Origin of the sequence: Streptomyces griseorubiginosus (assembly GCF_017614965.1) — a bacterium.
GTDB classification, from domain to species: Bacteria; Actinomycetota; Actinomycetes; order Streptomycetales; family Streptomycetaceae; genus Streptomyces; species Streptomyces griseorubiginosus_B.
In genome coordinates this window covers 1-47,882 of sequence record NZ_WVUG01000029.1, presented here as the reverse complement: position 1 = coordinate 47,882, position 47,882 = coordinate 1, and the positions used below count along the sequence as shown (strand labels likewise).

Sequence of the window (47,882 nt, the reverse complement as noted above, 5' to 3'; positions counted from 1 at the left end):
GGGTGGAGGCGCCTGGTAGCCCTGCTGGGGTGCCTGGGGCTCCTGGTAGGCGGCCTGTTGCTGGGCCTGCGCCGCCCAGCGGCCCTGCTGGCGGCGTGACACCCGATTGGAGACCGCGGTCGCCGTGCCCGCGACCACGGCGGTACGCGCAACTCCGCGAAGTAGACCTGGCATGGCAATCGCCTCTTACCCGAAGTCGATGGAAGACACCATGTCCATTGCACCATCACCCGCATCGGGCGGCATCTCGGCATGGCGTATGACGTGCGCGTTCCACGATCCCGCCCGCTTCTCACCTCAGGACGCGGCCTCGGCGGCTTCGAGGGCGGCGAGGACGGCCTGCACGTTCAGGCGTCCGGAGGCGACGAGCTGCGCGCCGCCGCGCCGCAGGGCACTCGCGAAGGGAGCCGCCCACAGGTTCTCGTAGACGAGCAGACCGGCCGAGTTGCCCGGCTCCACGGCCGCGGCCGCCTCTTCCAGGTCGTCCTGGCCCAGCAGGTCGGAGCTGGCGCCCTCGAACACGGCGAGGTCGAGATGACCGTCACCGGTGAGGTCGGCGATCTCCAGGGCGGTCACCGAGCCGTCCTCGTCCTTCCTGATGAACCTCAGGTCCAGGATGCGGATGATGCCCCGGTCCACGAGATCGACGAGCAGCGGGAAGGCCTCGCCCGTCATGCGGTTTCCCGGGAACTCCACGACCAGGTAGTCGATGGGTCCCATGTCGTCGAACTGCTCGCTCATGGTGGTCACCTCTGGCAGGCCCGGACTCCCCCTGGTTGCCATTGCATCACCGGACATGGACCGGCGCACCTCGTGCCCGCGTCACTCCTCCGGGCCCTCCCGGCTCGCCCGGTGACCTCTCCCGGGATCTCCTCGGAGGCATGACGAGCAGCGACACGCCCCCGTCGGACCGCCCGAACGACGGTGAGCTGGAGGAACTGCGGCGCCGGGTCAGTGAACTGGAGAGCACCCGGCGCGAGCCGAAGCACCGGCTGCGGGCGCTCGGTTCGACCCTGCTGATCATTCTGGCGTCCCTGCTGGCCCTGCTCGCGGTGATCGCGGTCTGGGCGAACAGCATCATCCGGGACACCGACCGCTACGTCGCCACCGTGGCGCCCCTCGCGTCGAACCCCGATGTGCAGCAGGCGGTGACCAACCGGGTCACGGACGCCGTACTGCAACGGGTCGACGTGGACGGTCTCGTCAAGCAACTGAGCGACGCGGCCTCGCAGAAGGGCGTACCGCCGAGGGTCGCGACCCTGGTCGGCAACCTCGACGGACCGATCACCAACGGCCTGAAGACACTGGTGAGCACCACCGTGCAGCGTGTGGTCTCCAGTCCCGCCTTCGAAACGGTCTGGAAGAACGCCAACCGTCGGGCCCACAGCGCCGTGAACAAGGCGCTCACCGGCAACAGCGACAGCGTCGTGCAGTTGAAGGACAACGCGGTCGCCATCGACGTGGGGCCGATCGTGGACCAGGTGAAGGAGCGCCTCGTCGCTTCGGGTCTGGGGGTCGCGGCGAACATCCCCTCGGTCCACACGGACTTCGTCGTGGTGCAGGGCAAGGACATCGGCAAGGTCAAGACGTATCTGCGCATCCTGCAGATCGTCGGCGACTGGCTGCCGATCATCGCGGTCCTCGTCGCCGCCGCGGGCGTGTTCCTGGCGTTCCACCGCCGACGGGCGCTGATCGGGGCCGCGATCGGGTTCTTCCTCGCGATGGTGCTGCTGGGTGTGACGCTCACCGTCTTCCGCGCGGTGTATCTGGACCATCTGCCGCCGGGCACCAACTCCGCTGCCGCGGGCGCCGTGTACGACGCGCTGGTGCGCTTCCTGCGCTCCAGCGTGCGGGCGGTCGGGGCGCTGGCCCTGGTCACGGCCATCGGCGCGTTCTTCATCGGCCCGTCCCGCCCCGCCGTCTTCACCCGGCACTTCTTCAGCAGGAGCATCGGCGCGGGGCGGGAGGCGTCCGTCTCGGCGGGGCTGCGACTGGGCCCGGTGGGCCGGTTCGTGCACCGCTTCAAGAAGTGGATCGGAGCGGCGATCCTGGCGGTGGCCGCGATCGTCCTGTTCACCTGGAGCTATCCGACCACCGCGGTGGTGATCTGGACCGCCGTGATCGTGCTGGCCGCCTTCGCCGTCCGCGAGTTCCTGGACGTCAGGACGTCAGCTGACTGATGCTCCTGCTCACCAGGAACAGCCCGGCCACCAGTGCCACGGCCACAAGCGCCTGTTCCTGGTGGGTCTCGATCCAGGTGCGCAGCTTCCCGAGGCGCACCCTGGCCGAGTCCGGGGCGAACGTCGTGTAGACCTCCATCGCCAGCAGACTGCTCGTGGCGAGCAGGCAGTACCCGAACAGGGCCACGTACGAGGAGGTCTGGGACAGATCGGCGCCGACCACCGTGGCGGCGCCGGCCGCCACGAGCCCCCAGGGCTGGAGCAGCGGACCCATCCCCGCCGCGCCCCACAGGGACAGCCGGTCGAGCCGCGCCATCAACCCGCCGCCGGACGACTTGTGCCGGTGCCGGGTCCGCTCGTGGTTGCCGTGCCGCGACCGGTGCCGGTACCAGCCGTACCCGACGAGCCCCACACCGATGGCGAGCTTGACGGCGGAGGAGGCGGTGGAGGGCGGGGACTTGGGAGCCGGCGGTTTGCCGCCGGTGGTCAGCAGGACGGCGGCCAGGACGGCCACGAAACAGGCGAGCCAGGCCAGGATGAAGACCAGGCCCTTCAGGATCCCGCGATCAGCCGACAGCACCAGGACGAACGCGGTCACCGACAGAGGGAACACGGCGATCGCGAGGCCGATGAAGACCAGGTCAAGCACCATCGCGGCCCCCGCGCGATCCTGTCCGCCCGGACACGGAACGGCTTTCGCCCATGACCTCAGTCTCGCCGCTGGGCGCACGGCACACCATTCGTCCACGGCGGGGCGGCTCACACGATCGCGTGGCCTCGCTTCTCGTTCGCCGCTGCTCACGCCGTTTTGTTGACCCGTTCGGCCCTTCGGGGTGCGCCTGCCTGGGCCAAGCGGTCCCAGTGAGGGCACCCTGGCAGCATGCAGTCAGGGACAGGGACCGGAGGAAACAGCCCGGACCGCCCGTCGCGCCGGGCATCGCGCCGGAAACGCCTCGCCTCGACACGGGCCCGGCTGATGGGACTGCGGACCCGGGCCGAGACCCGCTTCCCGGTGATCACGCATCTGCTCTCGCATCTGATCTCGGTGAACGTGCTCGACTCGGCGACCCGGCTGGCGGCCCAGACGTTCCTCACGGCCGTCCCGCTGCTGTTCGTGGTGGCGTCCATCGCCCCGCCGGCCCTGCGCGACCAGCTCGTCAACTCCCTGCACGACGCCTTCGGACTGTCCGGAAGCGCGAACGCCGAACTCAGCAAGGCCGTCCAGGGCACCGGTGCCCCGTCCGACGAGCTTCGGCAGACCACCGGTGTGGTCGGCGGGCTGATGGTCCTCATCTCGGCCACCGCGTGCAGCCGTGCCATGCAAAGGATGTGCCAGCGCGCCTGGAGCCTGCCCAAGGCGGGTGCCCGGGTGGCCGCCTGGCGCTGGGTCGTCTGGCTCGCGGCCTGGCTGCTGATGTTCGCGCTGCAGGGGAGCCTGCGCAACGGCTTCGGCCTCGGTCTGTGGCTCGGTGTGCCCCTGTTGCTGATCGCGGAGGTCGCCATCTGGTGGTGGACGCAGCATCTGCTGCTGGTGGCGCGTGTGCCCTGGCGGCCGCTGCTGCCGGGCGCGCTGCTGACCGGAGCGGCCCTGGCCGTCCTCACCTCCGCCGCGCCCCTGTACGTGCCCAGGGCCCTCAACCACAGCCTGGACAAGTACGGCTCGCTGGGCGCCGTGTTCACCCTGCTGTCCTGGCTCATCACGCTCTGCGTGGTCGCGACCCTGTGCGTCACCGCCGGCGCCGTCATCGCCCGCGAACCCTGGGCGGCCCGCCGTCTGGGCACGCCCGGGCTGCCGGACGCGCCGCCCGACGACACGTAGCCGACCGTTCCGGGAAGACGGCGCGTCAGTGAGCCGGCTGCTCGGCCGGCTGCTCGCCGACCGCCGGGAGGCTCGGGCCCTGCGGCAGCATCTGGACGACCACGAACGACACCACGGCGGCCAGCACGACGAGGGCCACCGTCTCCACGTTGCCGAGCAGCAGCACGACCAGGACGACGCCGCTCACCGGCAGCCGCAGGGCCGCGGTCACCGTGGCCGCCATCCCGACCGCCATCGCCGGGACCAGCCCCAGTCCGGGCAGCGGTGCCAGCAGCACCCCGGCCGCCCCGCCCAGGAACAGGGCGGGGAACACGGGGCCACCGCGCAGGCTGCCCAGGCACAGCGCGTACGCCAGGCCCTTGAAGGCCAGTACGGCGATGAGCGCGCCCACCGGCCAGGCATGCGGATCCTGTGCCAGCCGGGCCAGCGTGTCCTCACCGGAGAGGGCCGCCTCGGCCGGTGAGCGTCCCGTGGCGAGCGCGTACAGGGTGATGCACACCGCGGCGCCGAGCGCGCAGAGGGTCGTGTTCCGTACCGTCCGGGTCGCCACGAAACGGGCCGCGAACCGTCCGCCCACGAAGATCCAGTGGATGAGGAACGCGAGGGCGGGGGCCAGCACCAGCACCCACAGCACGTCACCCCAGTCGAGGGGCGGCGGCTTGGGCAGGCCGATGTTCAGGCTTCCCGTCTGCAGGCCGGTCCAGTGGACGAATCCGGTGAAGATCAGGTCTCCCACGCCGCTGGCCAGCAGGGCCGGCAACATCACCGCGAACAGTTGCGGCCCGCCCACCCCGGCGACCTCCATCAGCAGCACCGCGCCCACGATCGGGTTCCCGAACAGCGCGGAGATGGCGGCCGCCGCCCCCGCCGCGCCCAGCAGTGCCGTACTCGCCTGGGTCTGCGGAGCTCGGACCAGGCCCGCGAAGAGCAGTGCGAGTCCGCCGCCCATCGCGATCAGCGGGGCCTCGGGGCCCAGCACGACGCCGAGCGGAAGCCCGACCAGAGCGGCGATCAGGACACCCGGCAGTGCCTTGCTGGAGACACCGCCGGCGTGCAGGCCCCCGGCCGGAAGGTGTCCGCCGCGGCCGGGAAACCGGGCGACCACCAGGCCGACGACGAGACCGGCCACCGTCAGCAGCGGAAGCGCCCACCACCAGGGCGCCTGTTTCCAGCCCAGGTCCTTGGGCCAGGTCGTCCAGAGCAGCTCTTCCAGCTGGCGCAGGGCCACCAGGAACCAGAACGCGATGAGGGCCACCGGAACGCCGATCAGCCCGCAGAACACCAGGGCCTTGCGGTACTCCGGCCGGCCCAGCATGGTCCTCAGCAGATCGGCTTCCGGAGGCTGGCTGCGCTCCGCCGCCTCCGAGCGGCCCTCCGACGTCGTTCCGGCGATGGGTCCTCCCGAGTTCGGCGCCACGCGCGGTGGCCGCTCCAACTATCCGAACATACCGGGACGAACATACCCGCAGGGGACAGTCCGGGCCACAGGTCCTAGCCCGTCCTAGCCTTCCCCGGGCTCACCGGCTCCGGTATAGGCGGCGATGGTGCGGTCCGCCGCCGCGCGCGCCGTCTTCTCGTCCTCGCCGCCCGCGAGGTTGGCCGCGTACCAGGCCTCGCTGCTGTCCGTCATGAACCGACGGCCCTCGTCCGAGCCCATCCAGCCCATGAACTTCTTCGGGTCGACGGGAGCGCCGCCGCTGCCCAGGTGCAGCGACAGGCCCCGGACCATCAGGTCCCAGCCGACGCCCACGGCACCGGGGCCGAACTCCGCCCACTTGGTGTCGTCGACGTCGGCGATGTGGTCGAGTTCGAAGCGAGTGCCGCCGCCGTCCTCCGGTGTCAGACGGAGTTCGATCCAGCTGACCTCTCCGCCGTACTCCCAGGTCGCCGTGAAGCCGCGTGGCGGGTCGCAGCGCTCGATCACGCCGCCGGCGTTGCCCTCGAGCTGGTAGCGGCCGCCGAGGCGCAGCTCCCCCGAGACCGGCAGCAGCCAGCGCGGGATCCGCTCGGCGTTCGTACAGGCGTCCCAGACGTCGTCCAGCGGGGCGTCGTAGGACCGGGCCACGGTCACCACGCGGGCCTCGCCCTCCCGGAAGGCGCGCCGGCCGACCTGCCGGTGTACGTCGTTGATGTCATGGGTCACGTCGGTCATGAGGTGCTCCTCGGGGTCTCGTCGGCGCCCCCGAGCCGGCGCGCGCGCCTGCCGCGGGCCAGTTCGGTGGCGAGGGCGTCCAGGTGCGGGGTCCAGAAGCGGCGGAAGCGGTCGAGCCAGGCGTCTATGTCCTGCAGCGGCTCGGTGTTGACCGCGTAGAGCCGTCGGGCTCCTTCGGGGCGCACGGTCGCGAACCCGTTGTCCCGCAGCACCTTCAGGTGCTGCGACACGCCGGGCTGCGAGATCCCGAACTCCTCCCCTATGACCTCGCACACCGCTCCGGAGGTCATCTCGCCGTCGGCCAGCAGTTCCAGGATCCGTCGGCGCACCGGGTCGCCGAGCACATCGAAGGCGTGCATGCGGCCAATGTATCAGCGATTGCTTATATAAGCAGCAGCCGATATGACGTTTCAGCTCAACGGCTTGCTCAGCACCGCCTTGCGGTGGCTGAAGGTCTCGATGGAGTAGCGGCCGTGGTAGCTGCCCATGCCGCTCTCCCCCACCCCGCCGAAGGGCAGGTCCGAGACGGTGAGATGGGCGAGCGGCAGGCCGTGGCCGAGGCCGCCGGAGGAGGTCTCGGCGGCGATCCGGGCGCGGGTCTCCTCGGACCCGGAGAACACGTAGAGGGCGAGGGGCTTGTCGCGGTCGTTGATGAAGTCGATCGCCTTGTCGAGGTCGGGCACGGTGATCACGGGCAGGACCGGGCCGAAGATCTCCTCCCGCATCACCGGTGACGCGGGGTCGACGTCGGCCAGCACGGTCGGCGCGATGTACTTGACCGTACGGTCGTGGTCGCCGCCCACGACGAGGCGGCCCGAGTCCAGCAGGCCCACCAGCCGGTCGAAGTGGCGTTCGTTGACGATGCGGCCGTACGCGCCGGAGGCCTTCGGGTCGGTGCCGTACAGGGCCTCGACCGCGCCGCGGAGCGCGGGCTCCAGGGCGGCGGCCGTCTCCGGATCGGTGAGCACGTAGTCGGGCGCGACGCAGGTCTGCCCCGCGTTCAGGAACTTGCCGCGGGCCAGGCGGTCAGCGACGACCTCGAGGTCGGTGTCGCGGTCGACGAACGCCGGGGACTTTCCGCCGAGTTCGAGGGTGACCGGGGTGAGGTGCTCGGCGGCGGCGCGCATGACGACGCGGCCGACGGTGCCGTTGCCGGTGTAGAAGATGTGGTCGAAGCGCTCGGCGAGCAGGGCCGTGGTCTCGGGGACGCCGCCCTCGACGACGGCGACCGCGTCGGTGTCGAGGTAGGCGGGCAGGAGACGGGCGATCGCGGCGGAGGTGGCCGGGGCCAGTTCGCTGGGCTTGGCGACCACCGCGTTGCCGGCGGCCAGTGCGCCGACCAGCGGGGCGAGCAGCAGCTGGGCCGGATAGTTCCAGGGGGCGATCACCAGGACGACACCGAGCGGGTCGTACTGCGTCCAGGCGCTCGCGTCGGCGCCGAGGTGGGCCGGGACCGGGGCGGACTCGGGGCGCAGCCAGTCGGCAAGGTGGTCCAGGGTGTGGTCGATCTCGCGGATCGTGAAGTCGATCTCGGTGCGGTGTGCCTCGGCGGCGCTCTTGCCGAGGTCGGCATGGAGAGCCGCGGCCAGGTCGGGCCCCTTCTCCGTGAGCAGTCGGCGCAGCAGGCCGAGCTGGGCGGTGCGCCACTCGACGGGCTTGGTGCGGCCGGTGCGGAAGGTGGCGCGCAGCCGCGCGACGATCTCGGCGGGCTGCTCGGGGGTGGGGTGGTTCACGGTGCCTCGCTGCTGGTGCACGGCCTTGCGGCCCGGTCAGGTGTATATACCAACCTTTCATACACCAAAATAAATTCCGCCGACGGGACGCCCCCTCCCGTCACGTCCGCAGGAGTTCCCGGCGGCGCCGTTCCAGGTAGACACGCTCGGCCGGGTTCTCGGCCCGCTCGAGGGCCGCCTCGTACTCCCGCACCGCCTCGGTGTCGCGGCCCAGCCGGCGCAGCAGGTCGGCGCGGACCGCGTGGAAGACGTGGTACGTGTCGAGGTCGAGGGCGTCGACCAGTTCCAGCGCCCGGCGCGGGCCCTGGGTCTCGGCCACCGCGACCGCCCGGTTCAGCGCCACGACCGGACTGGGGGTGAAGGCCGTCAGCTGGTCGTAGAGCCTGAGGATCTGCCCCCAGTCGGTGGCCTCCGCGGTGGCCGCGTCACTGTGCACGGCCTGGATGGCGGCCTGGATCTGGTACGGGCCGGGCCGGTCGCGGCGCAGACAGCGGCGGACGAGGGACTGTCCCTCGGCGATCAGTTCCCGGTTCCAGCGGGCGCGGTCCTGTTCGGGCAGCGGCACCAGCTCGCCGTGCTCGTCCTGGCGGGCGTCCCGGCGGGAGTCGGCGAGGAGCATCAGCGCGAGCAGGCCGAGGGCCTCCGGCTCGTCCGGCATCAGGTCGACGAGCAGCCGGCCGAGGCGCAGCGCCTCCGACGTCAGTTCGGGTGTGCCCTCGTACCCCTGGTTGAAGATCAGGTAGACGACGGCCAGGACGCCCTGCAGCCGGTCCGGGAGATCGGCGTCCCGGGGCACGCGGTAGGGGATCCGCGCGTCGCGGATCTTGGCCTTGGCGCGGACGATCCGCTGGGCCATGGTCGGTTCGGGCACCAGGAAGGCACGGGCGATCTGGGGTGTGGTCAGGCCGCCGAGCAGGCGCAGGGTGAGGGCGACACGGGCCTGGGGGGCGAGCGCGGGGTGGCAGCAGGTGAAGATCAGACGGAGCCGGTCGTCGCGCACGGGGCCCTCCTCGGCCGGTGCGTCGGGGGTGTGCAGCAGGGCGGCCTCGGCGTGTCGTGCGTCGCGTTTCGCCTCCCGGCGCAGCCGGTCGAGTGCGCGGTTTCTGGCGGTGGTGATGATCCAGCCGGCCGGGCTCGGCGGCACGCCGGTCCGCGGCCAGGTGCCGAGCGCCGTGGCGAACGCGTCCTGCACCGCTTCCTCGGCGAGGTCGATGTCGCCGAGGAAGCGGACGAGGACGGAGACCGCGCGCCCGTACTCGGCGCGGAAAACGGCCTCGACGTCGACGGGCTGTGGCATCAGTCGTCGGCCTGGTGCAGGAACGGCCGCACCTCGATGGGCAGGGTGGTGGCCCGGGTCGCCTTCCTGCCCCACTCCAGGGCCGCGTCCAGGTCGGGCGCCTTGATCAGGCAGATGCCGCCCAGGTACTCCTTGCCCTCGGCGTACGGCCCGTCGGTGATCAGCACCTCGCCGTCCTTGGGGCGCAGCACGGTCGCCGTCTCGGGGCCGTGCAGCCCGCCCGCGAACACCCAGGCGCCCGCCTCGCGCAGCTCGGTGTGGAAGGTGTCGAGGTTGCGGCGGATCTCCGCCATGGCCTCGGGCCCGGGCGGCGTACCGTCGGCCGGGGTGATCACGCTGAGCAGGTAGTACTGCATGACGTCCTCCTCGGGTGGTGTCGCTTTCTCACCTCCTACACGAACGCCACTCCCCCGGATCGACACCGCGCACGACGAGATCGGGAGAATCTTTTCCATGACCACGGCACCGCACCCGGCCACCGCACCCCACCCGCTCGTCACCACCGCCCGGACCCTCGCCGGCTCCCTCCTCGCTCCGCAGGCGGCGCGGGTCGACCAGGAGGGCGTGCCGGCGGGGCACATCGAGGCGATCAAGCGCTCGGGCCTGCTGGGCGTGAGCGCGCCGCGGGAGTACGGCGGCGCGGGCGCCCCCGACGCGGTGGCGCGGGAGATCATGGAGATCCTCGCCGGGGCCTGCTGCTCGACCTGGTTCGTCCAGACCCAGCACCACACACCGGTGAAACTGCTGGCACAGTCCGAACTGCCCGTCAGAGACCGGCTGTTGCGGCCACTGGCCACCGGGGAGCTGCTGGCGGGCATCGCCTTCGCGCACGTGCGTGCCTTTCCTCGCGTCCCGGTCCGCGCGAGCGCCGAGCGCGGCGGCTGGCGCTTCGAGGGGACGGTCCCCTGGTACACGGGCTGGGGCCTGAACGACGTGATGCTCCTCGCCGGGGTGACCGGCACGGACGAGGTGGTGTTCGCCTTCACCGAGGCGCGCGAACAGCCCGGGCTGCGCCCGTCACCGCCCCTGCGGCTGGCGGCGCTCACCGCCGCCCGTACCGTCTCCCTGGAGCTGGACGGGCTGTGGCTGCCCGAGGAGTCGGTGGTGCTGCGCACCCCGCAGGAGAAGTTCGCCCTGGTGGACCGGCCGCGCAACACCAACGCCTCCCCCGCTGTCTTCGGCGTGGCGTACGCCGCGCTGCGGGTACTGGAGGAGGCCGGGGAAGCGGAGACGGCACGACCTCTGCGCGGGCGCCTCGATGAGGTGCGACGACAGGTGTACGCCCTGGCCGAACACCCGGTCCCGCACGAGCGCGTCGAGGAACGCCTGGCACTCAAGACACGGTCGTACGACCTGATGCGCGCGGCGACGACCGCGGCGATCGTCGCGGGCGGCGGGCGCGCCATGGATCTGGCCGGGACCGCCCAACGCCTCGCCCGCGAGGGGATGTTCCTCCTCGTGCAGGGTCAGACGGCCGAGGTGCGCCGGGCCCATCTCGACGCCCTGGCCGCACCGTGGGCCGACTGAGCTGTTCACTGGACATTCAGTCGGCGGCCACTTTCTCCGGCGCCGGATGAGCAGACTCGTTTCATGGCGATCGCACAGTCAATCGACAAGAACCCCGCCGAGCTCAAAGACGTCCCCGGCTGGTTCCCTCCGCTGGACCAGCTCCTGTTCACCTGGTTCCTGGAGCGGCAGGAAAAGGGCGGCTTCCGGGGCGATCTGGTGGAACTCGGCGTGTACATGGGCAAGAGCGCGATCCTGCTCGGCCAACATCGGCAGGACGGCGAGGAGTTCACGGTCTGCGACCTGTTCGGGGGTGAGGCGCCGGACGGCGCCAATCAGGCGGAGACGGCGAAGTCGTACTCCTCCCTCACCCGGCAGGCCTTCGAGCGCAACTACCTCTCCTTCCACGACACCCTGCCCCGGGTGCTGGAGGCCCCGTCCTCCGTGATCTCGGCGGAGGTGAAACCGGGCACCTGCCGCTTCGTCCACATCGACGCCTCCCACCTGTACGAGCACGTACGCGACGACATCTCGGCCGCCCGCGACCTGCTGCTGCCCGAGGGCATCGTCGTCCTCGACGACTTCCGCTCCGAGCACACCCCCGGCGTCTCGGTCGCCACCTGGGAGGCCGTGCTCAACCGCGGGCTGCGCCCGATCTGCCTCAGCACCCAGAAGCTGTACGGCACCTGGGGCGATCCCGAGCCGGTGCAGGAGGAACTGCTGGCGATGCTGGAGGAGCGGACGGACATCGGTCTGAGCGTGCAGGACGCCGCCGGGCACCGACTGGTGCGCACCCGCGCCAACAAGGGCATGCAGGCACCGCCCTTCCCGCACTCCCGGCACTACACGCCGCCCGAGCCGCAGCAGCCGGCCCCTCCCGCCCCGTCCTCGGTGCCCGCTCCCCGGCGCCCGCGCTCCCGTGCCCGGCGCATAGGCGTGGACCTGATGCCCCCGATCCTCACGAGGACGGTGCGTCGGGCCCTGGCCAACCGCTCCCGGTAGGGCGCCTCAACTCGCGAACGGCACCTGGGCCGACGCGGCCGCCGGGCTGCCGAACGGGTGCCGCCACAGTCCCTGGGCGGCGAGGCGGGGCAGGACCCCCTCGCCGAACCAGTACGCCTCCTCCAGGTGCGGGTAACCGGAGAGGACGAACTCGTCGATGCCCAGGGCGTGGTACTCCTTGATCCGCTCGGCGACCTCGTCATGGCTGCCGACCAGGGCGGTGCCCGCGCCGCCGCGCACCAGGCCGATGCCGGCCCAGAGGTTGGGGTGGATCTCCAGGCCGTCCCTGCTGCCGCCGCCGTGCAGGGCGAGCATCCGCTGCTGCCCCTCGGACTCGCTGCGGGCGAGTCCGGCCTGGACGCTCCTCACCGTCTCGGGGTCGAAACCGGCCAGCAGGCGGTTCGCCTCCGCCCACGCCTGCTCGGCGGTGTCGCGGGTGATGACATGCAGCCGGATCCCGAAACGCAGGGTGCGCCCCTCCCGCGCCGCGAGCCCCCGGATCCAGGCGATCTTCTCGGCCACCTGCGCGGGCGGCTCGCCCCAGGTGAGGTAGGTGTCGGCGTACCGCGCGGCGACCTGTCCGGCGATCGGCGAGGAACCGCCGAAGTACACCTCGGGGACGGGATCGGGCAGCCGGGCCAGCCTGGCGTCCTCGACCCGAAGGTGCTCACCGTGCAGGTCGACGGTCTTGCCCTCCCACAACTCCCGTACGATCTGGAGGAATTCGCCGGTACGACGGTAGCGGTCGTCCTTGTCGAGGAAGTCGCCGTAGGCCCGCTGCTCGTGACTCTCGCCGCCGGTGACGACGTTCAGCAGCAGCCGTCCGCCGGAGAGCCGCTGGAAGGTGGACGCCATCTGCGCGGCCAGCGTCGGCGAGACGAAGCCGGGCCGGAAGGCGACCAGGAACTTCAGACGGTCACTCGCCTGGGCGACCATCGCGGTGGTCAGCCACGCGTCCTCGCACCAGGCACCGGTCGGGGTGAGCGCGCCGACGAAGCCCAAGTCCTCGGCGGCACGGGCGATCTGACTCAGATAGGCGACCGTCGGCGGCCGGTCCCGACCGGAGGCGGTCGCCGGCGTGCCGTGGCCGCCACCGACCACATGGCGGCTGTCGCCGTTGGTGGGCAGGAACCAGTGGAAGGTGAGGGACACGGGATCTCCGATCAGGGTGCGTGGCGGCACGGCGGCCGATGGCGGGGGTCAGCTCGCCGCGGCCAGCACGCGGGGGCTGCCCAGGGCCGTCGAGAACTGGTCGACCACCTGGGTGAGCGCCTCGGTCGCGGGGGGCGCGACCGTCAGTGAGCCGTCCTCGTGCACGGTGATGTCCTTGTCGAGGGTGAACCAGCCCTGCACGATGTGGGCGGCGCCCATGGAGGACAGGACCGGCCGGAGCGCGTAGTCGATGGCCAGGACATGGGCGGTGGAGCCGCCGGTGGCCAGCGGCAGCACGGTCTTGCCGGCCAGCGCGTACTGCGGGAGCAGGTCGAGGAGCGCCTTGAGCACGCCGGAGTACGACGCCTTGTAGACGGGGGTGCCGACGACGACCCCGTCGGCCCGCGCGAACAACTCGGTCGCCTCGACGATGGCGGGGTGCCGGAAGTCCGCGCCCAGCAGGGCCTCGGCCGGCACGGTGCGCACGTCGAACGGGATCACCTCGTGGCCTTGGGCGGTCAGCCGCTGGTCCAGGTGGCGCAGCAGTCGGTTCGTGCGGGAGGAGGCGGAGGGGCTGCCGGAGACGGACAGGACGGTGGCCATGGGTCCTCTTTCGGGGATGCGCGGGGGCGCCGGGATGTGCACTCTCGGGAGCGGAGGCCGAATATTTCCGGGCACGCCGAATTCGAGAAGGGCGCCTTTTCAGCGCAGGCGCGAGTGCGGTGAATTCAGAGGGGGGAAGAGAGAAAACGCGGCGGATCCAGAAATTGATCAGGCCGCGAGGCAACAGGAGGCGCTGGAGACGCGTGCGAGGTCGACGTGGCGTCGCCGCGTGAGGTCCAGTCGCATCTTCATGTCCACGATCGTGGCAGCCGGTGACGAGAAGCGTCAAGGAAAGCCGTAGTGATCTCGCATCGCGGACCCGGGGCCTTTCCGGTTTCCCGGTACACCGACGTCGTAGGCCCCCTGGGCCTTTCGTTGGGCCGTTCGGCCCTGCGATGAGGTCATTGGGCAGGGTGTGCCAGGCGCATCTGCGAGGAAAATGGGATGCTGAGCGATGGGGAGCGCTGCCCATGACCTGACTCACAGTGGTGGTGAGCGCCGTGGCTGCTGCCGAGGACCAACCGGTTTCGACCGGACAGTGTGTCGATCCGCTCGGGGACCCATTCCTGCGTACACGTTTCGCCCTGCCCGCGAGACCTGGCACCTTCCTGCCCCGACACCGGCTCAACCAGCACCTGGACCGGGCACTGCACACGCCGCTGACCATGGTCAACGGTCCGGCCGGCGCCGGCAAGACGCTCCTGGTCGCGGACTGGGCGGCCGGTCTGCAGCAGCCGGTCGCCTGGCTCACGGTCGAGGCGGAGGGCAAACGGCCGGGCATGTTCTGGGCGTACTTCCTCCAGGCCGTGCGCGCCAGCGGCAGGATGCTGCCCGACGGGCTCGGCGGTCCCACCGACGCGGACCACGTGGACCAACGGGTGCTGTCGGCGATCGCCGAGGACCTGGACGCCACCGGTCCGGCCCTGACCGTCGTCCTGGACGAGTACGAGCGCGTGACCGCACCGGAGATCGCGGACCAGCTGGAGTTCGTCCTGCGGCATGCCGGGCAGGGGCTGCATCTGATCCTCGTCACCCGCACCGAGCCCATGCTCTCGCTGCACCGCTACCGGGCGGCGGGCGAGCTGACGGAGATCCGCGACGCCGAGCTGGCCTTCACCCCCGAGGAGACGGTCGCGCTGCTGGAGCGGCACGGTCTGACACTGTCGGTCGCCGCGGCCCGGGCCCTGGTGGAGCGCACGCGCGGCTGGGCCGCCGGGCTGCGCCTGTGCGCCCTGGCCGCGCGCGAGAGTCCGGACCCGGCGGCCTACCTGAAGGAGTTCGAGGCGGACCGCAGCACCATCGCCGACTACCTGCTCGGCGAGGTGCTCAAACGGCAGCCGGAGCAGACGCAGGACCTGCTGCTGCGCGTCAGCGTGCTGGACCGCTTCTGTCCCGATCTGGTGAACTCGCTGACCGGCCGGAACGACGCCGAACGCATCCTGACCGACCTGCACCGGGACAACGCCTTCGTGGAGCAGCTCGGGCACTCCTGGTTCCGTCTGCACCCGCTGTTCGGGGAGATCCTGCGGACCTATCTGCGCGTGCACCGTCCCGGGCTGGAATCGGAGCTGCACCGGCGCGCAGCGCGGTGGCTGCGCCGGGCGGGCTCGCTTCCGGAGACCCTCGCGCACGGGGCCGCCGCCGGTGACTGGGACTTCACCGCCGGTGCCCTCGTCGACGACCTGGCCATCGGGCAGTTCTTCACGGGCCTGGGCTCCGAGGACCTGACGGGGCTCTTCTCCGACATGGGGCCCGAGGCGACGAGCCCCGCCACCGACCTCGTACGGGCCGCCCGCGACCTGTCCCGCAGCGACTTCCAGCACGGCCTGGCCCATCTGCGCGACGCGGAGGAAAAGCCGCCCACCGGCACCGGCGATCCTGCGGCCGTCCAGCTGAGCCGCGCACTGCTGGAGGCGTTCGCGGCCCGGCTGACCGGCTCACCGGAGCTGGCGGAGCGGGCCGCCGAGACGGCCGAGGAAGCTCGGCCGGAACTTCCCCCGCACCTGCTGGACAAGCACCCCGAACTCTCCGCCCTGCTGCTGACCCACCTCGGTTCGGCACGTCTGTGGGCGGGGAGGTTCGAGGACGCCCGAGCCGCGCTGTCCCAGGTGGTGGGCTCTCCCGGCAAGGCCTCCACCGTGCTGGCACGGGAGGAGTCGATGGGGCACCTGGCGCTGATCGACTATCTCAACGGCTGGCCGGCCCGGGCCGAGCACAAGGCCCTGGAGGCGGTGAGCGAGACGGAGCGCTACGGCCTCTCCCCGCCGTCCGGCTCCGGGATCGGGCAGGTGGTTCTGGCCGCCGTGGCCATCGACCGCAACGAACTCGGCCGGGCCAGGGCTCTCCTCGATGAGGCCGCAGAGCTCTCCGTCGCGCCGCACGACCCGGTGACGGCCGCCGGACGGGCCATCGTGACGGCCCGGCTCCAGCTCGCCCAGGGCAATGCCCCGGCCGCCGTCGAGGCGGCGGACCCGGATGTCGCCGCCGCCGTGGCCTCGCCATGGGCGGACAGCCACGAGACGCTGGTGACCTCGGCCGCCTACCTGGCCGAAGGCCGGCCCGAGCAGGCCGCCGACGTCCTGCGGCAGCTCGCCGACGACCAGCCGTCGTGCGCCGTGGAAGCCGCTCGTATCCAGCTGGCCGTGGGCAACGAGGAGGCGGCCGTCGACCTTCTCGACTGTGTCCCCGCGGCCGGCCGGCCCGGCCCGGCGGTGACCGTCCGGGCCACTCTGGTCAGAGCCCAGGCCGCGGATGCCGCGGGGGACGTCGACGCCGCCCACCGACTCTTCGCCCAGGCCCTCCTCGACGCCCGGCGCGAGCAGTTGCGGCGCCCCTTCCTGGACGCCGGGCGGTGGATCCGCCCGCTCCTGGTCACGGCACCGCTGAACGAGCTGGCCGCGGGGTGGCTCACCCCCGGTGCCTCGACGCACACGGGGCCGGCCGGGACTCGGCCGCTCCCTCTGCCGATCGTCGTGGAGGAGCTCACCACACGGGAACTCGAAGTCCTTCAGCGACTGGCCCAGATGATGTCGACCCAGGAGATCGCCGCGGACCTGTTCGTGTCGGTGAACACGGTCAAGACCCACCTCAAGAGCCTGTACCGGAAGCTGGCGGTCAACCGCCGCAGCGTCGCGGTACGCCGTGGCCGGGAGATGGGACTGCTGTGACCGTGCCTTCCTCGGACGGCCGGAGATCGGGACGCCGGTTCACCTGTGCCGGGTGAGGCCGGGTGGGCCGAACGGCCGGACGATCTCAGTACGGGGCGCAGACCGCCGCACCAGGTCGCTCGCGGGAGCAAAGCCCATGCGCTACGAGATCCGGGTCGAGGGAAACATGTCGGAGACGCTGGCCAAGGCTTTTCCGGAGCTGGACCACGTCCTCATGTCGGGCCAGACGGTCCTGTTCGGTTCCGTCGTCGACGAGGCCCAGCTGTACGGGCTGCTGGCCCGCTGCCAGTCGCTGGGCCTGCGCGTCCTGGAGATGCGGCAGACGCCCGAGTGAGCGAGCCCGGCTCACAGCTCCGCCGCGGTGATCCGGCCGGAGCGAGCCGCGGCCCGCAGCGCCTCGAAGTCCCGCTCGTTCCGGTCGGCGTAGGACTGCCCGAACTCGGCGATCGCCCGGTCGAAGCGGTCGCTGCCGCCGAGGTACGCGGCGATGGCGACGGGGTCGCCGGACCGGGCGTGGGCCCGTGCCAGACTGGCGCCGCACAGCCGTCCGAAGAGGTTCAGCAGATCCGGGCCCATGGTCTCCGGCCTGGCGACGCCCTTCCATTCGTGCAGCTGTCGTACATGGAAGTCCCGGCCCTTGCCGTCCAGACCCACCGCGTGCGTCCAGCCCAGGAAGATGTCGCTCGTCGCCTGGATCAGCCGCTGCCCGTTGACGACCCGGCGGCCCTGGTTGTCGTAGCGGTCGCCGCCCAGCTGAGCGGCCAGCACCGACTCCTGCGCCTCCTTGGCCTGCAGCAGCAGAGGATCGTCGTCATTCCCGCCGAGCAGGAGCAGCATCCAGCAGCGGGTGCCGGCGCCGGCGACGCCCACCACCTTCCGGGCGATGTCCACCAGGTGGTAGCGGCGCAACAGATGCCGGCGCTCGGGAGGCAGGGTGCGGGCGTATCCCTCCACCACGAGCCGCAGCATCTTCTCCTCCTCGTCACCCGACGAAGCGGACACCGGGTCCCGCAGCGGAGTGATCAGCGGTGGGTCCGGCGTGATGCGACGGCCCTCGACCGTGGTGCGGGTGAGCTTCTCGAACGCCTGCAGGTGCGTGCGGGTGCGGGCGGACGTGACGGCCCGGGCGGCCTGGCGCCCGGCGTCCTTGTCCGTCGCGGAGGCGAGCAGCCTGCGCAGCCGGTCCACGTCGTCCTGGGCGTACCAGACGTCGAGGGTGCGCATGCGGGCGAAGTCGCGTATCCGCTCCCGGTAGGCCCGCACGCAGGACCGTACGACCCGGTTCTGCTGACTGAGCGAGAGGCCGTTCTCCCGGCCCGCGATCACCAAGCCGGCGGTCAGACGTTTGACGTCCCACTCGAACGGCCCGGGGAAGGTCTCGTCGAAGTCGTCGATGTCGAGGACCAGATGGCGTTCCGGTGAGACGAACAGCCGGAAGTTCAACGGGTGCGCGTCGCCGCAGAGCTGCACTCCCAGACCCGTGTTGGGGGTGGGCCCGAGGTCCGCGGCCATGACCGCCGCCGCGCCGCGGTAGAAGCACAACGGCGACTGAAGCATGCGGCCGTGGCGGACCGGCACCAACTCCGGTGCCCAGGACGCCGACTGACGTTCCATCACCTCGACGGGATCGAACCGGTCGGGGCCGGCCTCGAACCACCCGTGGCACGAGCGCGACGCACGGACGCGGGCGTGCCGGCCGATCGCGGCCCGCTCGGCGGTCGACAGGGCTGCGCTGAAGTTCGGTACGGTCATGGCCCTGCCTCCCTGAGATCGCCCGTTCCGCTGCGCGGCGTCGCGGCCTCCAGCCCACCGGCACGGCGACGCCGCCCGGATCACCCGGAACGGGTGACCCGGCCGCCGGTACGGCGGGGGACCCTTGCCCTGAGGTCCCCGCACACCGCCCCGTCGGGCGGTCCGGTGCCGACCCGCCGACCCACGCGAGGAGGAGCCATGACCGTTCCGCGTGGTACGGCACCGCGTACCGGACCGCAGTTGAGTCCCGACGGGGCGGTCCACGATCAGGCGGACGGCACCGAGCGGGCCCTGGAGCAGCTCGGCCGCTCCTGGACCTGGATCCTGGGGTCCGCGGTCGCGACGCTCGTACCGGGCCTGCTGGTTCTGGTCTGGCCGGACGAGACCCTGCACGTCCTGGCCGTCCTCATCGGCCTGTACCTGCTGGTCAACGGGGCGTTCCGATTCGTGGCGCTGTTCGCCGGTCAGGGGATCGGCGAGCGGATCGCCGGACTGCTCATCTCCGTGCTGTACGTGCTGGCCGGAGTGCTGTGCCTGCGCAACCCGCTGCAGACCGTGACCGCGCTCTCGCTGGTCGTCGGAATCCTCTGGCTCGTGTCCGGGATCCTCACCCTCTTCACGGCGATCACCGCGGAGGACCTGCCGCACCGCGGCTTCGTCCTGGGCGCCGCGGTGCTCGGCATCCTCGCCGGGGTCGTGGTCCTCGCCCTGCCGACCGAGTCGGCCCGCGCGCTGACCCGGCTGCTGGGGCTGTGGCTCGTCCTGCTGGGCCTGATGGAGCTGGTGCTCGCCCTCGCCTGGCGGGCGGCTCTGCGCAGGTCGGGCGTCATGGGCGGCCCGGGCCCCTCGTCGGCGACCTGACGCCCCCGTTCACCCGCGCCGGGTGAGGCCGTCCGCTTCTTGCCGTGCGCACGCTGAGAAGGCAGAGAAAGGCGGCCGTGCGGCCGCCCGGGACGGAGGAGAGCCATGAGCACGCCGACGTACCTCGCGTACGACTATCCGCTGCTGAGCGTCTTCTGGTCCATGCTGGTGTTCTTCCTGTGGATCATGTGGTTCGTCCTGCTCTTCCGGATCGTCGTCGACATCTTCCGCGACGACGACATGGGCGGCTGGGCGAAGGCCGGCTGGCTGGCGCTGGTCATCCTCCTTCCCTTCCTCGGGGTGTTCGTCTATGTGATCGCCCGCGGCAAGAGCATGGGCCGCCGTGAGGTGGCACAGGCACAGGCGCAGCAACGGGAGTTCGACTCCTACATCCGCAGGACCGCCGGAAGCGGCAGCGGGTCCAGCAGCGTGGACGAACTCGCCAGGCTGTCGGAGATCCGCGCCCGCGGCGACATCACCGACCAGGAGTACGCCAGGGCCAAGGAACTGGTGCTCAGTGGAACGAGGTACTCAGGATGACCGCCACGCACACCGCACACGCTCCCTCGACGAAGCAGAACTGGGCCGCCGGCCTGACGGCCTTCGCCGCCGTCATGCTGACGATCGCCGGCCTCCTCGCCATCTTCCGGGGGATCATGGCGATCGCCGAGGACGACGTCTTCGTCAACACCCGTAACTACGTCTTCCAGTTCGACCTCACCGGCTGGGGCTGGGTCCACCTCGCCCTCGGCGTGGTCGCCGTGATCGTCAGCATGGGACTGTTCGTGACGTCCACCTGGGCCCGTGTCGCCGGCGTGGGCGTCGGGGCCCTCGTCCTCATCGCCAACTTCCTCTCGCTGCCGTACTACCCGGTGTGGTCGGTCGTGATGATCGCGATGTCGGGGTTCATCATCTGGGCCCTGTGCGTGGTCCGGCGGGACGACACCTCCGCGATGTGACGGACAGGTGAGGACATGGGTCGGCACCGCGGCTCGGGCACGAGCACGAGGCCAGCGGCGGACCCGCCCTCGGGCAGTGTCCTCAGGGCACGGGTCGCGCTGCTCGCCCTGCTGGGCAGCGTGCTCGTGCCGCTGATCGTCGCAGGTCTGCGCAGCGTGCTGTGGGCGCTGGCCGGCCTCGCCGGCCTGGCGCTCGCCGCCGTCGGGGTGTGGTGGACGCTGGCCCACACCGGTGTGCTGCGTGTCCTCGGGGCGGTGCTGTCGGTGGCCGCGCCGCTGGCCGTGCTCGCCCTGTACGCGTCCTCCGGCATGCTGGGTCCCGCCTGTCTGTCGCTGGCCCTGTGGGCCCTGGCCGTCGCCGCGGCGCACACCGCGCTGGCACCCTCGCACACCACCCGGCAGCCCAGGACGGCCGAGACCCCGCACAGCCCCTGGATCCTGATGAACCCGCGCTCCGGCGGGGGCAAGGTGGACCGGTTCCATCTCGCCGAGAAGGCGCGGGCGGCGGGCGCCCGGGTGGTGCTGCTCGAGCCGGGGCAGGACGTCGTGGACCTCGCGCGCCGGGCCGTGGCCGAGGGGGCCGATCTGCTGGCCGTGGCGGGCGGGGACGGCACCCAGGCGCTGGTGGCCGAGGTGGCGGCGCATCACGACGTGCCGTTCGCCGTGATCCCCGCCGGCACCCGCAACCACTTCGCTCTCGACCTCGGTCTGGACCGGGAGGATCCCGCCGCGAGCCTGGAGGCGCTCACCGACGGCGTGGAGCTCCGCGTCGACCTCGGGTTCGCCGCCGACCGGGTGTTCGTCAACAACGCGTCCTTCGGTACCTACGCGTCCGTGGTCGCCGACCCCGCCTACCGGGACGCCAAAGTGCACACCGCCCTGCAGACCCTTCCCGAGCTCCTCACCAGCAAGGACGCGCCCGCGCTGCGCATGCGGGCCGGGGGCTCCGAGGCCGAGGGCCTGCAGGCGCTCCTGGTCAGCAACAACCCCTACCGGCGCGCGGTCGACTCGGCCCATCCGGGACGCCGGGAACGGCTGGACTCGGGACGGCTCGGAGTGCTGTGCGTCCGCGTCGGCAACACCGCTCAGGCGGCCCGCCTGGTGCGCGGCCCGCGGTCCGGTTCGGTCATGCGCCTGAGCGCCGAGGAAGTCGTGGTCGAGGCGGACTCGGACGCCGTGGCGGTCGGCATCGACGGGGAGTACGTCACGCTGCCGGCGCCGGTGGTGTGCCGGTCCGCCCCCGCGGCACTGCGGGTGGTCGTGCCGCGTCACCGGCCGGGAGTGCGGGCGTCCGGCGGACCCGCGGACTGGCCACGGGTGGCGAGGCTCGGGTTGGGCCGCCTCGCCCCGCACCGCCGACGGGGCGTGCCCGCCACCTGAGCCGAAACGGCCCGAGTGGTACGCCGGTTCGGCCTACCACTCGGGCCACGCTCCCTGACAGTCCGGCGAGTTGAGGAGCCCGGCCAAGCTCCCTGACCAAGCTCCCTGATAGTCCGGGGAGTTGTGTCACAGACGCCGGTCGTCCGGCCGGCCGGCGGCCTCCTGAGCGGCGGTCAGGTCGTCGACGGTCTGGGTCGTCGCGAGGAGTTCGGCCGCCACCGGCGCGAGCGCCTCGGGCGTGAGGAACCCCTCCGCGAGGGGCAGGCCGCCCGCCTCACGGACGGCTTCGCGCAGGTGCTTGGCCCACAGGTGTTCCAGCAGGACGAACCCGGCCGCGGTGCCCGGGAGGAGTTCCTGCGTGAGCGACCTGAGGTCGTCCGGTGTGAACCCGACGTCCTTCGGTGCGGGGCCGTCCGCCTCCTCCCCCGCGCCGGCTTCCACCCCCGTCGCCTCCTCGAAGTGCGGGGCCAGCCCCAGCAGCGCCTCGATCATCTCGCCCATGCCCTCGGCCCGGTAGTCGAGTCCGACGGTGTCCCCGTCGCCGCCCTTCTGCAGGAACAGCACGTCGAGGACACGGATCTGCCCGCTGCTCTCCAGCGCTCCCAGCTCTTCGAGGACACGGCCCTCGAACTGCGCGTCCGGACCGAACCCGAGGGTCACCAGCTGCACGGGCCCGAGTGTCGTCATGGTCTCTCTCCTCTCCCCCGCCCGGGACTCATCAAGCCCGATCGGCCCCTCCCGCACCTCACCCTCCGGAGGTGAGCCCGCCCGGGCCGCCGAGGCGGGGGCCGGTGCTGCCGTACCAGTCGTGTACGACGGTGGTGCCGACGAGGAGGTCCTGGAGGGAGGCGCCGCGTCGGCTGACCGGGATCCACAGCAGCCCCACGGGAACGAGCGCGCACAGCACGGCACGCAGGAGGGCCCTGCCCGGGGACATCCGTCGCCCCGAACGACCGGTCACCCGCAAGCCCATCATCTGGTCCCCGACCGTGCGACCGCCGAGGAACCAACTGCCCGCGAGATAGACGACGAAGAGGACGTAACCGAGGACGGCGGTGACGACGGGATCGGGTTCGGGGAACGTGAACGGAGGGCCCGTCAGCAGGAACCGCGCCGCCGCATAACCGAGTTCGAGGAGGAACAGGAGCGCGAGCAGCACGAGGACGTCCACGGCGGCGGCCACCGTACGCGACACGATCCCGGCCGGCAGTCCCTGGACGACCGGCAGGCCAGACGGGCGGGTCGACGCTGTCACAGCGCCTCCACCTGGCGAACGGGCCCGGCGGCGGGCCGGTTGGTGGAATCCGTGCCCGCTCTGCGCAGCAGCCGGTCCGCGATGCGCTGCACGAGCCGGTCGGCGCGCGCGTTCTGTTCCCGGAACGCGTCCAGCGTCTCCGCCGTGATGCTCCCGCCCGTGTCCCGCACCACCCGGCCGATGTCCATTTCCTCCAGGACCAGTTCGGTGTACGTGACCAGGTCGACCCGGGCGAGCACAGCGTCGATGTCGATCCGGGAGGCGACACGGTCGACGTCGAGCCGGGAGGCGACGCGGTCGACATCGAGCCGGTCGGCCACGGCGTCGAGGTCGATCTCGTCGAGGACGGCCGCCGCCAGCACCTGTACGAGCCTGCGGGCCGCCGACAGCGCCTCGTTCCGCGCCCGCAGGCGTTCGGCGGCGCCACGCGCGCTCCAGTGGGCCACACGACGGCCGACGGCATCGGTGGCACCGGACGGCACGAGACCGCGCACGGCCGCCCGGGTAGCGGGCGCGGTCCGTTCCGCGGCACCCAACAGGGCCGAGGACAGCCGGTGTTGGGCTTCCAGGGCGAGGCCGAGAGCCGCGTCGGAGGCGGCCGCGGCGGTCGGGTGCCGTTCGCGTACCCGGACGCCTCCCGCCCTCGCCGCGGTCCGTACGGCCAGGTCGGTCAGGCCCAGCGCCAGCCGCGTGGCGTGCAGGAAGGTGCCGTCGGGGGACGGCTCGGGCGGGGTCGGGCTGTCGGGAACGCTCATCGCGCTCACCCCTCACCGAGTGCTGGCGTGGAGGCCCCGGCGGCCCACTCGGCTCCGGTGTGCCGGCGGAAGGCGGCCACGGCGGTCTCCACGGTGGGGTAGAAGTGGGCCGCGTCGATGGTGCGGGTGAGCCCGTAGCGCTCGATCTTCCGCCGCACCGGGTCCTTGAGTTCGGCGAAGACGAGATGCACGTGCCGGGCGTTGAGCGCCACATCGAGGTCGACCAGGACATCGGCGGCGGTGGTGTCCACGTCGGTCATGGGCTCCGCCGCGATCACGATCCAGCGCGGCGGCGGGCTGGTCGCGGACAGCCGGCGCACCTCGTCGCGGAAGGTCTTGGCGTTGGCGAAGAACAGCGGCGCGTCGAACCGGTAGATCACGAGTCCGGGCAGCCGTTCGGCCTCGGGATAGGAACGGATGTCGTGGTAGCCCTCGATGCCCGGGACCCTGCCCAGCACGGTGTCGTACGGCCACCAGGCGCGCCGGAAGACGTTGAGGACGGAGAGCGTGACGGCGATCGCGATGCCGGGCAGCACCCCGAGCAGGGCCACACCGAGGAAGGCCGCGACCGACAGCAGGAACTCCACGCGCCGCTGCCGCCACAGCCGTACGGTCCCGGGGAGGTCGGCCAGCGAGAGCGACGCGGCGATGACCACGGCGGCGAGGGCGGGCTGGGGGAGATTGCGGAAGAGGCCCGGTACCAGGACCAGCATGAGCACGATCAGGGTGGCTCCGACGACGCCGGTCAGCTGGCTCCTGGCGCCCGCGCGCTCGGCGACGGCCGTGCGGGATCCGCTCGCGCTGACGGGAAAGCCCTGGAAGAGCCCCGCCGCCAGGTTCGCGACCCCGACCGCCGCCATCTCCTGGTTGCCGCGGACCTCCTGACCGGTGCGGGCGGCGAACGCCGAGGAGTTGGAGATGGTGTCGGCGAGCGACACCACGGCGATGCCCAACGCGCCGCCGAACAGCGGCGCGAGGTCGTCGACCGTCACATGCGGCACCGTGAACGGCGGGAAGCCCTCCGGCAGCGGTCCGACGAGTCGGACGCCGTGCTCACCGAGGCTGAGGACCGAGGACGCGAGGATCGCCAGCGCGACCATCACGAGCACCGCGGGGACCTTCGGGAGGAACCGCTGCAGCACGAGGATCAGCACCAGTCCGCTGATTCCGACGGCGGCAGCGGCCGGCACGGTCGCGCCGTCGGCGAGTTTGCGGACGAGGCCGGCGCACTCCCCGATGAGGCTGTCCGCCTCGACCTTGAAGCCCAGCAGCTTCGGCAGCTGACCGACGAGGATCGTCAGGGCCAGACCGTTCATGTAGCCGATCATCGTCGGCTTGGAGATCAGGTCGGCGATGAAACCGAGCCGCGCCACGGAGGCGAGGATCATGATGCCGGCCACCATGACGGCGAGCATCGAGGCCAGGGCCACCGCCCGGTCCGGATCGCCGCCCGCCGTGACCAGGGGCAGGACGGCGGCGGCGATCATCGGTCCGAGCGAGGAGTCGGGGCCCAGCACCAGGATCCGGGAGGGACCGCACACCGCGTAGCCGAGCAGGCAGAGGATCGTCGTGTACAGGCCCGTGATGGGCGGCAGACCTGCGAGTTCGGCGTACGCCATGCCCTGCGGCACCAGCAGCGTCGTCAGGGCGGCCCCGGCGACCACGTCCTTGACCAGCCAGGGCCGCTGGTAGTCCGACAGCGTTCGCACCCCGGGGACCGCCCGCAACCGGTCCACCGCCCAGTGGGTGTCGCTGCCGGTGGTCACGGGCACTCCTTCCGGCGGGAGGCGTCATGCCCCGGTCGGCCGTACCCTCGCAGAATCGACCGTCCCGACGCCCACGGCCTCACCCCCAGCGGGTGACCGGAGCAGCAGAGGCCCGCTCAGTCCTCGTCGCCGCTCGGGATCACCACGAGGAACGCGTCGGACTTCAGGTCCATGACGACCGTCGCCGGTTCGCCCTCGGCGCGGCGCCTCGCCGCGTACTCCTCTGCCGGCCACGATCCGCGCGGAGCTCCCGCAGGAAACCGCTCCAACACCTTCGCGCCCATAGCAGCAGCACCTCCAGTTTCAACCTCGACTTCCGACAACGGCTGCGTAGTGTTCGCGTGCCCCCTATCGGCGCGGACATGTCCACGGTCGACGGTTGGACCTGTCGACAGGGGTGAGCGCGGCCGACCGCGGAGGCGCTGCATCCGCGACCGCGGCGACAGTGGAAGTGATCTCGGGGAGGCAACTTCCGCGGAGGGACTGGAGCCGATGAACGCTGACGAGGACGCACCGGGTCTGACGTGCCTGGTCACGGGGGCGACGGGGTACATCGGCGGCAGGCTGGTGCCCGAGCTTCTCGCCGCCGGCCATCGCGTGCGCTGCCTGGCCCGGTCGCCGGGCAAGCTGCGTGACCATCCCTGGGCCGGCCGGGTGGAGGTGGTGCGGGGCGACGTCACGGACGCCGAATCCATCGCCGCGGCCCTGCGCGGAGTGGACGTGGCCTACTACCTGGTGCACGCCCTGGGCACGGGAGAGGACTTCGAGGAGACCGACCGCCGGGCCGCGCGGATGTTCGGCGAGGCCGCCCGGGCCGCGGGCGTGCGGCGCATCGTCTATCTGGGCGCTCTGACGCCCTCGGGCGTCGTGGAGCGGGAGTTGTCGCCGCATCTGCGCTCCCGGGCCGAGGTGGGCCGGATCCTGCTGGACTCGGGCGTGCCCACCACCGTGCTGCGGGCGGCCGTCGTCATCGGCTCGGGCTCGGCCTCCTTCGAGATGCTGCGCTACCTCACCGAACGCCTGCCCGTGATGATCACTCCCAGCTGGGTGCGCACCCGGATCCAGCCGGTGGCCGTGCGCGATGTGCTGCGCCACCTCGTGGGCAGTGCCCGGGTGCCGGCCGACGTCAGCCGCGCCTTCGACATCGGCGGTCCGGACGTGCTGACCTACCGGGAGATGATGCTGCGCTACGCGGCCGTGGCGGGCCTGCCCCGGCGGATCATCGTCCCGCTGCCCGTCCTCACCCCGGGGCTGTCCAGTCACTGGGTCGGGCTGGTCACCCCGGTCCCGGCGGGGATCGCGCGACCGCTGACCGAGTCGCTGCGCCACGGGGTCGTCTGCCACGAGCGGGACATCGTCCGGTACGCGCCCGGCCCTCCCGGGCGTCCCATCGGTTTCGACGAGGCCGTACGGCTGGCCCTGCAGCGGGTCCGTGAGGCCCGGGTCGCCACCCGCTGGTCCTCGGCGTCCGTGCCCGGTGCGCCCAGCGACCCGCTGCCCACCGACCCCGACTGGGCGGGCGGCAGCCTGTACACCGACCAGCGGGAGGTGCTCGTCGACGGCTCCCCGGAGGCGCTGTGGCGGGTGATCGAGGGCATCGGCGGCGACAACGGCTGGTACTCCTTCCCGCTCGCCTGGGCGGTGCGGGGCCGGCTCGACCGGCTCGTGGGCGGTGTGGGACTGCGCCGGGGGCGCCGTGACGCGGCCCGGCTGCGGGCCGGCGACTCGCTGGACTTCTGGCGGGTGGAGGAGATCGAGCCGGGCCGTCTGCTGCGGCTGCGCGCCGAGATGCGCCTGCCGGGACTCGCCTGGCTGGAGATGCGCGCCGGGACATGTCCCGACGGCCGCACCCGCTACGTACAGCGGGCCCTGTTCCATCCGCACGGGCTGCTCGGGCACGCCTACTGGTGGAGCGTCTCCCCCTTCCACGCCGTCGTCTTCGGCGGCATGGCGCGCAACATCGCTCTCGCGGCGGCCCGCGAGCCGGTCACCCCGGCGAGGGAACACGCACCCAGCGGTTGACGGCCGCATCCGCCGTGTCCACGGCGTCGGAAGCATGTCGTCGGAAGCCGTACACCCGCCCCCGGAGCACCACCATGAACGTCTCGATCGTCCTGTTCACCGCCGACCTCCGCCTGCACGACCACCCGCCCCTGCGGGCGGCGAACGAGTCCCGCGAGGTCGTCCCCCTCTTCGTCCGGGACAGGGGCGTGACCGGCGCGGGGTTCGCCGCGCCCAACCGGCTCGCGTTCCTCGCCGACTGTCTGCGGGATCTCGACGGCGGACTGCGCGAGCGCGGCGGCCGGCTGATCGTGCGCTCCGGTGACGTCGTCGAGGAGGTGTGCAAGGTGGCCTCCGAGACGGACGCCGACGAGGTGCACATGGCCGCCGACGTCAGCGCGTACGCGCACCGGCGCGAGCTGCGGCTGCGCCGGGCGCTGGAGGCGGAGGGGCGGCGGCTGCACGTCCACGACACCGTGACCACGGCCGTGACGCCCGGCGCGCTGACCCCGGCCTCCTCGGACCACTTCGCCGTCTTCACCCCGTACTTCCGGCAGTGGGCCGGGGTGCACCTGCGTGCGGCACTGGCGCCGCCGCGCACCCTCCGCGTGCCGGACGGCGTCGGCTCCGAGGAGCTTCCCTCGCGCGCGACCCTCCAGGGGCTGTCGGCGGGCCTGGCCGAGGGCGGGGAGACGGCGGGCCGCAGGCTCCTGGCCTCGTGGCTGTGTGCCGGGATCGCGTCGTACGAGGAGGAGCACGACGACCTGTCGGGTGACGGCACGTCCCGTCTCTCGCCGCACCTGCACTTCGGCACGCTCTCCCCCGTGGAACTCGTCCACCGGGCGCGCGCGGCGGGCGGCCCGGGCGCGGAGGCGTTCGTACGGCAGCTCGCCTGGCGGGACTTCCACCGGCAGGTGCTGGCCGCGCGGCCCGCGGCCGCCACCGCCGACTACCGCACCAAGCGCGACCGCTGGCGCTCCGAGCGCACCGCCCGCGAGGACGTGCGGGCCTGGAAGGAGGGCCGCACGGGCTACCCGGTGATCGACGCGGCGATGCGGCAGTTGCGCCACGAGGGCTGGATGCACAACCGCGGACGGCTGCTGACCGCCAGCTTCCTCACCAAGACCCTCTACGTCGACTGGCGGGTGGGCGCCCGGCACTTCCTGGAGCTCCTGGTCGACGGCGACGTGGCCAACAACCAGCTCAACTGGCAGTGGATGGCCGGCACCGGCACCGACAGCCGCCCCAACCGGGTTCTCAACCCCGTCACCCAGGCCCGCCGTTACGACCCGGACGGCGGCTACGTCCGGCGCTGGGTTCCCGAACTCGCCCCGGTCGAGGGCCCGTCGGTGCACGAACCGTGGAAGCTGCGGGGGTTGGAGCGGGCCGCGCTCGGCGACTATCCGGATCCGATCGTCGAACTCTCCGAAGGTCTCGCCCGTTTCAGGCAGGCGCGCGGCGGTGACTGAGCCCTGTCCACCGCGGTGATGCGGTGCGGTGTGCGCCGGGGAGGACGGCGAGGGCGTCCTCGAGGCTGGGGGGCCTGAGCATGCCGCGGGCCGACCGGGCGGACCAGCCGGGTCCGCCGAGTACGACCACGGGCCGGCGGCGTGCGCCCTTCGTCCCCCACTGGGTGCCGGCCAGATGACCGGCCAACGGCGCATTCGCGGTGGAGCGCGCCTGTGCCCACAGCACCACGGCCGACGGTCCCAGGCGCCGCACCGCCGCCGCGAGCGCCTCCGCCGGTACGGCGGCGCCGAACATCCGGGTGGGCACGCCGAGTTCGCCGAGGGCGGCGTTGAGCGCCTCGATCGGCAGGGTGTGCTGTTCGCCGGGTGCGCAGGCCAGCAGCACGGGGCCGGTGACCGCTGCCTCGGCGCGTGGCGCGGGGGGCCGGGTACCGCGTCGCAGGACGGTGGAGACGTGCCAGGAGAGCAGGTGCTCGACCTCCACGTAGCGGTCGCCGGACGACGCCCACTTGCGGCCCACGGCGTGCAGGGTCGGCACCATCACCTCCTGCCACGCGACGACGACTCCGTACCGCGCCACTGCCCCGGTCAGCTGCTCCTCGACGGCCGGGGCGTCCAGGCGTACGGCGGCGCGGGCCAGCCCCCGGCACTCCAGACGCACGTCTCCGAGGGGCAGCGGGCCGGCGGCCTTCGAGCGTTCCGGTGCCGCCGGCTCCGCGGCCTGCGCGGGTGTGACCGGGGGCGCGCCGGCCGTCTTCTTGGCGGCGCGCGCGGCTTCGGCGGGCGGTATACCCGATGACGTCAGCCGGCACATCGCCTCCAGCACCGACACGTCCCGCGGGCTCCAGCGCCGGTGTCGTCCGTCGGCGCGGACCGCCGGCCCGATGCCGTACCGGCGGTCCCACGAGCGCAGCGTGGTCGGCGAGACACCGAGCCGGCGTGCCAGCGCACCCGTGGTCAAGGAGACGTCACCGCCCGCCTCGGCGGCCGGCAGCGGGCCGTCGCCGGTGGTCGCGGTGTGCCCGGACGAGGGCGGCCGGCTCATGGGACCACCTTACGACGCACGACCGATGCGAGTTTCCGGCCGCCGCGGGCCCCCCGGCCGTCGTCCCCACATGCCTCTCCAGCGGCCCGCCGCGAGACGTGTCGTCGGTCAACTGGCGTTCCCCCACGGGCGAATGGCTTATTCCGCACCCATTCCGGATATGTCATAGGCATGCGTCGGCACTACTCGGCGGGGGCGGTATGGGTGTGGGCAACGCGGTGGAGCAGGCGCTGAGCGCGGCCACCCGTCTCTTCGTGCTCGGCATCGGCGCCCTCGTGGCGCTCGGCATCGTGCGCGGGGTCTCGTCGCTCGTGCACCGGCTGCGGTCCCGCGGCCGGATCCTGCCGCTGGTCCTGCTGCCCGGGCCGGCCGCGGAGAACGGCTCCGGCAACGGGACCGGGCATCTCGCCGCCCATCTCGCGGTGCACCTCACCGAACACGGCGGCGAGAGCGTCCTCGCCCCCGGCAGTCCGTCCGCCTCGACGGCCGACAGCCGGCCGCAGGCGTCCACGCCGACGCAGGGGTGGATCGGCTCGGTGCTCGACCTCGCCCTTGCGAGCCCGCCCGGATACGCAGTCGATCTGCGCGAACTGGACTCGGAGGGGACCACGCGCAGGATCTCGGTACGCATTCTGCGCATGCCGCACAACCGCATCATCGCGGCCGGTGTGATCGCCTCGGAGGACGAGGAGACGCTGGTCGAGAAGATCGCCGTCCACTGCATCGTGAAGGTGCGCAACCAGCCGGAGATGCTGCGGCGCATCCCCCGCTGGGAACGCTGGGGTCAGGACGAGCAGGCTCTCGCCCTGTACCGCAAGGGTCTGCACGAGCAGCGGCGCCAGGTGAGCGACCCGGCGCCCACCGACGGCACCGGCGCCGACTACGACGAGGCGCTGCGGGCGTTCACACAGGCGGTCAAGTTCGTCCCCGGCAACCTGCTCGTACGGCACGGCGAAGCCGCCCTGATCGAACTGAAGCACGCGCACCAGCCGACGGGCGACTACCAGCAGGCGCTCGACATCTACCAGCGCTGCACCGAACTGTGGCCGGAACACATCGAGACCGCCTACCGCATGGCCATCGCCTACTCCCGGGCCGCGCGCCCCCTGCTGCGCGAGCAGGACCTGCCGAGGACGGAGGAGGAGCGGATGCGGCTGCTGGAGATGGCCGCCCTCGCCCGGATCCACCTGGACGACATCTGCAAACGACTGCGGCTGCGTTCACTGCTGCGTCGCTGGCTGCGCAGCAGCGTGCCCGGCGGCCGCTCGAACAGCGGTGAGCGACGCTACTGGGGTTCGTGGCTGATGCCGCTGCCCCTGCCGGCCCGGCGCTCCCAGCGCCGGACCTTCCTCGGTGCGATCCGCATCGCTCTGGCCGCGCACGACCTCACCCGGGTCCACCACAACGGCCACAACGGCCACACGGGCACGGCGGACCCCGAGCAGCAGCGCAAGGTCAGTGAAGCCTTCGACCGCGTCGCCGACGAGGTACTGGTCGGCACCTGGTACCGCGCGCGGGGCACCGGGATCCGCCGGCTGCTCTTCGACGATCACCGCAAGGGCTCGGACCATGACCCCGCCACGCACGCCAACATCACCCGTGCGCGGGCCACGTCACGGCACTGGGGCCCGGTGCGCAAAGGGTCGGCCGGCTGGATGACCCACTACAACGCGGCGTGCTTCCTCGCCCTGGCCACGAACCTGCCCGACGGAAGTCTGCCGACCGGCTACGAGCCCGGCGACTGGCTGCAGGACTGCACGAGGTCGGCCCTCAACCAGCTCGACCGCAGCCTGCGTACGTCCGACAGCACCCTCACCGGCGACTGGATCGCCCACGACCCCGATCTCGACCGCCTCTGGGATACCGACGCCGGGCGGGCCTGGGCCCGGTTCATGAACATCGACATCCAGGCGGCCCACTGACCGCATCGCTGCGGCCGGCGGTGTCAGGCCCCCTCCCCCGCACCGCCCCCGGCGCGGAAGGAGATCCACACGTCCGGCGGCAGGTCGGGGCGGTGCGGGACCGGGCGGGTCTCCTCGGTCCAGGCACCCGGCGCGAGTGCGGAGGCGACGCGGCGCCAGAAGCGGACGGCGGGCTCGTTCTCGTACTGGAAGGCGATCTCCCACGGGCCGGGGTGGCGCTGTACGACCTCGCGGACCATGCGTGTCCCGAGGCCCTCGCGGCGCGCGCCGCGTACCACGAAGAAGCTGTTCAGCACGCGTGTCGGCCCGTTCAGCCCGCGGACGAAGGCGAACCCCACGGGCCGATCCCCACGCAGGAGGAGGTACGGCGCCCAGCCCTCCTCGGTGAAGGCGGCGTCGACCCGCTCGCTGCGGAACGTCCCGTCGGGGTGGGGCAGGACGCCCATGAAACCGGACAGGTCGTGACGGAACATCAGCCACAACCGCTCGACGGTGGGGCGGTCCTCGGCGGTGGCGGGGCGGACGGACACGTCTGGCACGGGGGTCCTGCCTTTCAGCGGGCATGGGAAAAGCCTCCCCGGGCGGACGGTGGTCCGCCCGGGGAGGCTTCACGGATGACGAGACTCTAGCGCAGGCGCGGCAGGGACACCGCGCCCTTTTCAGGTGGCCGCCGGCTCCGGTTCCGGCGGGGTCAGGTACTCCTCGGAGATCTCCTTCGGGCCGAACGGCCACACCTTCTCGAAGCGCGCCCACAGCACGTACGCGAGGCAGCCGAGGGCCAGCCAGGCCAGCGACCACTCGATGGGATGGCGGCCGGGCGAGTTCTTGTCGGCGTATCCGTAGATCACGCACCAGCCGACGAAGGCCACGATGCTCGGCACGGGGTACAGCCACATGCGGTACGGCCGCTTCAGCGTCGGCTGCCGCTTGCGCAGCACCGTCAGGGCGACGATCTGGGCCAGCGCCTGGACGATGACCATCACCGTGGTCAGCAGCTGGATCAGGGTCGCGAGGTCGGTGTGCCGGCCGATGAGGAAGCCGATCGCCGTGAACACGCCCATGGTCGCAAGCCCCAGCATCGGGAAGCGGTGCTTGGGGTGCAGCTTGGCGTAGGGGCGGAAGAAGACGCGCTCACGGGCCGCGTCGTACGGCACCCGCGAGCCGCCGAGCAGGCCGGTGAAGACGGAGGCGAAGGCCGTGATCAGGATGAGCACGGTGACCGTGTCGGCGGCCGCCTTGCCCCAGGTCTTCTCCAGCACCGCCGAGGCCACCGAGGTGGAGGCGATGTCCTTGGCGTCCGTCATCCGGTGCCAGTCGATCACACCCAGCGTGCCGATCTGCAGCAGCAGGTAGATCGTCATGATGCCGAGGATGGCGTAGATGATCGAGCGGGGCAGGACCCGGCCGGGGTCCTTGATCTCGGCACCCATGTAGGCCGTGGTGTTGTAGCCGAGGTAGTCGTAGATGCCGATGGTCAGACCGGCCGCGAAGCCGATCCAGAAGTGGTTGCTGCCCAGGTCGAAGGCGTGGGCGGGATAGGTGAAGGCGAGGTGCGCACTGAAGTCGGTCGCCGCGGCGAGGATCACCAGCACCACGGAGGCGATCATGACCGCCCACATCACCGCGGTGATCCGGGCGATGTTCTCGATGCCCCGCCACAGCAGGACGACCACGAGGACGATGACGCCGAGGCCGATCAGATCGCCCTGGGTCTTGGTCAGGTCCGGGGCCAGGTAGCCCAGGTACTGGACGAAGCCGACCACGCCGGTGGACATGATCAGCGGGATGAAGAGCATCGCCGTCCAGACGAACAGGAACGGCATCAGCCGGCCCGTGCGGTACTGGAAGGCCTGGCGGAGATAGACGTAACTGCCGCCGGAACCGGGCATCGCGGCGCCCAGTTCGGCCCACACCAGCCCGTCGGCGAGGGCGAGGACCGCTCCCGCGACGAACCCGATCACCGCCTGCGGACCGCCGAAGGCGGCGACCATCAGCGGGATCGTGACGAACGGCCCGATGCCGCACATCTGGCTCATGTTGATGGCGGTGGCCTGGAACAGGCCTACGCGACGGACGAAACCACCGTTGGGTGGCGGACTACCGGACATGGGGACTCCCGAGGCACCGGGCGCTGGGCAGCCCAAGGCTGGCCCGGCGAGGCTGACTGGCCGATAAAGTTAAGGAGCCTTACTTGATGCGTCAAGAGGCCCCAACACATAAGTGAGAATGGTGCGATGCCCGCCAGTGACGCCGTAGACCAGCAGGAACAGCCCTGGAACCGCCGGCGGCTGCGCAGCACCAACGAGCGCCTGCTGCTCGACCGGCTGCGGGCCGCGGGGGCGGCCTCTCGTGCCCAGCTCGCGCGGGAGACGGGTCTGTCCAAGCCGACGGTGTCCAGCGCCCTCGCCTCCCTGGCAGCGGCGGGACTCGTACACGAGGTGGGTACCCACGCCCCGGAAAGAGGCCGCATCGCCGTTCTGTACGCACCCGACCCGGCGGCCGGGTACGCGCTCGGCATCGACGTCGGCCGCAGTTGGCTTCGGGTCGCGGTCGCCGACCTGGACGGCTCGGTGGTCGCCCGCTCCGAGGTGCGCAACCGGGCCCGCAGCTCCCGGGCGATGGCCGACCTGGTGGTGACGACGGCCCGCCAGGTGGTCGCCGGTTCCGGGGTGGCGCCGGACGAGGTGGTGCACGCGGTGGTGGGCACGCCGGGGGTGTACGACGAGAAGCAGCACCGGGTGCGGTACGCGATGCATCTGCCGGGCTGGGGGCGGGCCGGGCTCTTCGACCGGATGCGGGAGGAGCTGGGGGTGCCGCTGGAGGTGCACAACGACGCCAATCTGGCCGCGCTCGGCGAGTACACCTACGGCGTCGGCGCGGGCAGCAGGCTGTTCGCGTACATCATGATCGGCACCGGGCTCGGCATGGGCGTGGTCAGCGACGGGCGGCTGTTCACCGGGGCGCACGGGCTGGCCGGGGAGATCGGGTTCCTGCCCTGGCCGGGGCAGCAGAAGCCGGAGCGGCTGGAGGACGCCGTGTCGGGGGTGGCCGTGGTGGAGGCGGCGCGCCGGTTCGGGATGAGCGGGCAGCTCACCGCGAAGGCCGTGTTCGACGCAGCCCGGCGGGGGGACGAGGCGGCGGTGCAGGCGGTGCGGCTGGAGGGCGAGCGGATCGCACACACCGTCGCGGCCGCGGCGGCCGTGCTCGACCCCGATCTCGTGGTGCTCGGCGGCGGAGTCGGCCACAGCGTGGACCTGCTGCTCAAGCCGGTGCGGGATCATCTGCGGACGCTGACCCCGCTGCGGCCCAGGATCGCGCCCAGCCGGCTCGGCGAGGACGCGGTGCTGCTGGGCGCGGTGGCGACGGCGCTCGGGACGGCCCGGGACGTGGTGTTCGAGCGCCGTTCGGCCGCGTCCTGAGCAACTCGCGCGGGGGGCATGGTGATTGACACGGCCCACGAGGCGCCTTAGCGTGACCCAGGTTAGTAAAGTTTCCTAACTTTACGAAGGGGCTGGAGACTCCGTGAACAGACACCGTCTCGCCACGGCCGCCGTAGTCCTGGGTCTGCTGGGTCCCCTGACGACCAGCGCCTGGGCCGACCCCCACCACCGGGCCGCCCCACCGGGCCGGCCCACCCGGGTCCCGTCCGCCGCGGGCAGTACGACCGCGCTGTCCGGCTACGCGATCCAGTCGACGGCGAAGGTCTCCGACCCGGCGGCCGACGTCTCCTCCCCCGGCTATCCGGCGAGCGGCTGGTATCCGGCCGGCCCCCGCTCCACGGTCCTGGCGGCCCTGCTCGCGAACGGCGCGTACGCCGACCCCTTCCACTCGACCAACCAGCAGAAGATCCCCAAGGCCGACTTCCAGGTCCCCTGGTGGTACCGCTCCGACTTCACGGTCGCCGACACCTCCGAGCGCACCTACCTCGACTTCAGCGGGGTGATCTCGGCGGCCGACGTCTACGTCAACGGCAAGCAGGTCGCCACCACGAAGGACGTCGCCGGCGCCTACACCGACCACGAACTGGACGTCACCTCACTGGTGCGTCAGGGCACGAACACCGTGGCGTTCCGCATCCAGCCCAACGACCCGGACAAGAACCTGACCATGGGCTGGATCGACTGGCTGCAGCCGCCGCCCGACGAGAACATGGGCATCGTCCGTGACGTCGTCGTCCGGCGCGGCGGCCCGGTCGCCCTGCGGGACGCCCACGTGGTGACGAAGCTGGACGTCCCCTCGCTCGCCTCGGCCGACCTCACCGTCAGGGCGCAGGCCCGCAACGACTCCGACGCGCCGGTGACGGCCACGGTCTCCGGCAGCATCGGTCCGACGACGTTCACCCGGTCCGTCTCCCTCGCGGCGCACGAGACGAAGACCGTCACCTTCACCCCGGCCGACGTGCCCGGCCTCCACCTCACCTCCCCGAAGGTCTGGTGGCCGGCCGGCATGGGCGGCCAGCCCCTGTACGACCTGAACCTCACCGCGTCCGTCTCCGGCACCGCCTCCGACACCGCGCACCAGAGCTTCGGCATCCGTGACGTCCAGGCGCCCCTGAACTCCGACGGCGCCCGCCAGTACCGCGTCAACGGCCGCAAGCTGCTGATCAAGGGCGGCGGCTGGTCGCCGGACGAGTTCCTGCGCTGGGACCGGACGTACGTGGAGGACCGACTGAAGTACGCCCTCGACCTGGGCCTGAACACCATCCGCCTCGAAGGCCACCTCGAACCCGACGAGTTCTTCGACCTCGCGGACCGCCACGGCATCCTCACGCTGCCCGGCTGGGAGTGCTGCGACAAGTGGGAGGGCCAGGTCAACGGGGGCGAGTCCGGCGACAAGTGGACTGCTGCCGACTACCCGGTCGCCCAGGCGTCGATGGCCGCCGAGGCCGCCCGGCTGCGCGACCACCCGAGCGTGATCTCCTTCCTCATCGGCAGCGACTTCGCCCCCGACGCGACGATCGAGAAGAACTACCTCGACGCCCTGAAGGCCGCGGACTGGAACGCACCCGTCGTGGCCGCCGCCTCCGACAACTCCTCACCGCAGCTGGGCAGTTCGGGCATGAAGATGACCGGCCCCTACGACTGGATCCCGCCGAACTACTGGTACGCCAAGCGCGAGGGCGGCGCCACCGGGTTCAACTCCGAGACCAGCGCGGGCCCCGACATCCCCACCCTCGACACCCTGCGCCGCATGATGACCCCGGCCGAACTCGACACCCTCTGGAAGGACCCGGGCGCCAAGCAGTACCACCGCTCGCCGTCCTCCACCTTCGGCACCCTCAAGCTCTACGACAACGCCCTCACCGGCCGCTACGGCGCCCCGACCGGCCTCACCGACTACGTCAGGAAGGCCCAGCTCGCGCAGTACGAGAACGTCCGGGCGCAGTTCGAGGCGTACGGGCGCAACGCCACCGACGTCTCCAAGCCCTCGACGGGCGTCGTCTACTGGATGTTCAACAGCGGCTGGACCTCGCTGCACTGGCAGCTGATGGACCGTTACCTCGACCAGGGCGGCGCCTACTTCGGGGCCAGGAAGGCGAACGAGCCGCTGCACGTCCAGTACAGCTACGACGACCGCTCGGTGGTCGTCGTCGACAACCGGCACGCGGCGGCCTCCGGGCTCACGGTCCGGGCCACGCTGTTCAACCCCGACGGCACGCAGAAGTACGACAAGACGGTCACCGGTGTGAAGGTCGACGGCGACGGCGCGCACGCCTCGCCCCTCACCCTGCCCTCGTCGGTGAGCGGACTGGCGACGACGTATCTGCTGCGGCTGACCCTGACCGACGGCTCCGGCAAGGAGGTCAGCCGGAACGTCTACTGGCTGTCCACCAAGCCCGACACGCTCGACTGGGCCAACACCGACTGGTACTACACGCCGACGACCAGCTACGCCGACCTGAAGGGGCTGACCTCGATGGCGCAGGTGCCGGTGTCGGCCACGGCGTCGACGGCGTCCTCGGGCGGCACGTCCACCACGACCGTGACCCTGCGCAACACCGGGAGCGGGAAGACGCCGTCGCTGCTCACCGACGTCCATCTCGTGGACGCGAAGGGGCAGCCGGTGCTGCCGGTCCAGTGGTCGGACAACGAGGTGAGTCTGTGGCCGGGTGAGTCGGCGACGCTGACCGTCACCTACCGGACGGCGGATCTGCGCGGTTCCGCGCCGAGCGTGCGGGTCTCCGGCTGGAACACGGCGGAGCGGACGGTTCCGGCCGGCGCGCCGGAACCGTCCGGTCGGCTCAGCTCACGTTGAGCGCGGTGTCGTCGATGACGAAGGACGTCTGGAGGGTCGACCCCTCGACGCCGGTGAACTTGACGGTGGCGGTGGTGCCGGCCAGCGAGGAGACGTCGAAGGACTTCAGGACGTATCCGGAGGCGGCGTTGAGGTTCGAGTACGTGGCCAGGGTGGTGGATCCGGCGGTGACCGTCAGCTTGTCGTAGGCGGTGCTGGTGGTGGTCTCCGCGGTGTCCACGTGCAGGTAGAAGCTGAGGGTCGCGGAGCAGCCGGACGGGATGGTCACCGACTGGGACAGGGTGTCGGTGTGGGCCGATCCGTAGCCGTCGAGCCAGGCCTTGTAGGAGCCGGTGCGGGCGGCCTCGCCGTTGGAGTTGGTGATGACGCCGCTGGATGCACTCCAGGTGGTGTTCCCGGACTCGAAGCCGTTGTTGCCGAGCAGCTGGGCGGCGGTGCAGGTGCCGGTGCCCCCACCGCCTCCGCCGCCGCTGCCGCTGCCGTCCCCGGCCAGCCACGCGGTGGCGTTCAGGGCGAGGGCGGCGTTGGTGGCGCCGGAGTCGTTCCAGCCGTCGTAGAGGGTGTTGCCGGACTGGCCGGTGCCGTCGTCGATCGGGGAGCTGTCGCCCCAGAAGGCGACACGGCCGCTGCCGAAGGTGGACGTCAGGAAGAAGGCGCCGGTGTTGCCGGAGTAGCCGGAGCGGTAGACCAGGCCCTTGACGGAGGAGTTGTCGGACGGCTTGAGGGTGGCCGTCGTACCGTCGGCGATGAGGCTCTTGGTGACCGTGCCGAAGGAGCCGTGCAGCACCGGGTCACTGCTGTCGCTGATCGCGGCCGGGTAGCCGGAGCTGATGTCCAGCGAGTCGATGGAGAAGCCGAACGGGTCGGTGGAGTCGACGCTGTTGTTGGTCATCAGGTCGTTGAGGATCTCGACCGCGTCCTCGCCGTCGTTGTTGCGGTCGGCGCCGGTGTGGTCGGAGATCATGAACAGGCCGCCGCCGTTCTTCACGAAGTTCATGATCGCCGTCTTCTCGGCGGACGTGAACAGCGTGTTCGGCTCCGGCAGGACCAGGGTGTCGAAGTTCGACAGGTCGGTGGACGACGAGCCGCCGTAGGTGAGGGCGCTGGTCGCGGTCTTCAGGCTGTAGTCGCCGGTCTTCTGCAGGGCGACGCCCCACGACGACAACGCGCCGGTCCAGTCCGTCTCGGCGGACGGGGAGGAGTCCTGGGCGAGCGGGTCGGGCTTGCTGGTCGAGATGATCCAGTCGGCGTTGCCGGCTTCCTCGGCGTGGCCGTCGTCGAACAGGACGCGGTGCGTGGTGGCCGCGTGGGCGGGCGTGGCCGGGGTGGCGACCTGGAGGGCGGCCCCGGTGACGAGCAGCCCGAGGCCGGCCAGGGCGGTGGTGAGTCCGCGGCGGGATCTTCTGGATCGGAGCATCCGTCGAACCTCCGTGAGGGGGTGGGGTAGAGGCGGTGCGGGCGCCAATCTGCGCGCGTAGATGGGGGGTTCGGACTTCTACACGCGTTGAACGCTTGAAAGGTACATGGCATGGCTGCCGCCTGAACAGAAAGTCCCGGCAATAACCGGGGCGGACTGCCTCCGCATTCTGGGGGCAGAGAGAAAGAGCGGGGGTACGGACGAAGAGGGGCGGAGATGGAGATCTCGGGCATCATCAGTGCCATTCTCATCGGCATCATCATCGGCGTGCTGGGTCGCCTCGTGGTTCCCGGCCGCCAGCGCATCGGCATCCTGTGGACGATCCTCGTCGGCATCGTGGCCGCGCTGATCGGCTCGGCGATCGCCGCCGGAATCGGGGTCCAGGACACCAAGGGAGTCGACTGGATCGAGTGGCTGATCCAGATCGGCCTGGCCGCGGTCGGCGTGGCCGCGCTCGACCGGGCGAAGGCGCATCGCTGACGGGGCCGGAAGACCGTAGGACGGAGGCGCGGGTCCGGGCGGCCGTGCCGCGCGACACCGAGCCGGGCCCGCCGATGCGGCTCCCCTCGGCAATCGGCGGGCCCGCCGCCTCCACCGTGCGCCCCGGGCGGGAGAGTCGGGCGCCGGGAGGCTCTCCCCCGTGTCAGGCTCCCAGCCGCGGCCTTGCGTCGCGGGGGGCCGTTCGGCCTCCGACTCCGGTCCGAACGGCCCCAGTCCGAACGGCCCCAGTCCGAACGGCCCCGGTCTGAACGGCCCGGTCGGCCGGTCAACGGTGTGCGGCCAGCGCTGCCAGACCGTCCCGGCAGGACGCGTGCACGGGCGTCCAGCCGAGCTCCCGCTCCGCCTTCGCCGAGGACACGCGCATGTTCGTCGCGAACATGGTGTGCGCGTAGGACATCGGGCGGGTCAGCCACCGCGGCACGGTCATCGGCCTGGGCAGGCCGAACTCCTCGGCCACGCACTGGACATGGGCGCGGAAACCGAACGGGGTCCGATCGGTGATGTTGTACGCCTGGCCGGCCCGGCCGTGTTCGACGGCGGCGACGACCGCGCGGGCCGCGTCGGTGAGCTCGATCCACGGCAGCAGCCGGCCGTGGTCGGCGGGGACGGGCAACTGCCGCTTGCGCAGCATGGGCAGGATCGCGTCGGTGCCACCGGGGCCGTAGAACAGGCCGAAGCGCAGTGAGATGCCCGCCAACCCGGCGGCCTCGAAGGTGAGTTGTTCCTTGACGCGCATGCCCTCGACATGCCGCTCCAGCTCCGGCGTGGTACCGCGCGGACCGAACACGTCGTCCTCGGTGATGACATGGTCGCCGAAGTCCCCGTAGCCGTAGCCGAAGACCATCGACTCGCTGATCAGGCGCCGGGCGCCGGTGGCCTGTGCGGCCTCGACGAGATGGGCGGTGCCCTCGGTGCGCAGCGCGTCGGTGGCGTACATGTCGCGGTGGCGCATGGGCGCCTTGCGCAGGGCGGTCGCGGCGTGGATGACGGCGTCGAAGTGCTGCCCGTCGACGGCGCGCAGCAGCGCGTCGCGGTCCATCAGGTCGGCCCGTACGCCGTTCGCCGGTCCGCGCCCGAGGCCGGTGACCTGGTGGCCCGCCTCGGTCAGCGCGCGCGTGATGTGACCGCCGAGGACGCCGCTGGCGCCCGCGAGGAGGATGCTCTGGCTCTTGTTGTTCGTCGTCATGCCCCTGCGACGGATCGAACCGCCGCGGATGTGACATCCCGGCCCTGGGGCACGTAGATGTACGGCGTCGTCGTGGTCAGGGGGGCGAAACCGAGGCGTTCCAGGATGGGGCGGCTCTGGCTGGAGGCGTCGACCTGGAGGTAGCGGTAGCCGCGCTCCACGGCGGCGCGGGCGCGGTGGGCGACCAGGGCCCGGTAGACACCCCGGCCGCGCCAGCCCTCCACGGTGCCGCCGCCCCACAGCCCGGCGAACCGGGTGCCGGGCATCAGCTCCATCCGGGCCGCGCTCACCGGTTCGTCCCCGGCCAGCGCGACGACGGCGACGATCGTGTCCGGCTCGCCCGTCAGCCGGGCCAGCAGCTGGTGCCGCAGCCGGGAGCCGTCGGTGCCGAAGGCCTTCTCGTGCACGTCGACCACCAGGTCGACGCCGGCCGCGTCGGTGACCGGCAGCAGGCGCACGCCCTCGGGCGGCCGGGCGTCGAGGTCGAGGGCGGCGGCCTCGGCGATCATCAGCGTCTCCTCGGGCTCGGCCGTGAACCCCGCGCTGCGCAGCCGCTCCCCCAGGTCCATCGGCAGGTCGTGCCCGTACAGCTTCCACTCGAACTCGCGGCCCAGGCCGGAGAAGTAGGCGATCTGCGCGGCGATCACCTCGTCGGCGTTCGTCTCGTCCAGGTCGGACCACACGACGCCGTTCCAGCCGCGCGCCGAGGACACCTGGCGGACCACGCCGCCCACCCGCTCCACCCGCGCGTCGGGGCTGTCCGGCTGTGCCCCCTCGCGCATGTCCCGGTCGAAGAGGGCGAGCACCGCTGCGTGATCCATGTGATCACTCCAGCATCGGGGCGCGCGCCCGGCAACCGCTTTACGCACCCATGCACGCCGCCGCACCGCGCGGACTTTCCGGGCACGCCGCGGCGCGCCTAGGCTGCCCGCGAAGATCGCCGCGCGAGGAGGGCCGTACGTCATGGTCGTGATGGATGCCGAACTGCCGTATCTGCGCCGGTGTGTCGAGCTGGCGGAAGAGGCGCTGGAGGCCGGGGACGAACCGTTCGGGTCGGTACTGGTGGGAGCGGACGGCACCGTGCTCGCCGAGGACCGCAACCGGGTGGCCTCCGGCGACCGCACCCGGCACCCCGAGTTCGAACTGGCCCGCTGGTCGACGGCCCGGCTCTCCCCCGAGGAGCGGGCGGCCGCCACGGTGTACACCTCCGGCGAGCACTGCCCGATGTGCGCGGCCGCGCACGCCTGGGTGGGCCTCGGCCGCATCGTGTACGTCGCCTCCTCGGAGCAACTCGCCGGCTGGCTCACGGAGTTGGGCGTGCCCACGCCGCCGGTGCGCACACTGCCCGTCAACGACGTGGCACCGGGTGTAGCGGTGGACGGCCCGGTACCGGAGTTGGCCGGGGACATGCGCGCGCTGCACCGGCGCTTTTACCAGCGGGACGCCTGAGGCACGAAGCCGTCCGAGATGCAGCCCCGCGTCGGGGGTGCCTACGATCTGGGGTACCAGACCAGACGGACCGCCAGGTCTCCTCCCGTAGGGGAGGCGTTTGCTTTTGCTGCCGGCACAACGGCTGATGGCCGCTCATGGCGCGCTGGTCGCTGCCGCCACGGTCGTGTACATGACGGTACCGGCGGCACGCGCGCCTCTGTGGGCCCTCATCGGGCTTTCCAGCGCCCTGGCCGTGGTGGCCGGAAGCCTGGTCAACCGGCCCGCCCACCGCTGGCCCTGGTGGGTGCTGGCCGCCGGGTTGATCACCTTCGTCGCGGGGGACACGTACTACAACGTGCTGGAGCAGTACTTCCACGCCTCCAACCCCTTCCCCTCTCCCTCGGACGCCAGTTACCTGGCCACGTATCCCCTCTTCGCCATCGGCCTGTCCGGTCTGGTGCACTACCGCTGGTCCGGCCACGATCTGCCGAGCCTGCTGGACGCGATGATCTTCACCGCCGCTCTGGCCCTGCCGGTATGGGTCTACCTGGTGCAGCCGCTCACCCAGCTGGACGGGCTGACCTGGCAGCAGCGGGCGATCAGCATCGCCTACCCCCTCGGTGACGTACTCGTCCTCGCCCTGCTCGCGCGCCTGCTCACCCTGAGTTCGGTCGACGGACACAACCGGTCGGTGCAGCTCCTGGTCATCGGGACGGTCACCCTGCTCGGCTTCGACATCGCCTACGGCATCCTGCAGCTCAACTCCTCGTGGCAGACCGGCACCGCGCTCGACGCCGGCTGGATCATCTTCTACACCGCGTGGGCCCAGGCCGCGCTGCACCCGGACATGGCCCAGCTGACCGCGGCCGAACCGCACCGGCGGGCACTGCCGGCGCCCCGCCGACGCCTGCTGCTCCTGGCCGCGGCGACACTGATCGCGCCGGGCATCCTGCTGTACGAGGGGCTGACGCACACGGCCCACGACGCCTCCGTGATCGCCGCGTTCTCCGGCCTGCTCTTCCTCCTGGTGATCCTGCGGCTGTCGGCTCTGGTCGTGGCCCACCGCAGCGCCGTCACCCGGGAGCTGACCCTGCGCCGGGCGGCCGCCTCGCTGGTCTCGGCGGTACGGCCGGGGCAGGTCGCCCAGTCCTGCGAGGCGGCCGTCGACCGGCTGCTGGGCACGGCCGTCGGCCACCGGACGCTGCTGCTGCCGGCCGAGCGGGCGGCGGAGCTGGCGCAGTACCACGGGCGGATCGTGGCCGCCCACGAGCTCGACATCGACACCGGGCCCGACACCGCGGACACCGTCCTGGTGTGCCTGATGATCCCGCCCGACCGTCCCTACGGAGACGTCCCGGGCGTGCTGCTGGTGGCCGGACCGGTCGGTCCGCTGAGTGAGACCCGCAGCTCCCTGGAGATCCTGGCCTCGCACGCGGGCCTGGCCATGGAGCGGGTCTCCCTGCGCCAGGAGATCGTCCGCAGGGAGAGCGAGGCGTACTTCCGCACCCTCGTGCGCAACACCTCGGACGTCATCCTCATCGTCGAGGACGACGACACCATCCGCTACGCGAGCCCCTCGGCCGCCGGCGTGTTCGGCACCGCGGACGTGGTCGGCGCCCAACTGCCGGACCTGGTCGACCCCCGCGACCGCAACCGGGCGGTACGCGAGCTGCGGGCCGTGCGGGAGTCCGGGCCGCGGGCCACCCACGACCACTGGTGGGTACGGCGCCGCAACGGCCGGGTCGAGGTGGAGGTGCGGTGCAGCGACTTCCGGGACGAGCGGACCGTGAACGGCCTGGTGGTCACCCTGCGCGACGTGACCGAGCAGCGCCGGCTGGCGCACGAGCTGACACAGCGCGCCTTCCACGACTCGCTGACCGGTCTGCCCAACCGGACCCTGCTGCTGGAGCGGATCGAACGCGCCCTGCTGCGCGGACGCCGCGAGTCCTCCCTGACCTGTCTGCTCTTCATCGACCTCGACGACTTCAAGCTGGTCAATGACACGCTCGGGCACTCGGCCGGCGACCATCTGCTCGTCTCCGTCGGCAACCGCCTCTCCAAGACCCTCAGGCGCACCGACACCGCGGCCCGGCTGGGCGGTGACGAGTTCGCCGTGCTGATGGAGGACGCCCGTGAACCCCTGGACGCGGAGCTGCTGGCGGCTCAAGTGATCCAGACCCTCACCCGGCCCTTCCACGTCGCCTCCGAGTCGGTGACCGTCTCGGCCAGCGTGGGCGTGGCCACGGCCCGCGACAGCACCGACGCGGAGGAACTGCTCGGCCACGCCGACCTCGCGCTGTACGCGGCGAAGGCGGCCGGAAAACGCCAGTGGCGCCGGTTCCAGCCCCTGCTGCACACCCGGATGGTCGAGCGGCACGACCTGCAGAGCCGGCTGGCCCGGGCGGTCGAGGGCAACGAGTTCGCCCTGCGCTACCAGCCCGTCGTGGACATCACCGCAGGGGAGGTCGTCGGCTTCGAGGCGCTGATCCGCTGGCCGCAGGCCCTGCCCCGGCCGGTGCCGCCGGAGCAGTTCATCTCGATGGCCGAGGAGACCGGGCACATCGCGGTGCTCGGGGCGTGGGTGCTGGAGAACGCGGTCAACGACATCGCCGGACTGCAGAGACTGCCCGGGCCCGCCGTCCCGCCGTACGTCAGCGTGAACGTATCCGCACGCCAGTTCCGAGACGTGGGCTTCCTGGACCAGGTCGACCAGGCGCTGCGCACCCCCGGCCTGGCGCCCGGTTCCCTGCAGCTGGAGCTGACCGAGACCGTGCTGCTGCGCCGCGACACCCAGGTCCAGGCCGTGCTGCGCTCCCTGAAGGAGCTCGGGGTGCACATCGCGGTCGACGACTTCGGGACCGGCTTCTCCTCGCTGCGGTATCTGCGGGACTTCCCCCTGGACGCGCTGAAGATAGACAAGACCTTCATCGACGACATCACCCGCGACGCCCAGCAAGTGGCGCTCGTCGAGGGCATCGTGCGGATCGCCGACACCCTTGGCCTGCAGGTGATCGCCGAGGGCATCGAGGACCAGGCCCAGCGCGATCTGCTGGCGAGCATGGGCTGCCGGTTCGGGCAGGGCTTCCTGTTCGCCCGGCCGATGACGGTGCAGCAGAGCGAGCGCGTGCTGCGGCAGCACCAGGGACGGTGCCCCGCACCCCCCGTCGCCGCGGGGCCGGCGCGCGTCCCGGCCGCGCGGACCGAGGACGGGGAGCGGCGGGCGGCTCGGTGGGCGGACCTCGAACATCTGCGGCGGACCAGCCCGATGAGCGACGCGGTCCTCGACGAGGTGCGCGGCCGGCACATCCGCAGCCGCGGCCACTGGCTGATCGACTTCGCGTCCTGCAACTACCTGGGCTTCGACTGGGACCCGGAGATCATCGACTCCGTGGAACCGACGGTACGGCGCTGGGGCACCCATCCCAGCTGGTCCCGCCTGCTGGGCAGCCCGCGGCTGTACCCGGACATCGAGGAGCGGCTCGCCGAACTGCTGGGCGCCCCCGACACACTGCTGCTGCCGACGCTCACCCTGATCCACTCGTCCGTGATCCCGATCCTGGCCGAGAGCGGCCATGTCTTCGTGGAGGCGATGGCGCACCGAACGGTGTACGACGGCTGCCTCGTGGCCCGCGGCCAGGGCGCCACCCTGCACCGCTTCCACGCCGAACGGCCCGACGAACTGGAGGCTCTGCTGGCCTCGGTGCCGGCGGGCCTGCCGCGGCTGGTGTGCCTCGACGGCGTCAACAGCATGAGCGGCAACATCCCCGACCTGCCCACGCTGGCCTCGGTGTGCCGGGCCGGGGGCGCGACGCTGTACGTCGACGACGCGCACGGTTTCGGGGTCATCGGGGAGCGCGGGCCGCTGGAGCCCTGTCCCTACGGCTCGCGCGGCAACAGCATCGTGCGGCACACCGGTGAGTCGTACGACGGGATCGTGCTGTGCTCGGGGTTCTCCAAGGCGTACTCGTCGCTGCTCGCCTTCCTGGCGCTGCCGACCGAACTGAAGAACCGGCTCAAGACGGCCGCGGGTCCGTATCTGTACTCCGGCCCGTCGCCGACCGCTTCCCTGGCGACCGCGCTGGCCGGGCTCGACGTCAACGAGCGCCGCGGCGACGCGCTGCGCGCCGATCTGTACCGCCGCACCGTCCGGGTCCTGGAACACCTCGACGACCTGAACGTCGGCACGCTCAACCGGGACCGGCTGCCGATCATCGAGATCCCGCTGGCGAACGCGGACGACCTGGACGCGGTGGCGGACTTCCTGTGGGAGGAGGGCATCTATGTGACGCTGGCCTCGTATCCCCTCGTACCGCGTGACCGGGTGGGGTTCCGGGTGCAGATCACGGCCCTGAACTCGGACGAGGACATCGACGTGCTGACCGGCGCGCTCAGTCGGCTGGCCGCGCGCTTCCCGCTGAAGGCGAAGGGCTGAGCCGGCCGTGACCACGCACAACGACGACGTGGACTGGGACCGGTGGCCGATCGCGGACTACCTCGCGGAGAACTACCGGGACCTGCATCCGTCGGACGCCGCGGTCATCGCCCACCACTCGGAGTTCTACCGGCGGCTGGCACCGGGCTGCGTCGAGCGGTCGGTCGAGTTCGGCGCGGGGCCCAATCTCTACCCGCTGATCCTCGCTTCCGCCGCGAGCCGCCGTATCGAGGCGGTGGAGGCGGGGGCGGGCAACGTCGCCTATCTGGAGCGTCAACTGCGGCACGGGCCCGACGCGAGCTGGCTGCCGTTCCACGCGCTGTGCCGGCGGCTCAATCCGGACATCCCCGCCACGCTGGCGGGAGCACTGGCGTACGTCGACGTCGTCCACGCCGACGCGCGCGGGCTGGAACCCGGGGCGTACGGCCTGGCGTCCATGCACTTCGTGGCGGAGGGCGCCACGGAGGACCTCGCGGAGTTCGCCGACTTCTGCCGCGCCTTCGTGCGCTGCGTCGCACCGGGCGGGTATCTCGTGGCGGCCTTCATGGAGAACATGCCGACGTACCGCATCGGCCCGGCCTCCGTCTGGCCCGGCTGCCCGGTGACCCCGGAAACGGTCACCAAGGTCTTCACCCCCCTCACTCAAGCCCTGTCCGTCACCCGAATCGACACGGACCCGACACTCCCGGACTACGGCGACTCGGGAATGGTGCTGCTGACGGCAAGGGCTCGCTGAGCCGGCTGCTCAGCGGTCTGTGCGGGGGCGAGAGCGGCGGTAGACGGCTGCTCCCGTCAGGATCAGCGCGGCGCTCGTCGCCGCCGCCGGCAGGGTCGCGTCCGTGCCCGTGTGGGCGAGCGACGCGGCGGCGTGCTCGGGGGCGGCC

Annotated in this window: 42 protein-coding genes and 1 pseudogene; 19 read left to right on the top strand and 24 right to left on the bottom strand. The window is 71.8% G+C overall.

What is annotated here, in order from left to right:
* A pseudogene (locus GRC12_RS45420) lies at positions 1-174 on the bottom strand (SHOCT domain-containing protein); the annotation flags it as partial.
* A gap of 123 nt (positions 175-297) precedes the next feature.
* Complete coding sequence (locus GRC12_RS08715) at positions 298-741, bottom strand: DUF6325 family protein (RefSeq protein ID WP_208778601.1); 444 nt, start codon at positions 739-741, stop codon at positions 298-300.
* A 140-nt stretch (positions 742-881) separates the two neighbouring features.
* On the opposite strand from GRC12_RS08715, the gene GRC12_RS08710 reads away from it, so the two are divergent.
* Positions 882-2,180 carry a hypothetical protein gene (locus GRC12_RS08710; protein ID WP_244372379.1) on the top strand — a complete coding sequence of 433 codons (1,299 nt, stop codon included), beginning with the start codon at positions 882-884 and terminating at the stop codon, positions 2,178-2,180.
* Here the strand turns inward: GRC12_RS08710 and GRC12_RS08705 are convergent.
* A complete protein-coding gene (locus GRC12_RS08705; protein ID WP_208778600.1) occupies positions 2,161-2,832 on the bottom strand; it encodes a GAP family protein in 672 nt (223 codons plus the stop codon). The two genes, GRC12_RS08710 and GRC12_RS08705, sit on opposite strands and share 20 nt — an antisense overlap.
* 324 nt (positions 2,833-3,156) lie before the next feature.
* Between GRC12_RS08705 and GRC12_RS08700 the strand changes: the two genes are divergently transcribed.
* Positions 3,157-3,999: a YhjD/YihY/BrkB family envelope integrity protein gene (locus GRC12_RS08700; RefSeq protein ID WP_208778599.1), complete on the top strand. Its 843-nt coding sequence runs from the start codon at positions 3,157-3,159 to the stop codon at positions 3,997-3,999.
* Positions 4,000-4,024: 25 nt separating this feature from the next.
* Here GRC12_RS08700 and GRC12_RS08695 read toward each other — a convergent pair whose 3' ends face one another.
* From GRC12_RS08695 to GRC12_RS08670, 6 genes are all read right to left on the bottom strand, one after another.
* A complete protein-coding gene (locus GRC12_RS08695) occupies positions 4,025-5,314 on the bottom strand; it encodes a chloride channel protein (protein ID WP_208778603.1) in 1,290 nt (429 codons plus the stop codon).
* Positions 5,315-5,500: 186 nt separating this feature from the next.
* Entirely contained in the window at positions 5,501-6,151 is a 651-nt protein-coding gene (locus GRC12_RS08690) for an SRPBCC family protein (RefSeq protein WP_208778598.1), read from the bottom strand.
* Positions 6,148-6,510, bottom strand: coding sequence for an ArsR/SmtB family transcription factor (locus GRC12_RS08685; protein ID WP_133048515.1), 363 nt, complete (start codon positions 6,508-6,510; stop codon positions 6,148-6,150). Before GRC12_RS08685 ends, GRC12_RS08690 begins: the two co-directional genes overlap by 4 nt.
* 51 nt (positions 6,511-6,561) lie before the next feature.
* Entirely contained in the window at positions 6,562-7,884 is a 1,323-nt protein-coding gene (locus GRC12_RS08680; protein ID WP_208778597.1) for an aldehyde dehydrogenase family protein, read from the bottom strand.
* A 100-nt stretch (positions 7,885-7,984) separates the two neighbouring features.
* Positions 7,985-9,181, bottom strand: a complete 1,197-nt coding sequence (locus GRC12_RS08675; protein ID WP_208778596.1) for an RNA polymerase sigma factor — start codon at positions 9,179-9,181, stop codon at positions 7,985-7,987.
* Entirely contained in the window at positions 9,181-9,537 is a 357-nt protein-coding gene (locus tag GRC12_RS08670; RefSeq protein ID WP_208778595.1) for a YciI family protein, read from the bottom strand. Before GRC12_RS08670 ends, GRC12_RS08675 begins: the two co-directional genes overlap by 1 nt.
* 97 nt (positions 9,538-9,634) lie before the next feature.
* Here GRC12_RS08670 and GRC12_RS08665 point away from each other — a divergent pair, with 97 nt between their 5' ends.
* Together GRC12_RS08665 and GRC12_RS08660 are read left to right on the top strand one after the other, a co-directional pair.
* Positions 9,635-10,708 (top strand): acyl-CoA dehydrogenase family protein, encoded by a 1,074-nt coding sequence (locus GRC12_RS08665; protein ID WP_208778594.1) that lies wholly within the window; start codon positions 9,635-9,637, stop codon positions 10,706-10,708.
* A 63-nt stretch (positions 10,709-10,771) separates the two neighbouring features.
* Complete coding sequence (locus GRC12_RS08660; protein ID WP_208778593.1) at positions 10,772-11,689, top strand: class I SAM-dependent methyltransferase; 918 nt, start codon at positions 10,772-10,774, stop codon at positions 11,687-11,689.
* Between the two features lie 6 nt (positions 11,690-11,695).
* Here GRC12_RS08660 and GRC12_RS08655 read toward each other — a convergent pair whose 3' ends face one another.
* From GRC12_RS08655 to GRC12_RS46900, 3 genes are all read right to left on the bottom strand, one after another.
* Complete coding sequence (locus tag GRC12_RS08655) at positions 11,696-12,841, bottom strand: LLM class flavin-dependent oxidoreductase (protein WP_208778592.1); 1,146 nt, start codon at positions 12,839-12,841, stop codon at positions 11,696-11,698.
* A gap of 48 nt (positions 12,842-12,889) precedes the next feature.
* The gene (gene ssuE, locus GRC12_RS08650; protein WP_208778591.1) at positions 12,890-13,444 is read right to left on the bottom strand and encodes an NADPH-dependent FMN reductase; all 555 of its coding nucleotides are present in this window, start codon (positions 13,442-13,444) and stop codon (positions 12,890-12,892) included.
* 168 nt (positions 13,445-13,612) lie between these two features.
* Positions 13,613-13,690 (bottom strand): putative leader peptide, encoded by a 78-nt coding sequence (locus tag GRC12_RS46900; protein ID WP_368861482.1) that lies wholly within the window; start codon positions 13,688-13,690, stop codon positions 13,613-13,615.
* 239 nt (positions 13,691-13,929) lie between these two features.
* Here GRC12_RS46900 and GRC12_RS08645 point away from each other — a divergent pair, with 239 nt between their 5' ends.
* Both GRC12_RS08645 and GRC12_RS08640 read left to right on the top strand, forming a co-directional pair.
* Positions 13,930-16,611, top strand: coding sequence for a LuxR C-terminal-related transcriptional regulator (locus tag GRC12_RS08645; RefSeq protein ID WP_208778590.1), 2,682 nt, complete (start codon positions 13,930-13,932; stop codon positions 16,609-16,611).
* 136 nt (positions 16,612-16,747) lie between these two features.
* The gene (locus GRC12_RS08640; protein ID WP_133048506.1) at positions 16,748-16,945 is read left to right on the top strand and encodes a hypothetical protein; all 198 of its coding nucleotides are present in this window, start codon (positions 16,748-16,750) and stop codon (positions 16,943-16,945) included.
* A gap of 11 nt (positions 16,946-16,956) precedes the next feature.
* On the opposite strand, the gene GRC12_RS08635 is transcribed toward GRC12_RS08640, so the two are convergent.
* Positions 16,957-18,363, bottom strand: coding sequence for a DUF2252 domain-containing protein (locus GRC12_RS08635; RefSeq protein ID WP_208778589.1), 1,407 nt, complete (start codon positions 18,361-18,363; stop codon positions 16,957-16,959).
* Between the two features lie 198 nt (positions 18,364-18,561).
* Between GRC12_RS08635 and GRC12_RS08630 the strand changes: the two genes are divergently transcribed.
* The 4 genes from GRC12_RS08630 to GRC12_RS08615 all read left to right on the top strand — a co-directional run bounded on the left by GRC12_RS08630 (position 18,562) and on the right by GRC12_RS08615 (position 21,563).
* Positions 18,562-19,224 carry an HdeD family acid-resistance protein gene (locus GRC12_RS08630; RefSeq protein WP_208778588.1) on the top strand — a complete coding sequence of 221 codons (663 nt, stop codon included), beginning with the start codon at positions 18,562-18,564 and terminating at the stop codon, positions 19,222-19,224.
* A 105-nt stretch (positions 19,225-19,329) separates the two neighbouring features.
* A complete protein-coding gene (locus GRC12_RS08625; RefSeq protein ID WP_208778587.1) occupies positions 19,330-19,764 on the top strand; it encodes an SHOCT domain-containing protein in 435 nt (144 codons plus the stop codon).
* Positions 19,761-20,183: a DUF7144 family membrane protein gene (locus GRC12_RS08620; RefSeq protein ID WP_208778586.1), complete on the top strand. Its 423-nt coding sequence runs from the start codon at positions 19,761-19,763 to the stop codon at positions 20,181-20,183. The genes GRC12_RS08625 and GRC12_RS08620 overlap by 4 nt, the downstream gene beginning before the upstream one ends.
* Before the next feature lie 15 nt (positions 20,184-20,198).
* On the top strand, positions 20,199-21,563 hold the full coding sequence (locus GRC12_RS08615; protein WP_208778585.1) for a diacylglycerol/lipid kinase family protein: 1,365 nt from the start codon (positions 20,199-20,201) through the stop codon (positions 21,561-21,563).
* A 126-nt stretch (positions 21,564-21,689) separates the two neighbouring features.
* On the opposite strand, the gene GRC12_RS08610 is transcribed toward GRC12_RS08615, so the two are convergent.
* The 5 genes from GRC12_RS08610 to GRC12_RS08590 form a co-directional block, all read right to left on the bottom strand.
* Positions 21,690-22,250: a DUF1269 domain-containing protein gene (locus GRC12_RS08610; RefSeq protein ID WP_208778584.1), complete on the bottom strand. Its 561-nt coding sequence runs from the start codon at positions 22,248-22,250 to the stop codon at positions 21,690-21,692.
* A gap of 58 nt (positions 22,251-22,308) precedes the next feature.
* The gene (locus GRC12_RS08605) at positions 22,309-22,818 is read right to left on the bottom strand and encodes an RDD family protein (protein WP_308286500.1); all 510 of its coding nucleotides are present in this window, start codon (positions 22,816-22,818) and stop codon (positions 22,309-22,311) included.
* The gene (locus GRC12_RS08600; protein WP_208778583.1) at positions 22,815-23,573 is read right to left on the bottom strand and encodes a hypothetical protein; all 759 of its coding nucleotides are present in this window, start codon (positions 23,571-23,573) and stop codon (positions 22,815-22,817) included. The genes GRC12_RS08605 and GRC12_RS08600 overlap by 4 nt, the downstream gene beginning before the upstream one ends.
* 5 nt (positions 23,574-23,578) lie before the next feature.
* Positions 23,579-25,339, bottom strand: coding sequence for a SulP family inorganic anion transporter (locus GRC12_RS08595; RefSeq protein WP_208778582.1), 1,761 nt, complete (start codon positions 25,337-25,339; stop codon positions 23,579-23,581).
* 116 nt (positions 25,340-25,455) lie between these two features.
* Complete coding sequence (locus GRC12_RS08590; protein WP_165955108.1) at positions 25,456-25,623, bottom strand: hypothetical protein; 168 nt, start codon at positions 25,621-25,623, stop codon at positions 25,456-25,458.
* 208 nt (positions 25,624-25,831) lie between these two features.
* Here GRC12_RS08590 and GRC12_RS08585 point away from each other — a divergent pair, with 208 nt between their 5' ends.
* The gene (locus GRC12_RS08585; RefSeq protein WP_208778581.1) at positions 25,832-27,361 is read left to right on the top strand and encodes an SDR family oxidoreductase; all 1,530 of its coding nucleotides are present in this window, start codon (positions 25,832-25,834) and stop codon (positions 27,359-27,361) included.
* Between the two features lie 74 nt (positions 27,362-27,435).
* Positions 27,436-28,809, top strand: coding sequence for a cryptochrome/photolyase family protein (locus tag GRC12_RS08580; protein WP_208778580.1), 1,374 nt, complete (start codon positions 27,436-27,438; stop codon positions 28,807-28,809).
* On the opposite strand, the gene GRC12_RS08575 is transcribed toward GRC12_RS08580, so the two are convergent.
* Positions 28,784-29,854, bottom strand: a complete 1,071-nt coding sequence (locus tag GRC12_RS08575) for a MerR family transcriptional regulator (protein WP_208778579.1) — start codon at positions 29,852-29,854, stop codon at positions 28,784-28,786. The genes GRC12_RS08580 and GRC12_RS08575 overlap by 26 nt on opposite strands.
* 200 nt (positions 29,855-30,054) lie before the next feature.
* Here GRC12_RS08575 and GRC12_RS08570 point away from each other — a divergent pair, with 200 nt between their 5' ends.
* Positions 30,055-31,776, top strand: a complete 1,722-nt coding sequence (locus GRC12_RS08570; RefSeq protein WP_208778578.1) for a tetratricopeptide repeat protein — start codon at positions 30,055-30,057, stop codon at positions 31,774-31,776.
* Between the two features lie 23 nt (positions 31,777-31,799).
* On the opposite strand, the gene GRC12_RS08565 is transcribed toward GRC12_RS08570, so the two are convergent.
* Both GRC12_RS08565 and GRC12_RS08560 read right to left on the bottom strand, forming a co-directional pair.
* Positions 31,800-32,315 (bottom strand): GNAT family N-acetyltransferase, encoded by a 516-nt coding sequence (locus tag GRC12_RS08565; RefSeq protein ID WP_208778577.1) that lies wholly within the window; start codon positions 32,313-32,315, stop codon positions 31,800-31,802.
* A 120-nt stretch (positions 32,316-32,435) separates the two neighbouring features.
* On the bottom strand, positions 32,436-33,884 hold the full coding sequence (locus GRC12_RS08560; RefSeq protein WP_208778576.1) for an APC family permease: 1,449 nt from the start codon (positions 33,882-33,884) through the stop codon (positions 32,436-32,438).
* 126 nt (positions 33,885-34,010) lie between these two features.
* On the opposite strand from GRC12_RS08560, the gene GRC12_RS08555 reads away from it, so the two are divergent.
* The gene (locus tag GRC12_RS08555) at positions 34,011-35,195 is read left to right on the top strand and encodes an ROK family protein (RefSeq protein WP_208778575.1); all 1,185 of its coding nucleotides are present in this window, start codon (positions 34,011-34,013) and stop codon (positions 35,193-35,195) included.
* 103 nt (positions 35,196-35,298) lie between these two features.
* On the top strand, positions 35,299-38,031 hold the full coding sequence (locus tag GRC12_RS08550; RefSeq protein WP_208778574.1) for a glycoside hydrolase family 2 protein: 2,733 nt from the start codon (positions 35,299-35,301) through the stop codon (positions 38,029-38,031).
* Here the strand turns inward: GRC12_RS08550 and GRC12_RS08545 are convergent.
* Positions 38,018-39,448, bottom strand: coding sequence for a hydrolase (locus GRC12_RS08545; RefSeq protein WP_208778573.1), 1,431 nt, complete (start codon positions 39,446-39,448; stop codon positions 38,018-38,020). The genes GRC12_RS08550 and GRC12_RS08545 overlap by 14 nt on opposite strands.
* Before the next feature lie 216 nt (positions 39,449-39,664).
* On the opposite strand from GRC12_RS08545, the gene GRC12_RS08540 reads away from it, so the two are divergent.
* Positions 39,665-39,928 (top strand): GlsB/YeaQ/YmgE family stress response membrane protein, encoded by a 264-nt coding sequence (locus GRC12_RS08540; protein WP_208778572.1) that lies wholly within the window; start codon positions 39,665-39,667, stop codon positions 39,926-39,928.
* A gap of 286 nt (positions 39,929-40,214) precedes the next feature.
* Here the strand turns inward: GRC12_RS08540 and GRC12_RS08535 are convergent, their stop codons facing one another.
* Positions 40,215-41,135: an NAD-dependent epimerase/dehydratase family protein gene (locus GRC12_RS08535; RefSeq protein WP_208778571.1), complete on the bottom strand. Its 921-nt coding sequence runs from the start codon at positions 41,133-41,135 to the stop codon at positions 40,215-40,217.
* Positions 41,132-41,956 carry a GNAT family N-acetyltransferase gene (locus tag GRC12_RS08530; protein ID WP_208778570.1) on the bottom strand — a complete coding sequence of 275 codons (825 nt, stop codon included), beginning with the start codon at positions 41,954-41,956 and terminating at the stop codon, positions 41,132-41,134. Before GRC12_RS08530 ends, GRC12_RS08535 begins: the two co-directional genes overlap by 4 nt.
* A gap of 142 nt (positions 41,957-42,098) precedes the next feature.
* Between GRC12_RS08530 and GRC12_RS08525 the strand changes: the two genes are divergently transcribed.
* The 3 genes from GRC12_RS08525 (at position 42,099) to GRC12_RS08515 (ending at position 47,734) form a co-directional block, all read left to right on the top strand.
* Entirely contained in the window at positions 42,099-42,584 is a 486-nt protein-coding gene (locus GRC12_RS08525; RefSeq protein WP_208778569.1) for a nucleoside deaminase, read from the top strand.
* A 127-nt stretch (positions 42,585-42,711) separates the two neighbouring features.
* On the top strand, positions 42,712-46,998 hold the full coding sequence (locus GRC12_RS08520; RefSeq protein WP_208778568.1) for an aminotransferase class I/II-fold pyridoxal phosphate-dependent enzyme: 4,287 nt from the start codon (positions 42,712-42,714) through the stop codon (positions 46,996-46,998).
* A 7-nt stretch (positions 46,999-47,005) separates the two neighbouring features.
* Entirely contained in the window at positions 47,006-47,734 is a 729-nt protein-coding gene (locus tag GRC12_RS08515; protein WP_208778567.1) for a class I SAM-dependent methyltransferase, read from the top strand.
* The last annotated feature ends 148 nt before the right edge of the window (positions 47,735-47,882 follow it).

What these genes read in the sequence shown, in the direction of transcription:
- GRC12_RS08715 (WP_208778601.1), bottom strand. Translation starts at nt 741, where the DNA reads ATGAGCGAGCAGTTCGACGACATGGGACCCATCGACTACCTGGTCGTG.
- GRC12_RS08710 (WP_244372379.1), top strand. Translation starts at nt 882, where the DNA reads ATGACGAGCAGCGACACGCCCCCGTCGGACCGCCCGAACGACGGTGAG.
- GRC12_RS08705 (WP_208778600.1), bottom strand. Translation starts at nt 2,832, where the DNA reads ATGGTGCTTGACCTGGTCTTCATCGGCCTCGCGATCGCCGTGTTCCCT.
- GRC12_RS08700 (WP_208778599.1), top strand. Translation starts at nt 3,157, where the DNA reads ATGGGACTGCGGACCCGGGCCGAGACCCGCTTCCCGGTGATCACGCAT.
- GRC12_RS08695 (WP_208778603.1), bottom strand. Translation starts at nt 5,314, where the DNA reads ATGCTGGGCCGGCCGGAGTACCGCAAGGCCCTGGTGTTCTGCGGGCTG.
- GRC12_RS08690 (WP_208778598.1), bottom strand. Translation starts at nt 6,151, where the DNA reads ATGACCGACGTGACCCATGACATCAACGACGTACACCGGCAGGTCGGC.
- GRC12_RS08685 (WP_133048515.1), bottom strand. Translation starts at nt 6,510, where the DNA reads ATGCACGCCTTCGATGTGCTCGGCGACCCGGTGCGCCGACGGATCCTG.
- GRC12_RS08675 (WP_208778596.1), bottom strand. Translation starts at nt 9,181, where the DNA reads ATGCCACAGCCCGTCGACGTCGAGGCCGTTTTCCGCGCCGAGTACGGG.
- GRC12_RS08670 (WP_208778595.1), bottom strand. Translation starts at nt 9,537, where the DNA reads ATGCAGTACTACCTGCTCAGCGTGATCACCCCGGCCGACGGTACGCCG.
- GRC12_RS08665 (WP_208778594.1), top strand. Translation starts at nt 9,635, where the DNA reads ATGACCACGGCACCGCACCCGGCCACCGCACCCCACCCGCTCGTCACC.
- GRC12_RS08660 (WP_208778593.1), top strand. Translation starts at nt 10,772, where the DNA reads ATGGCGATCGCACAGTCAATCGACAAGAACCCCGCCGAGCTCAAAGAC.
- ssuE (WP_208778591.1), bottom strand. Translation starts at nt 13,444, where the DNA reads ATGGCCACCGTCCTGTCCGTCTCCGGCAGCCCCTCCGCCTCCTCCCGC.
- GRC12_RS46900 (WP_368861482.1), bottom strand. Translation starts at nt 13,690, where the DNA reads ATGCGACTGGACCTCACGCGGCGACGCCACGTCGACCTCGCACGCGTC.
- GRC12_RS08640 (WP_133048506.1), top strand. Translation starts at nt 16,748, where the DNA reads ATGCGCTACGAGATCCGGGTCGAGGGAAACATGTCGGAGACGCTGGCC.
- GRC12_RS08635 (WP_208778589.1), bottom strand. Translation starts at nt 18,363, where the DNA reads ATGACCGTACCGAACTTCAGCGCAGCCCTGTCGACCGCCGAGCGGGCC.
- GRC12_RS08630 (WP_208778588.1), top strand. Translation starts at nt 18,562, where the DNA reads ATGACCGTTCCGCGTGGTACGGCACCGCGTACCGGACCGCAGTTGAGT.
- GRC12_RS08625 (WP_208778587.1), top strand. Translation starts at nt 19,330, where the DNA reads ATGAGCACGCCGACGTACCTCGCGTACGACTATCCGCTGCTGAGCGTC.
- GRC12_RS08620 (WP_208778586.1), top strand. Translation starts at nt 19,761, where the DNA reads ATGACCGCCACGCACACCGCACACGCTCCCTCGACGAAGCAGAACTGG.
- GRC12_RS08615 (WP_208778585.1), top strand. Translation starts at nt 20,199, where the DNA reads ATGGGTCGGCACCGCGGCTCGGGCACGAGCACGAGGCCAGCGGCGGAC.
- GRC12_RS08610 (WP_208778584.1), bottom strand. Translation starts at nt 22,250, where the DNA reads ATGACGACACTCGGGCCCGTGCAGCTGGTGACCCTCGGGTTCGGTCCG.
- GRC12_RS08600 (WP_208778583.1), bottom strand. Translation starts at nt 23,573, where the DNA reads ATGAGCGTTCCCGACAGCCCGACCCCGCCCGAGCCGTCCCCCGACGGC.
- GRC12_RS08590 (WP_165955108.1), bottom strand. Translation starts at nt 25,623, where the DNA reads ATGGGCGCGAAGGTGTTGGAGCGGTTTCCTGCGGGAGCTCCGCGCGGA.
- GRC12_RS08585 (WP_208778581.1), top strand. Translation starts at nt 25,832, where the DNA reads ATGAACGCTGACGAGGACGCACCGGGTCTGACGTGCCTGGTCACGGGG.
- GRC12_RS08580 (WP_208778580.1), top strand. Translation starts at nt 27,436, where the DNA reads ATGAACGTCTCGATCGTCCTGTTCACCGCCGACCTCCGCCTGCACGAC.
- GRC12_RS08575 (WP_208778579.1), bottom strand. Translation starts at nt 29,854, where the DNA reads ATGAGCCGGCCGCCCTCGTCCGGGCACACCGCGACCACCGGCGACGGC.
- GRC12_RS08570 (WP_208778578.1), top strand. Translation starts at nt 30,055, where the DNA reads ATGGGTGTGGGCAACGCGGTGGAGCAGGCGCTGAGCGCGGCCACCCGT.
- GRC12_RS08560 (WP_208778576.1), bottom strand. Translation starts at nt 33,884, where the DNA reads ATGTCCGGTAGTCCGCCACCCAACGGTGGTTTCGTCCGTCGCGTAGGC.
- GRC12_RS08555 (WP_208778575.1), top strand. Translation starts at nt 34,011, where the DNA reads ATGCCCGCCAGTGACGCCGTAGACCAGCAGGAACAGCCCTGGAACCGC.
- GRC12_RS08545 (WP_208778573.1), bottom strand. Translation starts at nt 39,448, where the DNA reads ATGCTCCGATCCAGAAGATCCCGCCGCGGACTCACCACCGCCCTGGCC.
- GRC12_RS08540 (WP_208778572.1), top strand. Translation starts at nt 39,665, where the DNA reads ATGGAGATCTCGGGCATCATCAGTGCCATTCTCATCGGCATCATCATC.
- GRC12_RS08535 (WP_208778571.1), bottom strand. Translation starts at nt 41,135, where the DNA reads ATGACGACGAACAACAAGAGCCAGAGCATCCTCCTCGCGGGCGCCAGC.
- GRC12_RS08530 (WP_208778570.1), bottom strand. Translation starts at nt 41,956, where the DNA reads ATGGATCACGCAGCGGTGCTCGCCCTCTTCGACCGGGACATGCGCGAG.
- GRC12_RS08525 (WP_208778569.1), top strand. Translation starts at nt 42,099, where the DNA reads ATGGTCGTGATGGATGCCGAACTGCCGTATCTGCGCCGGTGTGTCGAG.
- GRC12_RS08520 (WP_208778568.1), top strand. Translation starts at nt 42,712, where the DNA reads ATGGCCGCTCATGGCGCGCTGGTCGCTGCCGCCACGGTCGTGTACATG.